The following is a 57,671-nucleotide window of genomic DNA, read 5'->3' as shown; positions in this document are numbered from 1 at the left end:
GGATTCAATACCGCCGTCGCTTTTACGCCGCGCCGGGCGGCTGCCCAGGGCCAGACGACTGAGCTCGGTTTCCGGCGTCACCGTGCGCAGATAACGCACCAGCGCCGGATCATCGCGCACCACCTGACGGTAGCCTTCCACCGATACCCGGGTGAGCTTCTCCATTTGCTCACGCCATTGTGGCTGCGGCTCGCGAGGCGGCAACAGCGTCGCTTCCAGGGTCGCGGCGACATACTGCTCCAGATTGAACGCGGCCACCGACGGGCGGCCATATTTGAAGCGAATCACTTCACCCTGCTCGGTGACGCGGATGCGCCCGGCCACCGAACCGGACGGCTGGGACAGCAGCGCCATGCGCGTGGGCGAGCCGCCACGGGAAATGGAACCGCCACGGCCATGGAATAATGTCAGCGGCATGCCGTGCTCGCGGAACAGTGCGGTGAGTTTTTCCTGAGCGCGGAACTGGGCCCAGGCGGCACCGAGGAAACCGGCGTCCTTGGCGGAATCGGAATAGCCAATCATCACTTCCTGGCCACCCTTGACCCGCTCCCGATAAAACGGAATCGACAACAGCGCGGACATGGTCTCCCCGGCGTTATCCAGATCGTCCAGGGTCTCGAATAACGGCACCACGCGCATCGGCCGGGTCACTCCGGCGATCTTCTGCAGCAGCATCACCGCCAGCACATCCGAGGGCGCGCGCGCCATGGAGATGACATAGGCGCCCAACCCTTCCGGTCCTTGTTCAGCGATCACCTTGCAAGTGTCCAGCACCTCACGTACCTGCGGGTCACACAACTCGCTCCGGTAAAACAACTCATCCACCAATGGTCGGCGATTCTCCAGCTCGGTCAGCAGAAAACGTTGCCGCTCAGCTTCATCCCATTCCAGATAGGAGCCCAGTTCCAGGTAGCGGGTGATGGCATCGATGGTGTCGGCGTGCCGGCCAGACTCCTGACGCACGTCCAGACACAATAACGTGATGCCAAAGCAACTCAGGCGGCGCAGGGTGTCCTTGAGCTGGCCGTTGGCGATGGACTCAAGCCCGACGGCGCGCAGGGAACGGTCCAGCAAGCGTAATTCGTCACGCAACTGGGCCCCGTTGAGAAAGCCCTCGCCATCCGGCACCGGCCGTTCTTCCACCAGCGCTTCCATGCGGCGCCGTGTGACCTTGAGACGGTCACGCACATCACGCAGCACTACGCGGTAGGGTTCATGGCTGGGCCCGGTGCGAGCCAGCAGTTCGTCGCTGGCCCGATGCATGGACAGGTCCGCCAGCAAATTTTCCACATCACGCAAATACAGGTCCGCCGCCATCCAGCGCGCCAGCAACAATACCTCGCGGGTGACCAAGGCGGTGACGTTGGGATTGCCATCACGATCGCCGCCCATCCAGGAAGCCAGACGGACCGGCACCCAGTCCGCTGGCGGTGATGGCAGACCAGCCCGTTGCAATTCCTCATCGAGCTGTCGCATGAAGTCCGGCACTGCCCGCCACAGGCTTTGTTCGATGGTGGCGAAACCCCATTTGGCTTCGTCCACCGGCGTCGGTCTCTCGCGACGAATTTCGTCGGTGCTCCAGGCGGAAATAATCAGCTCACGCAAACGCTGTTCCAGCCGCTGCCGCTCTTCCCCGGTGAGATCCGGGCGATCCGATTCGGTGAGCAGGTCCGCCATCTGGTCGTACTTGCGAATCAACGTGCGCCGAGTCACCTCGGTGGGATGAGCGGTGAGCACCAGTTCCACTGACAGGTCCGTCAGGGTGTCGCGCACGGTTTGCGCCGACACCTGCCTGGCGGACAACCGCTCCAGCACATTGCGCAAACCCTGATCGCTGTCCGGGTCGCCGGGATAGCGCTGATGCTGACGGTGCAGACGCTCGCGATGATGTTGCTCGGCGATGTTGGCCAGGTTCAGGAACTGGCTGAACGCCCGTGCCACTTCCAGCAGGGCATCATCCTCCAGGGGATCGAGCAGAGCCCGCAGACGCGCCACCGACATTTCATCGTTGGAGCGGGTCTCCACCGCCGCCAGACGGATCCTCTCCACCGTTTCATACAGGTTCTCTCCCACCTGCTCACGCAACGTGTGGCCAAGCAATTCCCCCAGCCAACGAACATCTTCGCGCAACGGCGCGTGCTGATCCTGTTCCATCAATACGTCTCTCCGTTAATAGAGATCCTTCATGCTACCGGGAACGGGGGAACAGGCAATAGAACTATGGTCCGTGGCAACAATGGTCCGTGGCAAGAAAGGCCCCGCAAAATACCTTTTTACAACATTACGCCCATTGCAAGTCTTTATTCCCCGGGCCAGCTACCGCAACATAGGCGCATCTGGTTATCCACGGAACCTCAATGAACTCGACCAACCGCGTGTCCTCCGAACAGGGCGCCATCATTCTGCAGTACCTGGCCCGGGCCCTGTTCGCCGTGCTGGCGGTGATTTACTTCCATCACACCCCCCAGTTCTTCGTCACGGTGCCGGAAAGCACCCCTTGGCTGATCGCCGGGGCTTATTTGGGGCTGCAGTTACTGCTGCTGATCAGCCGTGCCGATTACGCGGTCATTCTCGCCTCGACCCTGGACATGGTGGTGCTCGGCGTGGTGATGCTGCTGGACGGCGGAGAACCACCGCCGACCATGGCACTGCTGTTCCTGGCGGTGCTCAGTAACGGCCTGCTGTACGGTCTGAAGCGTTTCCTGGTGATGCTGCTGGCCGCCGAAGTGGTCTTGGCCATCGTGTTGCCGATCCGCATGGCTTATCTGCCGGAAGGCGCCACGCAACCGGCCTCCGCCAGCCTGTTCCTGCTCGCCGCGCTGACCGTGTGCATGATCTATTTCGGGCTGATGATCTGGCGCAATCAGGTGCTGGGCCGGTCCGCCCTGGAAGCGGCCTGGAACGATCCGCAAACCGGTTTCATCAGCCGCGCCGCCCTGGTCAGCACCGCCGGTTGGATGATTCCCCTGCACGATCGCCTGTCCTCGCCGCTGACGGTAGTGTTACTGCAACACGACGACCTCAATGGCCTGGCGGACGTCATCATCCAAAGGCTGCGCCGCAGCGACGTGGTGGCCCGCAACGATGAACATCAGCTGGCTCTGCTGTTGCCCTGCACCGGCGGCGCGGAAGCCAGCCAGGTGATCGAACATCTGCGCCAGCGGGTGCCGGATCTGCGCGCCGCCGTGCTGACCCTGAACAGCTCCAACCTGGCTTTGGAACAGGTGCTGCATCATTTGCAGCAGGCCCTGCCCCGCAGCCGGGATGATGACACTCACTGGCTGGTGTACGCGCCGCCGCTGGATTAAAAAGACTCAGGAACCCCGGGAAGGGAGGCCCGGCCAACCCCATGTCGACAACAGGGGAAACGTCATGGTCCACCGCCTTACCCTTTTCATGCTTGCCCTGTCCGCACCTGTTCTGGCGGATGATTTCCAGACCTATATCGTCGGCGGCGAGGACGCTACCGGCGACTGGCCCTGGGCGGCGCTGGTGGAAATCGACTTCGGTGGAGGTAGCAGAGGTTACTGTTCCGGTTCCTTACTCAGTCCCGATCAGGTGCTGACCGCCGCGCATTGTTTCTTCGATGAAAACGGCCAACAAATCAACACCAGCGCGATCACCGTGCATATCGGCAGCGGTCTCAACGGCACCAATCCAACTCGCGCAGCCGGCGCCCATTATCTTCATCCTGACTACAACAACACCACCAATCCCCTCGGCAACGATATTGCCCTGATTCACTTGAGCACGGCCATCGACGTCTCGACTCTGCCCAGCCTGGTGGACGACGCCCATTTCGAAGAACTGCTTGCTCGTGATGCCACTGGTCGCGATGAAGCGCTCACCGCCATCGGCTGGGGCGCGACCACTACCGATCCGAACAACCAGACAGTCTCCCCTACTCTGCAGCAGGTGGCTCTGGACCATGTGCCGTTTTCCACCTGCAATCAAAGTTGGAACGGCTTCCTGACGCCGGTTCAAAGCAGCGTCATCTGCGCCGCCGAGCTGAACCCGCAAGACAACGAAACCGAGAACACCTGTCTGGGCGACTCCGGCGGCCCGCTGATTCTGGGCGACGATCCGGCGCCTTATATCGTCGGTCTGACCAGCTTCGGCTCCGCCGATAATTGCCAGGCCGGCCGCCCCACCGTGTTCAACCGGGTGCTGAACATGGTGGACTTCGTGGAAGAGAACGCCCCCCTGGTGGACGTAACGATCGAGAGTGGGCGCGAACGCTACTATGGCTCTCTGGGTGGGCAGACCACGGTCCCTGCCACGGTCATCAACGGCAGCCTGCAAAACAGCGCCCGCAACGTGATGATCCGGGCTGACGCCGATACCGGCATCGACGCTTCTTTGCAGTGGAGCGACTGTGACAACAACGGCGGCCCATTGGCGGGCGATGACCAGTGCACCCTGTCGTCGCTGACCGCCGGCAGCGACAGCAGCGGCCAGGTGCAAGTCAGCCACAACGGCGTCACCGAAGCCGACGCCACCCTGGCCCTGTCGGTGAGCAGCGACGAGGATGAATACCGGATCAAGAACAATCAGGCCCCGGTCACGGTGGTCTTCTCCAACCGGCCGGACCTCACCGTGAGCGCCGAGCAGACATCCGCTGATCTGGACAGCAATGGCCAGGGCATCGCCACCATCGCGGTGCGGGTCAGCAATCTCTCCACGGTGAACGCCGCCAGCGATGCCACCGTGGAGCTGACCCTGCCCGCCGGCACCACCGCCAGCGGTGACGATACCGTCCAGTGCGATACGTTGTGTTGGATAGGGCCCATGGCCAGCGGTGCCAGTGTCGATTTCACCCTGACTCTCACCAGCGGAACGCCGCAGACCGGCACGCTGACACTGGCCGCGGCCGACCAGAATGGCGGGGACTTTCCCCGGGATAATAACCAGCACGAGCTAACCGTGGCCTATTCCGGCGTCAAGGCCGCCAGCGACAGTGGCGGCGGCGGTTCGGGGGGTGGCGGGTCATTCGGAGTCGGGTGGCTGTTCGCACTGGCGGGGCTGGCGCTGCGTGCTCAGCCGCCGCGCCGGAACAACCGCTCCAGGTAAGCCAGCAGGAAGTCCGCGTCGGACAACGGCGCCCGGTAAGCCAGGTGGCCGTCCGGGCGCATCAGCCACAAACGGCTGCCATTACCGAAGTGTTCGGCGAAATCACCATCCTTGTCGTGCCACAGATGAGCCCGCCCCGGCGCCATGTCCGGCGCGGCCCCTTCCGGCGGCTCATTGAGGATCAGGGTGATGCGCAGCTCATTGAGGTATTCGTCCGGCACCCTGGAAAGCAGCGCATGCAGGATAACCCGGGTGGGATGATCCGGGGCCTCGCCCAGTTGCAACAACAGGTGATGGACCGGCTGGCGCAGCAGGCCGTGCAAATGTCGGGGCCCGCCATCGTGCAGCGACACCAGGGCAACATCCGGCACCCGGTCGCCGGGCAGCGGCCCCTGATGCCGCCATCCCAGATCCGCGTCCGGACCGGCATCCACCAGCGGCGAGGCGCGATAGTGGATGTCCAGTTGGCTGGCCCGACGCATTACCTTGTTTTCCGCGGGCGCGCGCTGGCCGGTCAGCTTCAATAACGAATCCCGGGCGCCACGCAGAAATGGCCGCCGTAACGTCGAGGTCCGGGACAACAGATTCACTTCACGCAGCATCTCCACCGCCACCGGCCGGCGCTCCTGCTGGTAGCTGTCGAGCAAGGCGCCACCACCGTAACCACGCAGGAACAGCACCAGTTTCCAGGCCAGATTCACGGCGTCGGCAATCCCGGTGTTCATACCCTGGGCGCCCATCGGACTCTGGATATGGCAGGCGTCGCCGGCGAGGAAAATACGATTGCGTCGATAATGGCTGACCAACCGGCGGTGCACCGAAAAGCGCGTCAACCAAATCGGTTCCGGTAGTTCAGGCACCGGTTCCAGCACCTGGGAGAGGCGTTCGCTCAACAGCGCCAAATCCCGTTCCGCGTCCGCCGGCCCCGGTTCCGCATCCTCTTCCAGCACGGTGATCAAACGCCAGCCGGACGGCAGCGGAATCGCCATCAGGGCACCGCCGGGGAGCAGGAAGCCGTGGCTCTGATCCTCCGGCAGATCCAGTTCCACATCCAGGTCCGCCAGCAGAAAGGTCTCCTCGTAATCCATGCCTTCGAAGGGCAGACCGAGCAATTCCCGCACCCGGGAATGCGCGCCGTCCGCCCCCACCAGGATCTCCGCTCCCACTTCGGTGACTTGTTCTCCAATACGGACCCGGGCCCGCACCCCGGCGCCATCCTGTGAGCAGTCGAGCAGTTCGGCGTCGCGCCACAGTTCCCCACCAAGGCTGCGGTAACGTTCCTCCAGCACCGCTTCCACCTGTGACTGCGGGCAACTGAGCAGGGCCGGCTCCGGCGTGTCCAGGGAGGTGAAATCCAGATGCAGCAGAGGCCCCTTCTCGCCATGGAGATTCACTGCCCGAATTGGACGGCTGCGTCCACGCAAGGTTTGCAGCACCCCCATGGCATCGAGGAATTCCAGGGTGCGGGCGTGCAGACCCAGCGCCCTGGACCAGGGCCGGCGTTGCGGCAGGCGGTCAATGATGCGGCAGGGAATACCGCCGCGCAGCAAATTGACGCCCAGGGCCAGGCCGGTGGGGCCGGCGCCGACGATCAGTACTTTGGCTTGACGTGATCCCGTGATCATGAATGCGATGCTACAATCGGTGTATGAAAAGCCGTCATGCGCGGCCGGCTCCCCGGAACAGGTGCGACGGCGGCCCCGCCGTCGAGGATGCCCGTGCAACCCGCCACCGGCACCGCGACGAAATGTATCACATCCAGGGCCGCCCGCGCGTCGCGGTCCGCCCATTCCTGCCCCCGGAAGCGCCATGAGCCGCAAAATCATCCACGTGGATTGCGACTGCTTCTACGCCGCGGTGGAAGTCCGCGACGAGCCGCGCCTGCGCGGCCGGCCGGTGGCGGTGGGCGGCGATCCTCAGCGTCGGGGTGTTATCGCCACATGCAATTATCCGGCCCGGGACTTCGGCGTGCGCTCGGCGATGTCCTCCGCCCAGGCTCTGCGTTTGTGTCCGGAGCTGGTCATACTGCGCCCTGACTTCGATAAATACCGCCGGGTCTCCACGCAGATTCAGGACATTTTTCGAACCTTTACTCCGATTATCGAGCCGCTGTCCCTGGACGAAGCCTTTCTGGACGTGAGCGAGAGCCCGCTGCACAGCAACAGCGCCACGCGTATCGCCGAGGCCATCCGCCAGCGGGTACGCGACAACGTCGGCATCACCGTGTCCGCCGGCGTGGCGCCGAACAAGTTTCTCGCCAAGGTGGCCAGCGATTGGCGCAAACCGGACGGCCTGTTCGTGATCGCGCCGGATCAGGTCTCCGCGTTCGTGGCCGCGTTGCCGGTCACCCGCATCTTCGGCGTCGGCCGGGTCACCGCGGAGAAAATGGCGCTGCAGGGCATCCGCACCTGCGCCGATCTGCAGCCATTGAGCCGGCTGGAACTGGCTCAACAGTTTGGCAGCTTCGGCGAGCGTCTGTACCACCTGTGCCGGGGCGAGGATGACCGGCCGGTGCAGACCAGCCGGCGGCGCAAATCGGTCAGCGTGGAGGAGACCTACCACCAGGACCTGACTCATTTCAGCGACTGGCTGCGGGAACTGGAGGCACTGATGCCCCGTCTGGAGCAGCGCCTGGACCGTCTCGACAGCCACTATCTGGTCCAGGGCCTGACGGTGAAAGTGCGTTACAACGACTTCCGCATCGTCAGCGCCGACCAGAGCGAAACCACCCTGGACAAAGCCGTGTTCGAGCACTTGCTGCGGCAACTGTGGGAGAGACATTCGGCCCCGGTGCGCCTGCTCGGCATCGGCGCCCGTCTGCGCGACCTGAAGTCTCCACAACAACCGGACCTGTTCCCGGAGGAGCGGGAACGGGCGCTGCGGGAAAAGCGGCAGTGAAACACCACGGCAGAACCGCCGTGGGAGCTTGATTCCCCCATCACCAGCCCTCAGATTAGAGGTCTGAACCCCTGGAGCAAGGAACCGCCCTGAATGACCGTCATTAACGCGCCCACCGCCACGCGGCCGGCCACAGTGTCCACTATCGTCGCCCCGGAAGGCAGCCTGGAAGTGCTCAGCCAGCAGGAGGTGGAACGTCTGCGCGATACCTCGTCACGAGGGCTGCATGATCTGCTGCGCCGCTGCGCTCTGGCGGTGCTCAACGCCGGCACTCCCACCGACGACAGCCGCCAGGTGCTGGAAACCTACGCGGATTTCGATATCCAGGTGATGCAGGAAGACCGCGGTCTGATGCTCAAGCTGGACAACGCGCCAGCCGGTGCTTTCGTCGACGGTCGCATGATCCGCGGTATCCGGGAGCATCTCTCGGCGGTACTGCGTGACATTGTCTATGTGGCCAATGAGATTCACACCGGCGGCCGCTTTGATCTGAACAGCACCGACGGCATCAGCAATGCGGTGTTTCATATTCTGCGCAACGCCGGAATACTGCACGCTGGCGAAACCCCCAATCTGGTGGTGTGCTGGGGCGGCCATTCGATCTCCCGGGAAGAGTACGACTACAGCAAGAGCGTGGGGTATCAATTGGGGCTGCGCCATCTGGACATCTGCACCGGTTGCGGCCCTGGCGCCATGAAAGGCCCGATGAAGGGTGCCCATGTGGCCCACGCCAAACAGCGCCGTCGTAATGGCCGCTATCTGGGGATTTCCGAGCCCGGCATCATCGCCGCCGAAGCGCCCAACCCCATCGTCAATGAACTGGTGATCATGCCGGACATCGAGAAACGTCTGGAGGCGTTCGTGCGGGTCGCCCACGCCATCATCGTTTTCCCCGGCGGTGTCGGCACCACCGAGGAGATTCTTTATCTGCTCGGTGTCCTGCTGCATCCGGCCAACCAGCATCTTCCGGTTCCCGTGATCTTCACCGGGCCGGCGGACAGCGCCGATTACTTCCACAAGGTGGATCAGTTCATCCGCTACGCCCTGGGCGAACAAGCGGCCGGCCGCTATCGCATCATCATCGACGACCCGGAAGCGGTGGCGCTGGCGGTGCGCGAGGGCGTGCGGGAACTGACCCAGTTTCGCCGTGAAAACGACGATGCCTTTTACTTCAATTGGCGACTCACCGTGCCGCTGGAATTCCAGCAACCGTTCGAGCCCAGCCACGAAGCCATGGCGGAGTTGCGCTTGAGCACCTCTCTGCCGGTGCACGAGCTGGCCGCCAACCTGCGCCGGGCGTTCTCCGGCATCGTGGCGGGGAATGTGAAGGAAGCGGGCATTCGTGCCATCGAGGAACGCGGCCCCTATGAGCTGCACGCGGAGGCGGGCCTGATGACCCATCTCGATACCTTGTTGAAGGCGTTCGTCGAGCAACAGCGCATGAAACTGCCCGGCAGCCACTATCAACCCTGCTACCGGCTGGGCTCATGAAACCGAGCACCCTTGCCGCACTGCTGAGTTTTGTCATCCCCGGCGCCGGTCAGCTCTATAACGGCCATATCTGGCGAGCGCTGTTCTGGCTGATCGTGACGCCAGGGCTATGGATCGGCAGCGGCGGCCTGTTCGGCTGGGTATGCCATCTGATCGCCGCCTGGACCGCCTGGCACAAGGCGCAGGAACACGCTGACACGCTGACACGCTGACAAAAACACTGCCAGACCAACCTCTCCTGTCAATGCTTTTCCGGATCAAGAGTGCGGCCAGCCAGGCCGCCTCCTTCTGCGTGCAAGCGTGCAGGCGTGCCGCGTGCTTGCTGCGCTCCTTTACCGAGGCTGCATGCGGATGCCGCCATCCAGACGGATGGTTTCGCCGTTGAGAAAGCGGTTCTCCGCCATATGGCAAACCATGGCGGCGTATTCTTCCGGGTGGCCCAGGCGTTTCGGGAACTGGGTCATTTCGATCAGCGGCATTTTCACCTTGTCCGGCGCGGCGTTCATCAGCGGCGTATTGAAAATACCCGGCGCGATGGTGTTGCAGCGGATGCCCAGGGACGCCAGATCACGGGCGATGGGCAGGGTCATGCCGACCACCGCGCCCTTGGTGGCGGAGTAAGCCACCTGCCCCACCTGGCCATCAAAGGCGGCCACGGATGCAGTGTTGACGATCAGCCCCCGTTCGTTGTCCTCACCCGGCTCGTTTTCCGCCATCACCGCGGCAGCCAGGCGGGTCACATTGAAGGTGCCGATCAGGTTGATCTGTACCACGGTGTTGAACACACCCAGGTCGTGAGGCTTGTTGTCCCGCCCCACGGTTTTCATGGCGGAGCCGACACCGGCGCAGTTGACGCAGAGATGAATCGCGCCGAAGGCATCCCGGGTGGCATCGATGGCCGCCTGTACCGAGGCTTCATCGGTGACATCGGTCTGCGTGAAGGCCACGGACGCACCGATAGCGGCGGCGGCTTCTTCTCCCCGCTGGGCGTCACGATCCAGAATCATCACCTTGGCGCCACGCGCGGCCAGCGCTTCCACCGTGGCCCGGCCCAGGCCGGACGCGCCACCGGTCACCACCGCCACTTTGTTTTTGATATCCATACATCCTCCTCGATTTCAGAAACAGGGAGTATACCCAGCTCGGGACAGGGCCGCAGTCTTGCGTCCGCGGGTCAACATACGCATTCTTGTACGGGTCGGTTCATTTCACCCGCTCGCCATACGAGGGCAGCGCTTATGAGCTATCCCCAAGCCAGGCTCCGGGAGGACGACCTGGCCTCAACGTTGTTGGCCAATCGTGCTTTCAGCGAAGCGCTGTGCGCGCCTTTGACGCCGGAGGATATGGGTCTGCAGGCCTGTCCGGAAGTCAGCCCGCCGCGCTGGCACCTGGCACACACCACCTGGTTTTTCGAGACATTCATTCTCAAGCCCCATGTTCCCGGTTACCGCCCTCTTGACCCCCGGTTCGAATACCTTTTCAACAGTTATTACAACGGTGTCGGCGAACAATATCCGCGACCTCAGCGGCACTTGCTGTCGCGCCCGGACACCGCCACCGTGCTGGCCTGGCGCCGGCATGTGGACGAGGCTCTGGCGGACTTGCTGAGCCGCTCGGTCACCCCGGAACTGGTTGCCCTGGTGAGGCTGGGTATCGAGCACGAGCAACAACATCAGGAGTTGCTGCTCACCGATCTCAAGTTCAATTTCTCTCACAATCCGCTGTACCCTCAATATCAGCCCCGCGAGGATCAGGCAGGCAGCGCGCCCGCGTTAAGTTGGCTGGAGTATTCCGGTGGGCTGGTGACAATCGGTGCTGGCGACACCTCTTCGCCCCCGGGATCGTTTTATTTCGACAACGAAACCCCGCGCCACCGGCAATGGCTGGAACCGTTCGCTCTCGCCAGCCGTCCGGCCACCTGCGGCGAATACCTGGCGTTCATCGAGGACGGCGGCTACCAGCGGCCGGAGCTGTGGCTCTCCGACGGCTGGGCCTGGCGCAGCCAGCAGCAGGTAACGGCGCCGCTGTATTGGTTTCTGAACGACGGGCTGGCCGAACACTACACCCTGGCCGGCCGGCGCCCTTTGAATCTGGCGGAACCGGTTACCCATCTGAATTACTACGAGGCGGACGCCTTCGCCCGCTGGTGCGGCAAGCGGCTCCCCACGGAAGTGGAATGGGAACACGCGGCGGCGTCCCGGCCAGTGACTGGCGGTTTCGTGGAAAACCGCGGCTATCACCCCGCCATCGCCACTCCCGGAGAGGGACCACGGCAGCTGTTCGGCGACGTCTGGGAGTGGACCGCCAGCGCCTATCTGCCCTACCCCGGCTTTCAACCGGCGTCCGGGGCGGTGGGCGAGTACAACGGCAAATTCATGTGCAATCAGATGGTCCTGCGTGGCGGTTCCTGTGCCAGCAGTCGCGATCATTTGCGTGCCAGTTACCGTAACTTTTTCTATCCTCATTTGCGCTGGCAGTTCAGCGGCGTGCGGCTGGCCCAAAGCATGGAGGCGTGCGATGCAACCCCGGCAACTGCTCCCTAATCTGACCTTTCTGGATTTGTATCCGCCGACGGCGGACGCCGCCCGTGAGGTATTGTCCTCGCTCAACGCGGCGACCCCGCATCTGGACCCGAAATATTTCTACGACGAGCAGGGCTCCGCCCTGTTCGACGCCATCACCCGAACGCCGGAGTATTACCCCACCCGCACCGAGACCCGTCTGCTGCGCGAGCACGCCCGGGCCATGGCGCGTACCCTGGATACCGAACTGACGATCGTGGAGCCGGGCGCCGGGGGCTGCGAGAAGGCGCGTATCCTGCTGGATCAGTGGCAGCCGCGCGGTTACATGCCGCTGGAGATCTCCCGTGAGTGCCTGCTCGATGCCACCCGGCAGTTGGCGCCCCAGTACCCGCAAGTCCAGTTCCAGGCGGTTTGCGCCGACTATTCCCAGGCCCTTACCGTGCCCACCGGCCATCAGGAGTTGCCCCGGCTGGTGTTCTTCCCCGGTTCCACCATCGGCAATTTCGAACCCGTGGCCCGCCGTGCCTTTCTCACCGACTTGCGACAGCTGGCCGGCGATAACGGCTTCCTGTTGATCGGCGCCGACCTGCATAAGAGCCCGGAACGGCTGCATCAAGCCTACAATGACAGCGCCGGCCATACCGCCGCGTTCAATCTCAACATCCTCGCCCATCTCAACCGCCGTCTGGACTGCGGCTTCGATCTCGACGCTTTCGAACATCAGGCCTTCTACAACGAACAACAACAGCGCGTGGAAATGCATCTGCAGTGCCATCGGGACCAGCATGTGCAAATCGCCGGCGAATCCCTGATCCTGAGCGCCGGTACCCGGGTTCATACCGAGAACTCCTACAAGTTCTCCGTGGAGGACTTCAGCCGCGAGCTGGTCACCGCCGGCTTCCAGCCGCTGTCCTGCTGGCTCGACGACGAGGCCCTGTTCAGTGTGCATCTGGCCCGCGCCGCATGAGCTCAACGGCTTTTCCGGCGCTTCGGCCGGGCAGGGCTTAAAGATTATGAACGGGCTCCACAGTGGCGCGCCAAGCTGGCTATACTGGGGTCATGACTTTTCTGGAATGCACCCATGCTTGAGTTGATCAGCGCCGCCCGGCGGCGCCGCCGGCCACCGACCCATGAACTGTTCGATGTGGTCAGCCAGGATTTCCGTGTCGGCTTGCTGGACATCGACATCAACCTGCATCTGAACAACGGCAAATACGTCAAGATCATGGATCGCTGCCGCCTGGAACACGGTGTGGTCACCGGTCTGCTCGATCGCATGATCAAGGCGCGCACCCATACCATCGTCGCCAACACCGAGATCGCCTATATTCGCGAACTGCGGCCTTACCAGCGCTTCCAGGTGCACACCCGCATTCTCGGTTGGGACGACAAGTACACCTACTACGACCAGCGTTTCGAATCGCAGCGCAAATTGCACACCCACGCCCTGCTGCGCCTCGCGCACCTGTATGGCGGCAAGCCCATCAGCCCCCAGGCGTTCCAGGAAATGACCGGCCTGAACCGGCGCTCACCGGTGCTGCCGGATTATGTTCAGGACTGGAAAAACCTGCTGCAAAGCAAGCGCCGCCTGACCGAACAGGACGACGGCCCGCTGGCGCTCGGCTCCCGTTAAAGGCACCGCCCGGAATTCGTAAAAGGCGCCCTTTGCCTCTGCCCCGACCGCGGCGGATTGAGTACACTGGGGCCATGAGTACTTCCCGCATCCGTACCCCCTGTATTGGCGTTTGTTCCACCGTCTTCGGCGACACCGTATGCCGCGGCTGCCGCCGCTTCAGTCATGAGGTGGTGGACTGGAACGCCTACAGCGAGGACGAAAAACGTATCGTCTGGCGCCGTCTGGACCAGTTGCTCACACTGGTGGTGCGCAACTACTTCCAGGTATTGGATGGCGAGCGGCTGGCGGCGCAACTGGACTATCAGAATCTGCGCTATCAGCGGCAAATGTCACCGGAAGGCTGGGTCCCGGAGCTGCTCAAGGCCGCCGGTCGGCAGCCGCTCCGATATGAGGATTACGGGCTGCAACCGTTGCCCAGCGCCGATGGCCTCACGCCACGGGAGCTTTACGACGTGATCAGCCGTGAATGTCACGCCCTCAACCAGGCCCATTATGACCGCTCCTTCGCCCGCCCGGTGCGGAGCACCGGCGATCTGATCCTGCGCGCCGCTCAGGAGAAGGGCCTGGTGAGCAACAGCGACTGAGTCCTGGCGGTCCAATCAGACCAGGCCACGCAAACCTTCCCACGCCACTGCCGCGGCCAGCAGGATCAGGGCCGCGCCGGCACCCCGTTCCACCCAGGCCAACCGGCACCCGAACACCTTCATCCAGCGTGGTTGAGCCGCCAGCCACGCCACCAGCAAGTCCCAACCGAGCACCACCGCCACCATCCACAGCCCATACCCCATTTGTATCGCCAGGGCGCTGCCGCTGGCCGCCAGCAGCGAAAACAAACTGGCATAGAACAGGGCGTTCTTGGGGTTGAGGATGGCCGAGGCAAAGCCCATTGCAAAGCCGTGCAGGCGGCCGCCGATATCGGCCACGGGCTGCGCCTCCACCGACAGACTCAAGGGCGCGGCGGAGCGAATAAGACGGACGCCGAGGTAAAACAGGTAGCCGGCCCCGGCCCACAGCACCGCCATGAACAAAGGGCTCCCCGGCCTTAGCACCGCAAAACCGGCCAGCGCCAACGTGATGAACACACCGTTGGCCAGGGCCACTCCCAGACACACACCGGCGGCACCGCGCCAGCCCTCCACCAGGGCGCTCCGCAGAATCAAGAAGAAATCCGGACCGGGACTGAGCAGCGCCAGGAAATGGGCGCCGGCCACCATAAGAAACTGCTCCAAAGCATTGCCTCCCGACAGACAGGGAGGGGCATGCTAGCGGCGCGGGAATGGATGGGATTGTAGAAAATTGCGAGGAGAGCCGGCGGTCAGCCATCCACGGCTACCCGCCGGTATTGCCCCGGTGTCGCCGCCACCCGTTCCTTGAACGCCCGCTGAAAATGGCTCTGGTCGGTAAACCCCAATGTCTGTGCCACATCCGCTGGCGCCAGCCCGGCCCGCAACAAGGCCCGGGCACGGTCTATGCGCTGGTCCAGCCCATAGGCGTGGGGCGTCAGGCCCAGATGGCGGCGGAAGCGGCGGATCAGTTGATAGCGGCTGAGGCCGTTGGCAGCGGCCAGATCGTCCAGCGGAATCGTCTGGTCGGCGTCACGCAATGCCCGGCGTGCGGCCTCAAGCGCTCCGGGTTCGCCGGTTTGCCCCCCTTCCAGAGGTTCGCCGCGCCACCATTGAGCGCGCAGGAAGCCGGTCAGGTGACGCTCCTTGACCATCGGCGAGGCCGCCGAGAACAGACATCGATTCAGCTTGCAGAAAGCGGCGTAGGCCACCGGGTCCCGGCTCACTTCCACCCGTCGCGATGGCGTTTCCCCCAGCACCTGCCCAAGCCAGCGCGGATCCAGATAGAGCATCTGGTAACTCCAGTCTCCGCCGGTCGCCGGATTGCAGGCGTGCACCTGTTCATCGGGAATACTGATCAGGGTGCCGGGCAACAGAGCGCGGCCGACGCCGAGGCTGGTGAAGCGGCTGCGACCGCCATCCACCACCCCAATGGACCAGGTGCGATGGCTGTGGGCGCGATAACAGGCACGACTGCGACAGGCCCGGCGGCTCTCCACGAACGGCAGCGCTGGGTCACGCCAGAATTGAGCAGGGGGCATGGGGACTCCGTTCTCGGCTCGGAGCCCCAGTTTACCAATATTTCGCGGAATGGCCCGTACTTGGGCGCGGGGATGGATAGCAGGCCCCTAGTACGGTTTTGCTTGCCGCGCAATGCCTTGGTCGGTGCGCCGCCGACGCTTCCGGCAAAATAGCTCGGGCTCCATAGGGCGCTCTTCATGTAGGCTGGTTTCATCAGATCAGGAGGGCATCAGCTTAAGCCTCCAGCTGGAGACACCCTTCATGCTGTTCACCAAATAAGATACCGACACATTGTATAATCGGGACCATGAAGCAAACCAAGACCCTAAAGGTTCGAGTGAAGGACAAGCACGCCACCCGGCTCAATCGTATGGCGCGTAGCGTGAATTTCGTCTGGAACTACCTTAACGAGCTGAGTTCTCGGTCGATCCGTGAGCGCGGGGTCTTTCTGTCTGCCTACGATATGGATCGCTACACCAAGGGGGCCAGCAAGGACCTCAACCTGCATTCGCAGACGCTCCAAGAGGTCTCCCGAGAGTATGCGACACGCCGCCAACAGTTCAAGAAACAACGGCTTGCCTGGCGAAAGTCCCGAGGTACCCGCCGTTCTCTCGGCTGGGTTCCTTTCAAGACCGGGGCAGCCAAATGGAAAAACGGGCAAGTCTTCTACAATGGCAGCTACTTCAAGGTTTGGGACAGCTATGGGTTGAGCCAGCACAGGTTCCGCTCCGGCAGCTTCAACGAGGATACCCGAGGCCGCTGGTACTTCAATGTAGTGGTCGAAGTAGAGGTTCAGCCTTCGACTGGACAGGGTGCCGTCGGCATCGACTTGGGACTGAAGGACGTGGCCACTTGTAGCGACGGTGAGAAGCTGGAGAACGGTCAGTTCTACCGCGACTTGGAAGCCAGGCTGGCCACAGCTCAGCGCGCCCGCAACAAGCGTCGGGTGAAGGCCATCCACGCCAAAATCAAGAATCGGCGCAAGGATGTACTGCACAAGTTCTCCCGTCGGCTGGTTGATCAGCATGGCGAAATCTATGTGGGCGACGTAAGCCCACTGAAACTCGCGAAGACCCGTATGGCCAAGTCAGTACTGGACGCTGGCTGGGGCCAACTAAAGACGATGCTGGAATACAAGTGCGATCACGCAGGCATCGTCTTCCAGGAGGTTCGCGAGGCGTACCCCAGCCGCACCTGCTCGTCCTGTGGCTCGCTCAGCGGGCCACAAGGCGTAAGCGGGCTGCGAGTAAGAGACTGGGAGTGCGTGGAGTGTGGTGCGCTCCACGACCGGGACGTGAATGCCGCCCGGAATATCCTCAGTCTCGCGGCGGGACATCGCCGTCCAGAAGTGGAAATCTCCGCCCTTTAGGGCGGAGAGGATGTCAAGCTATTTGATTGCCACCGGGTTCACCGGCGCGCCGGTGCCGCCTTCCATCTTCAGCGGCGCCGCCACCAGCAGGAAGTCGTACTTGCCATCCTCGGCACTGTCCGCCGCCAGATCATCAAGCCACCAGATTTCCGAAAGCACCACGCCCAGATCGCGGATGAAAGCGCCGTGCAACGGAATGATCACCGTTTCCCCATCAATCTGCTGGGACACTTTCTCGATGGCCAGGTTATCCGAGGCGATCATCGGAATTTCCATCTCATCCACCCAGCTCACCAGTTCCTTGCTGTAGCACAGACCCGGCTCGGTGTAGGCCTCCCACTTGGCATCCGGTTCCTCCTCCCAGAACCGGGCGATGGAGCCGGTGCGAATGACCAGGATGTCACGCTTGTTGACCTTCACCTTCTGCGCTTCGGCGGTGTCCTTGAGGTCTTCCAAGTCGATGCAGCTACTCGGCGCCAGCCGATACGGGGCGTCCTTGTTCTTGTGTCGGCCCACATCCAGCAAGACGGCGCGGCCGACAATGCCTTTGTTGCCCAATTGCGCCACATCCGCGTGAGCGTGGCCATGTACCGTGGTCTGATCGCTCTTGCCGCCGTAAACCTGCTCGCCATACCAGGCGTGGGCGAGACTGTCCACGTGAGTGGTGCCCTGCAGGTAAATGAAGGCGGCGTCATCGGAGTACTTGATGCCACCGGGCAACGGCTCCGCCTTGCCGGCGCTGTAGGCCGCCGCGTCGTTGGCCATGAAGTGTTGGGTGGCGATGCGTCCGGGGAACACCGGACCGCTGCCGGATGTCATCGGAATCTGCAGGGTGAAGACACGCCCTTCGCTGACGGCTTTGAGTCCGGTGAGCACCGATTCGTCGGCAAGGTAATTCAGCGCGCCGACCTGGTCGTCGTCGCCCCATTTACTCCAGTTGCTGGGGGCATCCTTTTGCAATCTCTCCATGGCGGTTTCCGCCAGCAGCGGCGCGGCCGAAGCCAACAGACAGCCGGCCAGCAAACAGCGCCATCCCGAACCAAGACCTGACATTGTTGTTTTCATACGTCTCTCCCGATTTGCTGTGTTATTTGGATTTATCTAAACACAACCGTTGGCACCACTGCATCCACGCGCGTTTTCAAGCACCGCGCGGAGGCTTCAACGGGAGAGGGTCGGGAGGGGAATCAGTCCTGGCACTGGCGGCAATGGCCGTGGATTTCCACCGGCTGCACGCCGACGACGAAATCCTGATGGGCCAGACTGTTGTTCAGTGCCTGCTTGAAGCGGCCGTCCATCGGCGCCTCACGCACCGCGCCGCAACGGTCGCAGACCAGAAACAGGGTGCCGTCATGGCCGTGCTCACAGGCCAGGTGACCGCAGGCGAGGTAGCGGTTGGTGGACGCCAGGCGGTGGGCCAGTCCGGCGGTCACCAGAAAGTCCAGCGCCCGATAAATGGTGGGGGGCTTGGCGCCGGGATGATGCCGGTTTTGCAGCGCATCCAGCAGATCATAGGCGCTGCGCGGCCCGTCCTGTTCCAGCAGCAACGCCATCACCTGACGCCGCTGCGGCGTCAGGCGCAGGCCTTGTTCGGCGCAGCGCTGCTCGGCGATACGCAATTGCTTTTCCACGGTTTCCGTCATGCGGGCTCCAGAGAGCGGAATGCGAACCGCTTATTCTACATCAACCCCCACCGCTTTTACCCCACTGGCGGCTCACCCCAGTCGGGGAACGGGTCCTCCAGGGTGCGCCAATGGTCTTGCCCGGCCAGCAGCTCATCATCATCCAGCAGGCAGGCGTCAAGCGCGCGGCGGGCCTGCTCGGGGCTCAGATCCTGGCCGATGAACACCAGTTCCTGACGCATATCGCCGAACGGCTCTTCCCAACTGGCGAGGATATTATCACGGTACTCTGGATCCTCCGGCCAATGGCTTCGCGGCACCGCCTTCCAGAACAACCCGGCGGGACCGTGGTGGGCGATACCGCCGGCCTGGCTCCAGCTACCGGCCCACTGAGGGCGCGAGGCGAGCCAGAAGAAGCCCTTGGAACGCAGCAGTTTGCCCTGTTCCCAGTCACGATGGAGAAACTCGAAAAAACGCTTGGGGTGAAACGGCCGACGTGCCTTGTAGGTGAAGCTGGCAATGCCGTACTCCTCGGTTTCCGGCGTGTGCTCGCCGCGCATCTCCTTGAGCCAGCCCGGCGCCTGACTGGCGCGCTCGAAATCGAAGCGGCCGGTCTCCAGCACCCGGTCCAGATCGACCTGGCCCTGACGAATCGGCACGATCTCCGCCTCCGGATTCAGCGCCCGCAGGGAAGCGACCACCTGCTTGAGTTCGTCCTCGTCGATCAGATCAGTCTTGCTGACCAGCAGCACATCACAGAATTCGATCTGATCCGCCAGCAAATCCGCCACATTGCGTTGATCCTCCTCTCCCAGGCTTTCCCCCACCTGTTGCAGCGAGCGGGCTTCGCGGTAGTCACGCAGGAAATTGGCGCCGTCCACCACCGTTACCAGGGTGTCCAGCCGCGCCACCGTGGACAGGCTGGCGCCGCTTTCGTCCTCGAAAGTAAAGGTCTCCGCCACCGGCAACGGCTCGGAAATACCGGTGGATTCGATGACCAGGTAATCAAAACGCCCTTCCCCGGCCAGCCGCTGCACTTCCACCAGCAGGTCCTCGCGCAGGGTGCAGCAAATACAGCCATTACTCATCTCCACCAGCTTTTCCTCGGCGCGGTTGAGGCTGACCTGCTGATTCACCAGGGCGGCGTCGATATTGATCTCGCTCATATCATTGACGATCACCGCCACCCGGCGGTTCTGTCGGTTATTGAGGATATGGTTGAGTACCGTGGTCTTGCCGGCACCGAGAAAACCGGACAGCACGGTGACGGGCAAACGTTGGGCTGGCTCCATGGCGGGCTCCTTGGGCTGAAAGCAGAACAATGGAGCGTATTTTTACATGTTATAACGTAACAATAAAGAAATGGCGACGGCGTGTGAGCCACAGATGCCCCACAATTTTTGATGGTGCTGGCGCATGGCTTCTGAAGCCCGGACAAGCTCCCACAGCGGCTTCGTAGCCCTCTCTGAATTCGTGTTCCCAGCACCTGCCGATAGGGCATTGAGAAATTCACAAACCAAAGCACCAGACTCTGCTGACATTATGGGACAGCGGCGGTCCGTGGACCGCCCCCACAAAAGCAACCCACTCCTCCTGTGGGAGCGCGCTATCAACCGCGATATCTACTCTTCCCAGACCGCATCCACCTGATCCCGGGACAGCGGCGTTTCCGCCAGCAAGGCCGCCAGCCAGGCGCCGTCGCCAGCCTCCGGTTTGAGCGGATCCCGCGGCAGCAGCTTATGGCTCAACACCAGTTTGGCCAGCGCCAGGCGGCGCAGGTCATCGCCGATTTGCGCTGCTTCCCAGGCCAGGAACACCGCCGAGGTGAAGTTATACAGAGCGCTGGCGATGCGGCGCGCGTCCGCTTCCAGGGTGTTGTCGCCAGCCACTTGATTGGCGGCGGCCGTTACCTGTTGCAGAACCGCCTCGAAGCGCTGGCGTTCGACAGCGGAAAGAGCACTTTCCGACAACAGTTGTTGAAGATGCTCGCTCAGCACCGGCAAAGTCTGTTCCCGCCGGATCGCGCGGAACACATCCAGCGCGACGATGTTGCTGGTGCCTTCCCAGATCGATCCCAGGTGCGCATCGCGTAATACCCGGGCATCGGACCATTCTTCGATATAGCCGCAACCGCCACGCACTTCCATGCCATCCGCGGCGACCTTGCGGGCATCCCGGGTGGTGCGGAACTTGATCAACGGCGTGAGGATACGCAGCAGTTTGGCCGCCACCGCATCACCCTGATCCGCGCGGCGCAGACACTCGGCGGTATGGAACACCATGCTGCGGCCCTGCTCGGCGGTGACCATCATCTTCACCAGTTGCCGCTTCAGCAGCGGCAGGTCAATCAGCTTGCGCCCGAACGCCACCCGGTTGCGGGCAATGAACAGGGCTTCATTGACGGAACGGCGCATCATGCCGGCGGAACGCACGCCATTGGACAGCCGTGACATGTTGATCATGTCCGTCATCTGCTTGAAGCCGTTACCCGGCTCCCCCACCACGTAGGCTTCCGCCCCTTCCAGCACGATTTCACCGCTGGCCATGGAGCGGGTGCCCAGTTTGTCCTTGAGGCGGATGAGGCGATAGCGGTTGAGGCTGCCGTCGGACAACCGGCGAGGCAACAGGAACAAAGTCAGCCCCTTGGTGCCACCGTCACCACCGGAGGGACGGGCCAGCACCATGGCCAGATCCGCGTCGGCGTTGGAGCAGAACCACTTATCACCGTACAAACGCCAGACACCGTCCTCGAAGCGAGCCTCGGTGGTAATCGCGCCGACGTCGGAGCCGGCGTCCTGCTCGGTCATGAACATGGCGCCCTGGAACAGAGAATCCTCGTCCTGGGAGGTTAGATCGTCGATGAACCGGTTGATCAGCACCTCGTCACCGAACTTGCGCAGGGTACGTGTCAGCGCGTCGGTCATGCTCAACGGACAGCACAGACCGAACTCCGCCTGCACGAACAGATAAGTGAGCCCATATTTGACCAACGGCGGCATCACTTCCGGCCAGCCCAGAACATTGCCGCGATGGGACATGGCGGCCAGGCCGAAGCGGGAAAAAGCGTAGTACTCCAGCCGCTGATAGGAGGGATGCTTCTCCACCACCTGAGCGTCGCTGCCGTCCCGATTACGGAATCGCAGCGTCGGAGGATTGCGGTCCGCCTCCCGCGCCAGCCTTTCCAGCTCGTCCCCGGTCAGGGCACCCAGTTCCTGAAACACCGGCTCCAGGTGATCACGCAGTTCCGCGGGCAGATACACCGACAATAAACGGGCGAAATCCGGGTCCTGTTGGTAAGCGTTGTTCCCCTGGCTGTCCGGAATATTGCGATAAATCGCCTTGGCCATGGCAAACCTCTCTTATTCATAGTATTTATCGCATGATATAAAGGGGTTTTTCCGACCTCCAATCCGATTTTTCTATTCATCAATAGCATTTTCAGTATCTTTAATGGGAGCCGGAGCATGGCCCTGACCTTCCGCCAATTACGCTACTTCCTGGTGCTCGCCGAGGACCTGCATTTCGGACGCGCCGCCAAACGTCTGCATATCTCCCAGCCACCGTTGAGCGCCAGCCTGCGTCAGTTGGAAGAGGAACTGGGGGTAAAGCTGCTGGAACGCAGCAGTAAGCACGTGGCCCTGACGCCGGCCGGCGAGGTATTTCAGCGCGAAGCCCGGCGGCTGCTGGAAAATCTGGAAGCCTCACAGAACCTGGTGCAGCGGATCGCTTCCAGCGCCTCCGGCGTGGTGCGGATGGGATTCACCCCGGCGATGATCTTTCGCCACCTGCCGGCGATGCTGAGGCAACTGGAAGACGCCCACCCCGGCATCGAGGTTCAGTTGATCGAACGTAACTCGGCGGAACAGTTGGCGGCGCTGCAGGCCAGGCAACTGGATCTGGCCTTCATCCATGCCATGCCGCTGCCGGACGGCATCGCCTCGCTGCCCATTACCGAGGACCCTTTCCTGGCCTGTCTGCCTCCGCACCATCCGCTGGCTTCACGGCGCTCGCTGACATTGCGGGATCTGGCCGGCGAGCCGCTGATCATGTTCAGCCGCAATCTGGCACCACACTATTATGATCGCATCATTTCCCAGTTCCACCTGGCTGGCCTGGAGCCGCAGATCCGCCATCAGGTGACGCACTGGCTCACCATCATGGCGCTGGTGGCCCACGGCATGGGCGTCTCGCTGGTGCCCAAGGCGCTGACTGGAGCGCGCTTCCGCCAGGAGGTGTTCCTGCCAATCGACGATGCCCCGGCCCATCACCAGTCGCTGTGCATCTGGCCGCGGGATCAGCCCAATCCGAGCCGGGATCTGGTCATCGAGGTGATCACGCAATGCGTGGAAGCGACAGCGCCGCCAATGGGGCACTGATCCCGGCTATTCGCGAGCAAGCTCGCTTCCCACAGAGGGCTACGAAGTCGTTGTGGGAGGAGCTTGCTCGCGAATGACGAATGGTGCGTTGCGACTCAGGCCGGATCGCGGAATGGCCTCACCACCACCATGACGATCACCATGCACACCAGCGAGCAGGCGAACATGGCGGCGATCACCGACGGCAGGGTTTCCGGCAGCAGTGTGGACAAGGCACTCAACGCTCCGGCGATACCGAATTGAGCGGCGCCCAACAGCGACGTGGCAGTGCCACCGTGACGGTCGAAGTACTCCATGAAGCAAGCCTGATTGTTCGGCACCACCCCACCCTGGGCCCCCACGGTGAGCATCATCGCCGGCAGGAACAGCCACACCGGGGCCTCAGCGGCGGTCATGATCGCCAGCAACAGGCAGCCGACAAATTGCAGCAGCAAAAAACCGCACAGTATCTGGCGGGAAGAGAACCGGTTCAGCAATACCCGGTTGGTGAGGTTGGCGACCAGCATCATCACGATGTTGGCGCCAAACATCAGCGCGAATACGCTCTCCGAGTGACCGAAGTGTTCCTGATAAATAAAGGACGCATGGGTGATGAACAGCATCATTACCGAAAACGCAAACGCCTGCAGAAACAGGAAAGGCAACGCCGGAGTGATGGCGAACACCGCCTTGTAACGCTGCCAGAGAGACTCCGCCGGCGCCGCACCACCGCCATTGCGTGGACTCTTCCGCAGCACGAAAAAGTAAGTCAGTGGCGCCAGGCATACCGCGTACACCGCCAGAAACTGAAAGATGGTATGCCAGCTTCCCACCGCCAGAATGGCGCTGCCAATGCTTGGCGCTACCCCCGGTGCCACCACCATGATCAAACCGATCATACTGAACAGTTTGGCGGCATCCGCGCCATGTACCCGGTCCCGCACCAACGCCGGCACCAGCACCGCGACGCAGCCGCCGCCAAACGCCTGCAGCGCCCGCCAGCCGAGCAGCGCGGAGACTGATTCCGAACTGCTGACACCAAGGCAGGCGACCATGAAAATCGCCAAGCCCAGATACATCACCCGCGCCCGCCCGATGGCATCGGACAACGGCCCGCCCACCAATTGCCCTACCGCCAGGCCGAACACGTAAATCGACAGGCTGCGGGCGATCTCGCTGATCTCCACCCCCAACGCTTCGGCCATGCGGGGAAACGCCGGCAGATACGCGTCCACCGATAAAGGCCCCAGCGCCATGGCCAGTGCCAATACGACAGGCAAGGTAACCGGATAAGGACGGGACATAGGAGACCTGATGTTGAGGTGTGAACGGGGACAACAAGTAGTTGACGAAGTCAAATAATAAGAACAAGCAGTGCCAATTTCAACCTCGGCTGTCTGATCGCCCGGCTCAATGAGCCGAGGAACTGGAGAACAGATTCATTACCACCACACCGCTAATGATCAGCGCCATGCCCAACATCGCCGGTGCATCCAGCTTTTGCCCATAGATCAGCCAGGACAGCAAAGCCACCAACACCACGCCCAGACCAGACCATATGGCGTAGGCCACGCCCACCGGAATCACTCGCAACGTCAGCGACAGGAAGTAGAACGCCAACCCGTACCCCAACACCACCACCAGCGACGGCCACAGCCGGGTGAAGCCTTCACTGGCTTTCAACGCCGACGTCGCCGCCACCTCGGAGACAATGGCAATCAACAGGAACAGTCCGTTTTTCATGCGCGCCTCCCATGCCGGGCGTCACTCCAGAAGGAAGCATGATACCCGTCCAGGATGACGTTCGGCACGTTCGGTTACGCTAATTACACCCTGATCAGGTTACCGTTTTCCGTCATCGCGCAGGTGCAGAGCGAATCCGCTGTCACCGGCGCCCTCCAATCCGGGCCGCAATTCGCATTCGGGGATGGTGTAATCACCGGCATTCTGCCGCCGGTATGCCATCGGTGCGGTGGTTTCCAGATTGCGCAGCCGTTCCCGCAGCCGCTGTGCCGCGGTCTCAAAGTCCCGCTCAACGAACCGGTCCGCCTGATACACCACGAACGGCGGCAGCACCTGATAACCGGGATAGAACAGGATGCCGTGATGGATCGGGAACAGCAGATCCTCTATCGGGCCGTTGATGCCGCGAGCCGAGTAATGCTCCCGCCAACCACCGGCGGTCACCATCAGCATGGCTTTCTTTCCCGCCAGGCTGCCCTCGCCATAGCGGTCTCCCCAGCGATGATCACTATGCTCCCCCACTCCATAGGCGAAACCATAGGCGAACACGCGATCCACCCAACCCTTCAAAATCGCCGGCATGGAAAACCACCACAGCGGGAACTGCAGAATCAAGGTATCCGCCCATCGCAGTTTCTCAATTTCCATCGCCACATCCGCGCTCAAACCATCAGCAACGAACGCGTCCTTGGAGGCACCGGGCACTTTCAGCCGCGACCGCGCCGGCAACGCCGGGAAATCAGCGCGATCCACCTGGGACTTCCAGCCCTGGGCATGAAGATCCGAGACTCGCACCTCATGCCCCTGCGCTTCCAATTCGCTCACCGCCACATCACGCAGGGCGCCATTCAGCGAACGGGGCTCCGGATGGGCAAACACCAATAATACCTTCATGGATCTTCTCCATTGATTGCTCGGAGAAAGGACCATAGCCAGGAAGGCGTTAATCCGGTATACCAATGCAATACATAACATTTAGCCGAAAAATGGATAAATCAAACATCAGCCTGGAACGCCTGCGCAGCTTCGTCCGCGTCGTCGAAAGGGGTGGTCTGTCGGCGGTGGCACGGGAACTGGGCGTCGGACAGTCCACCGTGACCCGTCACCTGCGGGAGTTGGAGGAGGCGTTGGGGGTGCCGCTGCTCAGCCGCACCACTCGCCGTGTTACCGTCACCGAGGAGGGCCGCCGTTATTACGCCCGATGCGTACAGATTCTGCGCCTGCTGGATCAGGCGGCGGCGGAAGCCCGCAGTGCCCGTGGCGCCGAAGCCGGCACCATCCGCTTGTCCTGCTCCGCCGCGTTTGGCGTGCGGCAAGCCAGCCGGCTGGTATTCGCCTTCCAGGATCGTTACCCGGACATCGACGTCGATTTCAATCTCACCGATGAGCGCATTGACCTGGTCCGCGAAGGCGTGGACCTGGCCCTGCGGCTGGGCCCACTCAATGACAGCAACCTCAAGCTGCGCCCGCTGGGTCGCTCCCAACGCCTGCTGGTGGCCTCACCGGAATATCTGGCCCTCCACGGTACACCCACCTCCATCGAGGCCCTGTCCCGGCATCAGGGCGTGCGCATGATCAATGTGGCGGGCAGCGATACCCTGACCCTGCAAGGACCGGATGGCCGCCAACATGCCGTGCCGTTCGGCGGACGTCTGCGCGTCGATCACGGCCTGGCTGCCCGTGAAGCCTTCGCCGCCGGCCGCGGACTCGGCCCCGTCCATCACTGGCTGGTGGATGACCTGCTGGCCTCGGGCCGCCTTGTGCGGATTCTGCCGGACTATACGTTGCCGCCAGTACCGATCAATCTGCTGATCGTGCCGGAACGCGCCGGCATCGCCCGGGTACGCTTGTTGATCGATTTTCTGGTTGAGAAGATGAAAGACATTCCCGGGATGGAGCGGGCATGAAAAACACGCCCTTGTTATGATCGCGACGGATGCCCGCAACCACCCCATTCCCTGACCGGCCGCTCCCGGCCATCCGGAGAGAGCACCACCGATAGAATCAAGGAAGCCGCATGCACTCGCTTTTCGTGGAAGAAACCTGGATCAACGCCTCCCAGGGGCGCCTTTTCGTGAAACGCTGGACACCGAAAAACATCGCCGCTCCGACGCCGATAGTTCTGTTCCATGATTCACTGGGCTGTGTCGCACTATGGCGCGACTTCCCGCAACAGCTTGCCAGTGTCACCGGACGGGAGGTGATCGCCTATGACCGGCTTGGCTTCGGCCAATCGGATCCTCACCCCGGCACATTGGAGCCCGACTTCGTACGGCGGGAAGCGCAGGACACCTTCCCCGAACTTTGCCAGGCACTGCAATTGCAGAATACGGTGGTCTTCGGACACAGCGTCGGTGGCGGCATGGCCACGTTCTGCGCCAATGTTTTTGCCGACCGCTGCCAGGCTTTGATCACGGAATCCGCCCAGACCTTCGTCGAGGACGTCACCCTGGCCGGCATTCGTGACGCTGACCGCGGCTTCGCCGAAAAAGAACAAATGGATCGTCTGCGCAAATATCACGGCGACAAAGCGGAATGGGTACTCAGCGCCTGGGTCGACACCTGGCTTTCCCAGCCTTTCCAGGACTGGACGCTCAATGACGCCCTGCCCCAGGTGCGTTGTCCGGTGCTCGCCATCCATGGTGACCAGGATGAGTACGGCTCGCTGATTCACCCTGAACGCATCACCTCCCTGTGCGCCGGACCGGCGACGAAGAAGATCGTGCCGGACTGTGGCCATGTACCACACAAGGAAAAACCGGAGGAAGTGTTAGGCGCAATCAAGTCGTTTTTCCGGCAGAACCTGGACGGATAGCCCTGCAAAAAATCCTTCCGACACGGAGATACGGAATCTTTGCGGAGTATTGTTTTTTTATGTATCCCAAAACGGGAACGTCACATTAGCGACAACAAGGCCTCTTAGGGTTTGCCTTTCGTGCTGCAACGGTTCTGGCATTAAAGGTACTTACCGTGGACTCCCTTTTTACTCGCCGCGCTATCGTCCGGGCCATTCTGTTGGGGATGGCATCGTCGACCCTCACCGCCTGCGGTGGCGGGGGCTCCGGCTCCAGCCCGCCGTCCACCCCATCTACCCCCTCCCCAAACCAACCGGACGATCCGGAGACACCGGAGGAGCCCGAATGCCCTCCCGAGGAAACCGCCGGCGCGCAACCGCCGCGAGGGCTTCACGCCAGTTGGACCGATCATCCTCACACCACCCGCACCCTGACCTGGTTCACCGACGGCACCACGGATCCCGGCACCCGGGTTCAGTACGGTCCCGTCATCGGGGATTCGGATTCATGTTCACCCACCAACGAGGCCTTTCCTTTTGAGGTCGCCGGTACGGTTCATGAGACTTACGGTGTGGATGCCCTCACTCACGTAGCCACGCTGACCGGCCTGCAAGCGGGACAGGCGGTACGTTATCGGGTCGGCTCAGACAACGGCGGCTGGAGTCCAACGCGGGTGTTAGCGCCCACTCGCACCGATGGCCTTCGTCTTTGCCACTTCGGCGATCACGGATTGCGGGACGCCAGCCGGCGTGTTCTGAGCAACGTGGAGACCCTGGCGCCGGATTTCTTCATCGTCGCCGGCGATCTCTCCTACGCCAACGGCGACCAGCCGGTATGGGACCGCTATTTCGACATGCTCGAGCCCCTCGCTGCCCGGGTGCCGGTAATGACCTGCCCCGGCAACCACGAAAACAAGGATGGTGGGGGCCAGGGCTATCGCACCCGCGTCAGCCAGCCGGGTAAAGGCATTTATTACGGTTTCGACTACAACCGCGTGCATTTCTTTTTCAGCACTGGCGGCTCACTGCTGACCGATTTATCCACCACCACCGAGCTTCTGGTGGAACTGGCGGCAATGGAAAAAGACCTGGCCGAAGCCTGGCGGCGGCGACGTGACGGCGAAATCGACTTCATCGTTTTTGTCCAGCACTACACGCTGTGGACCAACTGCGAAGGCCGCGACCCCGCCAACTTCGCGCTGGTGGCGGTGGAAGAACAAATTCTGCTGCGCTACGACGTGGACCTGGTCCTGGTGGGCCATGACCATGTTTTCGAGCGCTCGCATCCGATGGGCTACGGCAAGCAATCCGATACCGGCTACGTGCAGGTCACCCAGGGAGGCGGCGGGCAGAGCCTCTACGACCTGATCGAGGATCCCGCCAACTGGGCCGCTGTTTCCAGGGTATGTCACGGCTTCACCGTCGTGGATGTGGAAGACCGGCGGATCCACGCACGCAGCTACGCGGTCAGCGATGAAGACGGCGACCTGTACCCCGAGGGCGAGGAAATACTGCTCGATGAATTCACCCTCGCCCCCCGAGTCGCGGCACCGACAGGCATCACTCCGTTCTCGACCCGGGAGCAACGGCCGGCACGCTCACTGGCTGAACTGGATGTGGATCTGAATGCCATGCTCAAGCACACCCTGCAACGCAACCTGACCCACGACATGAACGAAATGCACTAGCCCTGCCACACCATCCGTGATTCAGAATCTGTAGACGAACCCGAGCAGCCCGATGGCATGCGTGTCGTCCTCGACCAGAGGACTGTCCGCTGCTTCACCAAGCAGACGCGTTACCCCGACGGCCCCCCAGGCGCTGACTTTCTCCGTCATCCGATAGCTGGCGCTGATACGGAGCGAGGCATCCTTGAAGCCGTCCTCCGGTTGATACGGGGCCAATCCCGACGCCGCCGATTCGGTGGCATCAATGCCGAAATAACTGATCATGTATTTCTCATTGGCCCAGGTCGCGCCCAGGCTCGGGGTCACCACCAACCGTTCCGTGGCGTGAATGGGATAAGCCAGAGCGGCATTGACCAGCAACCCTCGCTCCACTTCGGTAATGGCCCGAGTGGCGGCCAGGGTAGCCACCGCGCCCCAAAGTCTCGTCGAGACAAAGAGCCGTGCCCCCAGAGCACTGTCTGCCTCGTCGATACCCCTGGGCACATCGTCATCCTGGTAACCTCTCATCCAGTTAGCGCTGACACCCGCCGTGAATCCGTCAGTGTCGATGGCGGTGATGCCAATGCCCTCGCCGCTTCTGGCGAAGAAGCGACCGTAGCGTGCGTCAATAAGGGGAACGGGCTCGGCCTCATACTCATCGGAGCCCTGGTATCGGGGTAGCGCCGCGACCCCCAGGCCCAGAGCCAAGTGACGGGAGCGGGATTGCCCTGAGTCCGCCGTGCCAAGCTCCCATTCCTCCGGCGGCCCCGCTTCCAGATCCGAATCCGCCGTCGCCGACGCCGAGATACCGAGCATCACCATACCCAGCGAGCATCTCAAACCCGCCTCACCCAGGCGTCTCAACCCATGACCATTTGTCATTTTCATGCCTCGTCAATTAAGATGCGTTGACGCATCCTATTGATTGACTTCCCGGCAAGTCAAGATACATTCATGCATCTTAATAAAGGATTCATATGATGAAAGGACGCCGGCGCGGCGCGGATCTCGAGGCCGCGCTGCTGGAAGCAGCCTGGACGGAACTGACCGAACGCGGATATGGCGGTTTAACCATGGAGGGCGTGGCCAATCGAGCCGGCACCAGCCGACCGGTACTGGCCCGACGCTGGAACGACAAAGCGGAACTGGCCATCGCGGCGATCCGGCAGCAGATGGCGAAGCACCCCATGGCCGTGGCGGATCATGGTGATCTGCGCACGGAGCTGCTGGAATACCTGGAATTGGCCTCCACCCGCGCCAAGGGGATCGCCGCCGTCTTCACGTTGTTTTCCAGCGAGTATTTTCAGGACACGTCCTCCACGCCACAGGACCTGCGCACAGCCCTGTTGGCGGGCGGCAAGGAAACGCTCAGAGCTCTTCTGGACAGAGCGGTGGAGCGTGGTGAGATTCTGGAGCAAAACCTTGCCCCTCCGGTGGATACTCTGCTGGGCGTGCTGTTTCGTCACCACGTCCTGATGACCTTCTCGCCGCCGCCGGAGGCGTTACGGACAGCGTGGGTGGACAGGATTTTTCTGCCGTTGGTGAAAAACCACAAAGAGAGTCGTAACAGCGACGAATGATAAACCCGTCGAAAATCCGGCGGATATCACTCGAAACCGAAAGGAATAAAACAGGGGATAGTGGTGCGCCAGGAGGGACTTGAACCCCCACACCTCTCGGCACCAGAACCTAAATCTGGCGTGTCTACCAATTCCACCACTGGCGCGGGCGGGCACATTGTAGCAGCCGGCCGGGCAAAAGCCAGCCGGCTGTATGGGTCGATAAGCGATCAGCGCTCCAATTGATCCAGGCGGTTGTTGACCTGGATGCGGTAGGCGTCGAAGGCCTGGATGGCGGCCTCGATCTCCTTGAGGCGCTCGTCGCTTTGGCCGCTGGTGCGGGTCTGCAGGCGACTGATGGCGGTTTGCTGGTTCTTGCTCTGCTGTTCCAGTTGTTTCAGTGAATCCACCAGTACATCCACCTGGGTTTGCAACTGGCCGACCTGAGTACGCAGTTGGGCGTTGCTGTCGTTGACCGATTTCACCGCGCTGTCCAGTTGCTTGTGTACCGCGTCCGCCTGGCCGCCGGCCTTGCGGATGGCGTCATCGTAACCGGTCACGGTTTTCTTCAGTTCCGCCAGGCTGGCCTGGGCGGACTGGACACTCTGGGCCTGCTTTTTGATCGCGGCGTCGTTGGCGGCAATGGCGTCCTTATTGCCTTTGTTGCTCAGATCCCACAGTTTGCGGATTTCGGAGCCGTGTTCCTTCACCGTCTTGTTCAGGTCGCCGACGTTGGCCTGCAGTTTGCTGTAGGACTCGGTGGCGGATTCGCCGGTCTCGGACAGCTTGGATTGCAGATTGCCGAGTTGCTCGGACGACTCACTGATACGCGTCTCCATCTGCGCTTGCAGTCGGGAGATTTCGGTGTAGAAGTAGCCCGCGACCACCGCCAGCAGTACCGCCAGCACCAGCGTGGCGGCGATCCAGCCGCCGCTGCCGCCACCGCCCTTGGGGCGCGCCGGTGGCTCGCGTCGGCCACCGCCCCCTCCCCCGCCGCCGCTACGACGAGCCGGTTCCTTGGCTGGCGGCCGGTGGTGATTGGAATGGGGCGGATCATCCAGGGAAAGATCGTCGATATCACCCAGCTTGACGTCACGCTCTTGGGTCATAGGGCATCCTGAAGTGGTACCAGTAAAGTGAACGGGAATCTGTCAGACAGGCGGAAACGGCCGCCGTTCAAGGCATCCATATTACCGTGTCGGGGGAATCTTGTCCGGCATCGCGTCACGGCCGGTGGGAGAGGAGATACCGTCCGCCGCCACGACGTGACCGAAAGGCCTCGTCTGGCGGCGCGGTAAGCCTTGAGCGGCGCGTTACGGCGCCGCCGGCAGGGCCGAATCAGCCGGCGAAGTTTTTCGCGGCGAAGTCCCAGTTGATCAGGCTCCAGATGGTTTCCAGATACTTGGGACGGGCGTTGCGGTAATCGATGTAGTAAGCATGCTCCCACACGTCCACGGTCAGCAACGGAGTCTGGCCCTTGCCGTGGGCGATCGGGGTGTCGGCGTCGTCGGTGTTGACGATTTCCAGGCTGCCGTCGCTGTTTTTCACCAGCCAGGTCCAGCCGGAGCCGAAGTTGCCGACCGCTTTGGCGTTGAACTCTTCCTTGAACTTGTCGAAGGAACCAAAGGCTTTGTTGATCGCATCGGCCAGATCACCGGTGGGTGCGCCACCGCCGTTGGGGCTCAGGCTGTTCCAATAGAAGGTATGGTTCCATACCTGCGCCGCCTGGTTGAACAATCCCCCTTTGGCGGACTGGATGATCTCCTCCAGGGACTTGTTCTCGTCGTCCGTGCCTTTGGTCAACTCGTTGAGCTTGGTGACGTAGGCGTTGTGGTGCTTGCCGTGATGATATTCGAGGGTTTCCTGGGAGATGTGCGGTTCCAGGGCGTTCTTCTCGTACGGAAGCGGCGGAAGTTCAAAAGCCATAGTCATTTCCCCTGACTGTTATCTGACGTGTTGCCATTGAAGCGGATGATCGCAGCCACCCGCAGGCGGAAGTTGCGCTCCCACCCGTGGCCCGGAGCATCATAGCAAGCGGCTTTTCGGGGAACCACATAGACCGGCACTATCGTGTCGATTGGCTGCGGCTGTGTCATCCGCATCAGTGTCTCTGACATCTGGGGACGATTCGGCCCATCTCAAGTACAATAATGCCGGTTTTTACATCCCGGCCGCCCTCCATGGACCGGTGGACGGCTCTCATGATCGAGGAAAGACCATGTCTGAAGATTCCGTTGTCATCGTTAACGGCGCCCGTACTCCCATGGGCGGTTTCCAAGGCAGCCTGGCGCCGGTGACCGCGCCGACCCTGGGCGCCACCACCATCCGCGAGGCGGTGGCCCGCGCCGGCCTCAAGGTCACCGATATTGAAGACGTCGTGATGGGCTGTGTGCTGCCGGCTGGTCTCAAGCAGGGCCCGGCGCGCCAGGCCATGCGCCAGGCCGGTCTGCCGGACAGTACCGGCGCCACCACCGTCAACAAACTGTGCGGGTCCGGCATGCGCGCCACCATGTTCGGTCACGACATGATCAAGGCGGGCAGCCATGACATCGTCGTCACCGGCGGCATGGAATCCATGACCAACGCCCCCTACGTGCTGGACAAGGCCCGCGCCGGCCTGCGCATGGGCCATGGCCAAGTCTATGACCATATGTTCCTGGACGGTCTGGAAGACGCCGAGACCGGCCGTCTGATGGGCTCTTTTGCACAGGAAGTGGCGGACCAGCGTGGCATCACCCGCGAGCAGATGGACGCTTTCGCCATCGAATCGCTGAAACGCGCCCAAACCGCCATCCAGCAGGGCTGGTTCAAGGAAGAGATCGTGCCGGTCACCGTGACCACCCGTAAGGGCGAAACCGTGGTGGATACCGACGAGCAGCCGGGCAACGCCAATATCGACAAGATCCCGAATCTGAAACCGGCGTTCAAGAAGGACGGCACCGTCACCGCCGCCAACGCCAGTTCCATTTCCGACGGCGCTTCCGCGCTGGTGCTGGCACGGGAATCCGTCGCCGCCGAGCGCGGCCTGCGACCGCTGGCGCGCATTCTCGGCCATGCCACCAACAGCCGTCACCCCAGCGAGTTCACCGTGGCCCCCATCGGCGCCACCGAGAAACTGCTGAAAAAGGTGGGCTGGAGCGTGGCGGACGTGGATCTGTTCGAGATCAACGAAGCCTTCGCCATGGTGGCGATGCTGCCGATGATCGATCTGGGCATCCCCCACGACAAACTGAACATCCACGGCGGCGCCTGCGCCCTGGGCCACCCGATCGGTTCCACCGGCTCGCGCATCATCCTGACGCTGATTCATGCACTCAAACGCACCGGCGGCAAACGCGGCGTGGCCAGCCTGTGTATCGGCGGCGGCGAAGCCACCGCGGTGGCCGTCGAGCTGCTGTAAAAAACGCCGAGTCAGGCAGCTCCCCACAGACCGGGCCACGGAGCCGCTGTGGGAGCTTGCCTGCAAGCGAATCTTTTGGGGTCGGTGCATAATTCGCTTGCAGGCAAGCTCCCACAGCGGCTTCGTAGCGCCCTTGATGAGAAGGTGATCAGCGTGCAGACGTGCCAGCGGTAATATCCCGTTGCAACTCCGTCCGAGGGTATCCATTACACAGGCGCTATCCTGGGCCCTAGAATCGACCGATTAGTCATAGTCTAGGGAGTACCATGTCCGCCCTGCCCGTCATTACCGCCGTGGGCGGCATCAACGCCGCCGGCCGCACCTCCATGCACCACGGCTTCCGCCGCATGGTGTTCGAAGCGCTGGATGCCCACCGACAACAACAGACCCTGGACAGTCTGTCCGCGCTCACCGGCCTGACCGACCGCCAGCAACTGCTGAACGCCACTTTGATCCGTGAATTGCCGGAAGCGGTGCGTATCACCATGGCGAGCAACGGCCATAGCGATGCGCCGGTGACTCTGGAGATGCGCAATCTGGATCTGCCCCATCCCTTGCCGGAAGGCTGGCAGGTCACCGAGCTGAACCGGCATCGCAGCCGGGTCACCGTGCCCGCCGGGGCCGAACTGCGCGCACCGGCGGCCATCGCCCGGCGGGTCAGCGCCGCCGGCCAGTTGCCGAGCGGTTTCGATCCCGCCACTCTGTACGCCTCACGCAATCATCCCCGTGCCCTGCAGATGGCCATTTACGGTGTCAGTGACGCCTTTGGCATGCTCGGTATCCCGTGGGATCAGTTGCGTGGCCGGCTGGCACCGGACGAGGTCGCGGTGTTCGCCTCCAATGCCATGGCGCAACTCGACGACCATGGTCTCGGCGGCATGATGCGCGCCCCGTCACTGGGCCAGCGCACCACCTCCAAACAATGTCCACTGGGCCTCGGCGAGATGACCGCCGATTTCATCAACGCCTATGTGCTGCGCAGCCCCGGTGGTACCGGTGGCATGCTCGGCGCCTGTGCCACTTTCCTCTACAACCTGGAAAGAGCCGTGCACGCGATCCGCAACGGCCGCGCCCGGCTGGTGGTGGTGGGCACCAGCGAAGCCCCACTGGTGCCGGAAGTGCTGGAAGGCTACCGTGCCATGGGCGCCCTGGCCGAGGATGAAGCCCTGGCGGCCCTGGACGGCGCCAAACAGGCTGACCTGCGCCGTGCCTGCCGGCCGTTCTCGGACAACTGCGGTTTCACCATGGCGGAGTCCGCCCAGTTCGCGGTGGTGATGGACGACAGTCTGGCGCTGGAGTTGGGCGCGGACATTCTGGGGTCGGTACCGGACGTCTTCGTCCACGCCGATGGCGCCAAGAAATCCATTTCCTCGCCGGGCATCGGTAATTACCTGACCCTCGGCCGCGCCGCTTCCCTGGTACGTCAGTTACTGGGCGAGGACACCCTGCGCAACAACAGTGTGGTGCACGCCCATGGCACCGGCACGCCGCAGAACAGGGTCACCGAATCCCACGTCCTCAACGAAGTGGCCAAGGCCTTCGATATCCGCGACTGGCCGGTGGCCGCGATCAAAGCCTATGTGGGCCATTCCCTGGGCAGCGCTGGCGGTGATCAACTGGCTTCCGCGGCGGGGACTTTCCAGGATGGATTACTGCCGGGAATCGCCACGGTGGATCATTTCGCCGCCGATCTGCATGACAGCAATCTGTCGTTCTCCCGCGAGCACCGGGAGCTGCGGCCCTCGGCGGCGCTGCTCAACTCGAAAGGGTTCGGCGGCAACAACGCCACCGCGGTGATGCTGTCCCCGGACGCCACCCTGGACCTGCTGCGCCGCCGCCATGGCCAGAGCACGCTGGACAGTTGGCGGGACCGGGTGGCCGACACCCGCGAAGCCGCCGCCGACTACGAACGACGTGCCCTGGCCGGCGAAACCGCGCCGGATTACTACTTCAACGACGGCGTCCTCAGTGGCGACGATCTGAGCATCACCGACCAGTCCATTCGTCTGCCCGGCTGGGATCAGGCACTGACCTTCCGCGACGATCCGGGCTTCGACGACTACCGCTAAGCCGACAGCAAATCGCTCCCGCCCGCCGGACCTTCCGGCGGGTGCAATTCTAAAGTTTGGTAAAATCTGCGGAACCCGGCCCACAAAATGGGCGAGGGCCTGCTTCGCTGCGTTACCGTGGGGTGCACGGATGTTCCCTCACAATAAGCAGAGAAGGAGTTCTCCATGGCCGCCTCACGTTCCCGCGATGTCCTGCTCTTCCTGATCGGCGCCGTCGTCGCCCTGTTCGGTGTTGCCTTCGCCATCGAGGGCGGTTGGCTGGTGTCGGTGGGTGGCACCTGGTATTACCTGCTGGCCGGCCTCGCCATGATCGTTTCCGGTTTGTTGCTGATCACCGGGCGCCGGGCCGGCGTCGGCATTTACGTTCTGGTGTTCATTGGCACCCTGCTGTGGACGCTGTGGGAAGCCGGCGGCAACTATTGGGGCTGGATTCCGCGCATGGACGTGGTGATCGGGCTCGGTGTGGCGGTGGCGGTGGCCGCTCCCAGATTGCGTAACGGCTTTGCCCCTGGTGCCTCTTATTCTGTCGCGGGGGCGCTGGTGGTGCTGATGGTGGTCGGCCTCGGGCTGGCGTTCCTACCGTTCGGCGCGGCCAATCCCAACCCGGTCCCCGGACCGGACAGCGCCCGACTGGCCACCACGGTGGGTGACGCGCAACCGGCGGACAACCCGCACCCCGGCGACTGGCCCGCCTACGGCGGTGGCCATAGCGCGCAACGCTACTCATCGCTGGATCAGATCACCGCCGACAACGTCGCCAGCCTGGAAAGGGCCTGGGTCTACCGTACCGGCGATCTGCTGGACCGCCGCTGGGGCGCGGAGACCACGCCGCTCAAAGTTGGCGACGACGTGTTTCTGTGTACCTCCCGCAACATCATTATTTCGCTGAACGCCGCCGATGGCGGGGAAAACTGGCGCTATGACCCCGAAGTATCCGAGGACGCCATTCCCTATACCGCCGCCTGCCGCGGGGTGACCTACTATCAGGTACCGGAAGAGCGTCTGGCGACACTGCCTGGCAGCAGCGGAGACGGCAACGGCCCGGCCTGCGCCCGCCGTATTTTTTCCGGCACCCTGGACGGTCGCATCGTCGCCGTGGACGCCGCCACCGGCGAACCCTGTCAGGACTTCGGCGACGGCGGCCAGGTGGATATCAAGAAAAACATGGGCGACACCCCGCCCGGCTATGTCTCGATCAATTCAGCGCCGGTGATCGTACGGGATGTGGTGATCACCGGGCATCAGGTATTGGATGGCCAGAAACGGGATGCGCCGTCCGGCGTGATCAAGGGGTTCGACGCCCTCACCGGCGAATTGAAATGGGCCTGGGACGCCGGCCGGCCAGAGCAAAGCGAGCCACTCAGCGGCGACCGGATCTACACCCGTGGCTCGCCGAATATGTGGACCACCGCGGTGGGCGACAACGCTCTGGGTATGGTGTACCTGCCGATGGCCAACTCCGCCGCCGATTACTGGAGCACACCGCGCAGCGAAGCGGAAAACAAATGGGCGGCGTCGCTGGTGGCGCTGGACGCCAGCACCGGCAAACCGGTCTGGCACTTTCAGGTCGCACACAAGGACGTCTGGGATTACGACCTGGGTTCACAACCCTCGTTGCTGGATTTCCCCACCAGCAAGGGACCGGTGCCGGCGATTCTGCTGCCGACCAAGCAAGGCGAGTTCTATGTGTTCGACCGGCGCACCGGCGAAGCGCTCACCGGCATCGAGGAAAGACCGGTGCCCCAGGGCGGCGCCGAACCGGAGCAACGCAGCGCGACTCAGCCTTTCTCCACCTGGCACAGCCTGAAACAGCCCGACCTCACCGTGCATGACATGTGGGGCATGACGCCGTTCGACCAGATGTATTGCCGGGTGCAGTTCCACAAAGCCGACTACCGGGGCATGTACACGCCACCCAACGCGGACCGGCCATGGATCGAGTTCACCGGCTACAACGGCGGCTCCGACTGGGGCAGCGTGGCGCTGGACCCGTCCCGTGGCGTGATGATCGCCAACTACAACATCACCCCCAACTACAATCGGCTGGTGCCGCGGGAACTGGCCAATCAATACGGCTGGCTGCCGCGCGGCGAGGGTGACGCCAAGGATCATGGCGACGCCGAGGGCGCCGGCGACCCGCAAGCGGGCACACCCTATGCCATTGACGTGAACGCGGGCTGGCGTGTGCCGTGGACCGGACTGTTGTGCAAACAGCCGCCCTACGGCGGTATCCGCGCCATCGACGTGACCACTGGCGAAACCTTGTGGGACCGCCCGTTCGGCACCGCCCGCGCCAACGGGCCCTGGGGCATTCGCAGCGGTTTGCCGTTCACCATCGGTACGCCCAACAACGGGGGTCCGGTGGTCACCGCCGGCGGTCTGATCTTCATTGCCGCCGCCACCGACGATCTGATCCGTGCCATCGACATCACCACTGGTGAAACCATCTGGCAGGATGCCCTGCCTGCCGGCGGCCAGGCCACGCCTTTGGTGTACGAAGCGGACGGGCGTCAATACCTGATGATCGTCGCCACCGGCCACCATTTCATGGAAACACCGAGTGGCGACTACGTCATCACCTACGCCCTGCCGGAAGCCGACTGACCCCGGGATCGGGAGCCCCCGCCCTGGGGGCTCTCCCGTGCGGATCTACAATCCCGCCCCAAACGCCGGGGATGCCCATCCCTGACGGGAGCCGCCGGCATCGCCAGTGAGCGGCGCGCCACCGGTGATCACCTGCTCCGCGGTGCCGTACTGCAACCAGGTTTCGGTGGGCACCTGCTCCACTCCCGGCTGGCTGTAGTCACACACCCCATCCGGGAAAATTTCCGCCACCTGCGCGGCGAAGGCTTCCGGATCGGGAATCCCGGACAGCAGTCCGGACGGATAGTCCGCCGGGTCCACCGGTTTCAGCTGGCATTTATTGACCAGGGTGGTGATGTCGTCACCGGCCACGGTGCGCGGCGTGCCGAAGCGGGTCTGCACCACGGTTTGCTGCAAGGCCACCACGATATCTGTAATCGGCGACAACAGATCACCGACGATACCCGGCAGCCCCAGCGCGCTCAGATCCAGACCGCACACCTGGGCGGTGACCGCATCCACCACCACGCCCAGTTCCGGCGGCGGCGGTGGCAGCAGGGACAAATCCAGCCCTGGAATCAACGGATCCGGATACAACAGATTGCCGGTGAACGGCACGATCGGGCCATCGGCGCCCAACAGCGACGACACCGACAGACAACGGTCACGTGCTTGAATCGGCTTGCGCGCCAGCACCTTTTCCTCGACAGCCCCCGGCTCGGGATCGGCCTCGATATCGGATAACCAGCGGTCCATTACCAGCAACGCCTCGGTGGTGTAGACAGTGTCGCCGGCCAGCGGGAAGGCGCCGAACCAGATCACGTGATTGTCGGCATGCCCCTGGGTACGTTTCAGCCGCTCGCGCATCTGCCAGGAATGGTAAGCGTCGTGAGCCAGCCCCGGATCCGGACCGCGCAGGTCGATGATCGGCACATTGGCAAGATGCTCGGCGGTGTTGATGGCGCCGGTTCGGTAGGCATTACGCAGCGCTTCCGGGTCGGCGACGGTACGCTCCGGTCGATGACGAATGTCCACGTCGAAGCCGCCGATCTCCCGATTCACGGTGAGAAACTGCTGTGGCGTGATGGTACCGTCGCGCAGCGCTTCCAGACCGTATTGCACCCCCACGTTATCCAGTGGAATACCGGCGAATCCCCGGCCGAGCGCCTGTTCGTTGGCACTCCACACCGACGGCGGCCGAGTACCGAACTGATTCACCATATAGTCGATCAGGCCGCAGCGCAGCCCGTCCGGCCGATCTTCCGGATGGTACACCGGCACGCCGTCCGCCAGCCCCGGACACTGATCCTGGGTGGGGTACGCCGAGGGGAAGAACGCCAGATCGGAGACCACCGGGTTGATCGGCAAATGCCCGTAGAAGGCCGACCACTGCAGCGCCGGAATCGTCCCCGAGGTCAGCAGCGAGGTGATCACCGATAGCAGGTCCGTGGGGTTTTCCGGCAGCTGATTGCCAAAATAGCGACTGAGCAGATTGTAATCGGCGAACTGGCTGGCGGTGGTCCACACGTCCGGGTAGGAGCACTGCACGATCAGGCCCTGATAAATACCCGGATAGGCATTGGCGATATGTTGCTGGGCGATGGCGCCGCCAGAGCAGCCCGTGCCGATGGTGTAACGCAGCGGTCCGTACTGCTCGACGATGCGCTCCTTGGCCATCATCAGCGATTCGGCGGCGGTGACCAGATTGACGTTGTGCCCGAGGTTGGCCTGAGCCGTGGACAGAGTGATGAAGCCGCGCCCCAGCGCCACGGAAATGCTGTCACCCAACAGCATCTCCGCCCCTTCCGGCGCGGTACCGGCAATGTCGCCATTGGGCGGTTCGCCGGGGCCATAACTGACGCCCACATTGCCACCGTGATGGATCAGCAGCTTGCCATTCCATTGCGGTTGCGGTGCCAGCGCACTCCAGGGTTGATCCGGCTGGTACAGCGCCATGATCTGGTAGCGGTCACGGTTGATCACGCCGGTTTCCACGCGAACGATGAACGGCACCTCCACGCCCTGGTCGGTGGTGACACTGGCGATCTGGTCCGCCGCCGGCGGGTTATCCAGGTCATAGTCCTGGAAAGCACCGGGCAGGCCCGGGTTCATCGGATCGAAGCCGGTGATCAGCGCTTGCAGGCGGTCCGCCGGCACATATTTGAAGCGGTATTCCGCCGGCTGGTTGCAAAAGGCATCCTCGGCGGCGGCATGGGTACAGGTCCAGGGCTGGATTTGCGGACCAGAGAACACCGGCCCGCTGATCGGGTGGTTGACCAGGGTGCGTTGCAACAGCGAGCCGTCCGCCAGCGTCACGGTGACGGTGTTCCCGCCTTCCGCCAGGCCGGAAATCAAACCGCTCAGGGTATCGCCGGTGCGATGGAGGCCGGCGCCGGCATCCTGCTCGCCCACGGCGACGCGGGCGCCTTCCAGCAAGGTGGGGTCATCCACCACGATATTGATCAGGGCGTCACCGCCACTGATCAGATCGGCACGGTTGGACAACACCTGAATCTCGCCGTCCGCCCACACCGTTTCCCCCGGTTCATCCGGACCACCGGGATTGGGGGAAGGCGAAGGATCACCGGAAGACGAAGAGCCCGAACCGCCACACGCGGCCAGGAGCAAACACAGACCATAAAGTCCGATCAAAGACAGCCGTTTCATTATTATTCTCCGTTTTCAATCCCGGCCGATGCCGGGTTTTCCCCGATTGTTATCCCAACGGAGGAGAAAACACTGTTGGTTGGCGGTTATCGGAGCGTTAACCAAACCGTCATTTTTTTCACAACATGTACCAAGGTGCCATTATCCCTTGCACTGTCGAATAACGCCGTCCGCCTTGACCAACCGCCGCGCCCCCGTGAATATCAGCGGTTGGCCCCGGTCTGGCTGCTCTCTGCTTGTGACAGGACACACTATGAAGCCATGGAAAAAAGCACTGCTCACGGTGCTGGTACTACTCATCGCGATAGCCATCTGGCAACGCTACAAGCCCCTACCGGAGGGCGTTGGCGAAGCCGGGCCGCCGCGTTCCGCCCATCAGGTGGCGCTGCTGGTGGACGACACCTGGAGCGATGAGCAGAGTGACCGCCATTTCGATCAGGCCATTTTCGACGAGTATTTTCGCCTGATCGGCCAGGCCAGGAAGCTGGTGGTGGTGGATATGTTCCTGTTCAACACCTTCGCCGGCGACAGCGGCAGCGCCCATCGGCCGCTCAGCGAACAGCTCACCGCAGCGCTGCTGGCTCGTCATGCAGCGGTGCCCGGGCTGCGCATGCTGGTCATCACCGATCCCTTCAACACTCTCTACGGCGGTGTCAGGGCGCCGCAGCTGGAGCGTTTGCGTCAGGCCGGCATTCCGGTGGTCTTCACCGCCTTGCCCCGTCTGCGCGATTCCAACCCGAGTTGGTCGGCGCTCTGGCGGGTGTGTTGTCAGTGGTTCGGCAATAGCGCTGGCACCGGTTGGCTGCCCAATCCCACCGGCGGCGACGAGGTCACGTTGAGAACCTATCTGAGCCTGCTCAACTTCAAGGCCAATCACCGCAAGACCCTGGTGGTGGACGAAGGCGACGACTGGACCGCGCTGGTCACCTCGGCCAACGCCCACGACGCCAGCAGCGCGCACTCCAACATTGCCCTGCGCTTCAGCGGCCCGGCGGCGCTCGATGTCCTGCACTCGGAACTGGCGGTGGCACGCTGGTCCGGCGCCGCGGTGGGCGAGGACTGGCCGGCGGCCCCGCCCTCCGAAACCGGCGGCGACGCCCTGCCCCATTTGCGCCTGCTCACTGAGGGCGCCATCCGCGATGCCCTGCTGGCCACCGTGAACGAAGCGCGCCAGGGCGAACAGTTGGATGTCGGTGTGTTTTATCTTTCCCACCGCCCGCTGGTGAAAGCCCTGGCCGAGGCGCAACGGCGAGGTGTCCGGGTGCGCCTGCTGCTGGACCCGAACAAGGATGCCTTCGGCCGCGAGAAAAATGGCGTGCCCAACCGGCAGGTGGCCTGGGAGCTGCACGACGCCGGCGTCGCGGTGCGCTGGTGCGCCACCACCGGAGAACAATGCCATACCAAGATGCTGCTGCGCTTTCCGGCGGCGGACAGCGACCGCCCGGCGCGGCTGATCCTCGGGTCCGCCAACTACACCCGGCGCAACCTGGATAATTTGAATCTGGAAACCAGCGTGGAATGGGTGGCCGGAGCCGAAGATGAGGTCATCAGCCGTGCCCGGGCCACATTCGAGAGACGTTGGAGTAACCCGGGCGACAGGTTGTTCAGCCTGCCCTATGAGGCCTACGAGGACACGTCGTATTGGCGTATGGCGCTGTACCGGATCATGGAGTTCACCGGCTGGTTTCAGAGCTGACGAAGCCGCTGTGGGAGCTTGCCTGCAAGCGAATTCTCGAATTCAGGGCCCGAGTCCATTCGCTTGCAGGCAAGCTCCCACAGCGGCTTCGTCAGCTCTGAATTCTTGTCTTGAAGGCCACATCGGCAATCCGTATTTCTTTATTGAACGCCCGACGCCTGACTTCCGGCTTTTACCACCTTCACCGCCACCGTACCATTAATACCCCAGGTCAGCGCCAGCAGCAGCGACAAGGCCAGGGTCGCTCCGGATTCCGGCAACAGGGAGGTGCGGGGCACCTGGCACAGGAACAGCACCGACTCCAACACCGCCAACAGCAACGGCGCGGCGATGGCCGCGGGCCGATGCAGTTCCACATGCAGATAGTCCAGCAAGGTCCGGCCGGCGGAGAGCGCCAGCCATATGATGATCAAACCGCCGGTGAGCACCGCCATCATGGGCACGTCTCCTGATCAGGTTGTGGTTTCAACACTGCTTACCCCTTCTCCCATTTCGCCACCGGCGCCTGGTAATCGGCGAACGCCGCCACCAGCGCCCTGGGATCCGCGTCCACGGTAAGCATTTCCCGATAAGCGGGCTTCATGAAACCCTGGTCCACCATGTGTTCCAGAAAACCGATCAAGCCGTCGTAATAGCCGATCACGTTGAAAAAACCACAGGGCTTGTGATGGTAGCCCAACTGCGCCCAGGTCCATACCTCGAAGATCTCTTCCAGGGTACCGGCACCACCGGGCATGGCGATGAAACCATCCGCCAGCTCCGCCATCATCGCCTTGCGCTGGTGCATGTCTTCCACCACGTGCAATTCGGTAACCCCGGTGTGCTGAATCTCCCGATCCTTGAGCGCCTGGGGAATCACCCCGATAACCTCGCCGCCGGCCTCCAGGACCGCATCGGCGATCACGCCCATCAGTCCAACCCGACCGCCGCCGTAGACCAGGCCATGGCCCTGCGCCACCAGCGCCCGGGCCAGCGCCCGCGCCTGTTGTTCATAGATGGGATCGACACCGGAACTGGAACCGCAAAACACCGCAATGTTCATTACTACTCCGTCTGCTGAGGCTTCCATTCATTAATCAGGAAATCCTGAAAAGGTACCAGAATGAGCGGCAATGATCGCAGGAAAATGAAATACGGCGGCGTCCGTCGAATCAGAACGGCGCTTGCAGCATAGCCCCGGTTTCCGCACGGGCCCGCTCATATTCAGCAGCGGTTCGGGCCACCAGCGCCGCCACCGACGGCACTTCGCTGACGCCGGATACCGAATGCCCGGCACTCCATACGTCCACCCAGCGTTTCGGCCCGGAATGTCCGGAACCGCCGCCGTATAAAGCCGCGGCGCGCTGCTCGGTCATATCCGTGGGCAGATCATCCGGATCAAGACCGGCGGCGATCACCGACGGCCTAAGCGTATTGGTCTCCAGACCGGTGAAGGCACGGCTGAGCATGATGTCATCCAGCCGGGAATCGACCAGCATTTGTTTGTAGCCGTCCGCCGCCAGGCTTTCCCGGGTGGCGATGAATTTGGTGCCCATATAGCCCAGATCACAGCCCAGGGCCTGGGCCGCCCACAGCGCCTGGCCGTCGCTGATGCCTCCGGCCATCACGATGGGGCCATCGAACAAGGTCCGCACCGCTCGCGCGAAAGCGAAGCCATTGGCCCAGCCGGTCTGGCCGCCGGCACCGGCGGTAAGCAGAATCAGGCCGTCGGCGCCGGCGGCGATGGCCTTCTCCGCGTGGCGGACATTGGCCACATCGGCGAACACCAGACAGCCGATGTCGTGCAGCGGCGCGATCACCGGCTCCGGCGCGCCGACGCTGGTGATCACCATTTCCACCTTGTGTTTCAGCAGGCAGGCCAACTCTTCCTTCAGGCTCCGCCGTCGCATGATCAGGTTGGGACAGAACGGCGCGTCTTCAGGCGTCAGCGCGGCGCTGATTTCACTCAACCAGCGGTCGTACTCTTCCACCGTGCGGCAGTTGGCGGTGGGAAACGAACCGATCACCCCCTGGCGGCAAGCGGCGATCACCAGCTCCGGCCCGGAGACCCGGAACATGGGCGCGGCGATCAGCGGCAAACGCAGCCGGCGCGCAAGAGAAGGCGGTAATCTCATGGCCTTGTTTCGCATCACGCTGCTCATCCTATCTGTCGGCTCTGGCCGGCCCAGTAACGGGCCCGCAGTGCTTTCTTGTCGATTTTGCCCAGGCTGGTCAGTGGCAGGGCATCGACGAATTCGAGCTTTTTCGGTGCGTGGGCGGCGCCTTTCAAATCCTTGACCTGCTGGATCAGGGTCCGCGCCGGTACCTGCTCTCCCGGGTGGCAAACCACGACGGCGGTGACCGCTTCGCCCCAGCGCGGATCCGGCACGCCGATCACCGCCGCCATGGCCACCGCCGGATGAGCGCTGAGCACATCCTCCACCGCGCGGGTGTAGACGTTGAAACCACCGGTCACGATCATGTCCTTCTTGCGGTCCACGATATACAGCCGGCCCTGTTCATCCGCCCTCGCCACATCACCGGTATGCAGCCAGCCGAATTGCATCGCTTCCTCGGTCTGCTCCGGCTGGTTCCAGTACCCTTCCATCATCGACGGACCGCGCACGCAGATTTCCCCCGCCTCGCCAAACGGCACGGCATGGCCCTCGTCGTCCAGCAGAGCGATACGATTGGAGGAAACGGGGAAGCCGCAGGACGCCAGCCACTGCGGATGGGCGGGGTCATGGTCTTCCTTTGGCAGATAGGTGATCGGATAACATTCGGTCTGGCCAAACAGTTGCGCGAACACCGGCCCGATCCGGTCCATGCCTTCGGCCAGCCGGGTCGGTGACATGGGTGAGGCGCCATACAGCAACAGCTCCAGAGACGAAAGATCAGTATTCGCCAAGCGGGCATCGTCCAGCAGGCTGTAGAGCATGGTCGGCACCATCAAGGTGAAATTGATCCGCCGCCGCTCGATCGCCGCCAACACTTCGCCGGTATCGAAGCCATGCATTAAATGCACACAGCCGCCCCGCATCAGCGTCGGCAGCACCTTGGTGCCGGACACATGGCTGACTGGTGCCACCGCCAGATAATAGGGCCGGCGCGGCAGCTCGAAATCCGCCAGGATCGCCACGGCGGAAGCCACCAGCGCCTGATGGCGACGGAAAGCGCCCTTGGAGCGCCCGGTGGTGCCGCCGGTGTAGTTCAGGGTGGCGATGTCACTGGCGTGGGCCAGATCACGAGCCGTCGCCGTACCGGCCTGCTCCACGGCCCGACTCAGGTCGACGCCGTACTCCGCCGCCGTCAGGGTAAAAGTGGTCATCCCCGGCCGGGCCGACAACGCCGCGCCGACGTCACCGAACGCTTCAGCGTCCGCCACCAGGAAAGCGGCATCACAGTCCTCCAGTTGGAACTGGTGATCGGATAACGCCCCCTTGGGATGCAACGCGGTGGTGGCCGCACCACATAGCTGCGCCGCGACCCCTGCGCACCAGCCATCGGCCCGGTTGGCGCTGAGCACGGCGACCCGGTCGCCACGCTGCAGGCCGTGGCTCAGAAAGACTTTCTGCAGGCGGCCGATCAGATCGGCGGCACCGCGATAGCTGAGTTCCCCGCCTTCCCAGGTGAAGGCGGTGCGGTCCGGATAACGTGCCAGCGTACGCAGGACGAGCGTGCCCAGCGTCAGACCAACATCGTGAGCGTCTTGCATCTCGGCTCTCCGTTCTTCATGCCCCAAAGCCGGGGGCGGGTGTTGTTGTTCTGATATCGCGGGCGCGTGCCCACGCTTTTATGAGGGTTTCAGCATCATCCGCCCGGGGAGCGGGCCGGGACAATCGCGGATCACGCCAGATCCATTGACGAAAAGGGTCATCGGGCAGGAGCACGAGACATGAATTCAGAGGTAGCTACAAGGCTGCTGTGGGAGCTTCGTGGCACGGTCTGTGGAAAATTCTGTCAAACAAAAAAAGGCGGGCCCGAGGGGCCCGCCTTTTCCAGACTTACCTGAGTAAGATCGAGACTTAGATGTTCTCGAACTGACCCATGGTGTTGTCTTTACCACCGGCTTTCAGCGCGGCTTCACCGGAGAAGTACTCTTTGTGGTCATCACCGATGTTGGAACCGGCCATGTCCTGGTGCTTCACGGTGGCAACGCCTTCGCGGATCTCGCGGCGCTGTACGCCAGCCACATAGGCCAGCATGCCTTCGTCGCCGAAGTAACCCTTGGCCAGCTGATCGGTGGACAGAGCAGCGGTGTGGTAGGTCGGCAGCGTGATCAGGTGGTGGAAGATACCCGCTTCGCGAGAAGCATCGCGCTGGAAGTTCCGGGTCCACTGGTCGGCCAGTTGAGCCAGCTCGGTGCCGTCGTAGTCGGCGCTCATCAGGCGATCGCGGTCGTAAGCGGACACGTCCTTGCCTTCCTTCTCCCAAGCGTCGAACACTTGCTGACGGAAGTTCAAGGTCCAGTTGAAGGACGGGCTGTTGTTGTAAACCAGCTTGGCGTCCGGCACCACTTCACGGATACGGTTAACCATTTCCGCGATCTGGCCAACGTGCGGCTTCTCGGTTTCGATCCACAGCAGATCGGCGCCGTTCTGCAGGCTGGTGATACAGTCCAGAACCACGCGGTCAATGCCGGAACCGGCTTTGAACTGGAACAGGCCGGAAGCCAGACGCTTCGGCTTGAGCAGCTTGCCGTTGGACTTGATCACCACGTCGCCGTTGTTGATGTCGGCGGCGCTTTCAATGATGTCGCCATCCAGGAAGGCGTTGTACTGGTCGCCCAGGTCGCCCGGCTCGTTGGTCACGGCGATCTGCTTGGTCAGGCCGGCGCCCAGGGAGTCGGTACGGGCAACAATCACGCCGTCGTCAACGCCCAGCTCGAGGAAGGCGTAACGCACAGCGTTGATTTTGGCCAGGAAGTCGGCGTGGGGAACGGTCACTTTACCGTCCTGGTGACCACACTGCTTCTCGTCGGAAACCTGGTTCTCGATCTGGATACAGCAAGCACCGGCTTCGATCAGTTGCTTGGCCATCAGGTAGGTGGCTTCCGGGTTACCGAAGCCAGCATCGATGTCGGCGATGATCGGCACAACGTGGGTTTCGAAGTTGTCGATCTGGCTGATGATCTCGGCCTGTTTAGCCTCATCACCAGCAGCTTTGGCGTCGTCCAGGGCACGGAACAGATGGTTCAGTTCCCAGGCGTCGGCCTGCTTGAGGAAGGTGTACAGTTCGCGGATCAGGTCGGCCACCACGGTCTTCTCGTGCATGGACTGATCCGGCAGCGGACCGAACTCGGAACGCAGGGCCGCGACCATCCAGCCGGACAGATACAGGTACCGGCCTTTGGTGCTGCCAAAGTGCTTCTTGATGGAAATCAGCTTCTGCTGACCAATGAAACCGTGCCAGCAACCCAGGGACTGGGTGTACTTGGAGGTGTCCGCATCGTAGGCCGCCATGTCTTCGCGCATGATCTTGGCGTTGTACTTGGCGATGTCCAGATGCGTTTTGAAGCGGTTTTGCAGGCGCATGCGAACAGCGGATTCCGGGTTGATGTCGTGCCAGGTGTTATTGGCACCAACCACGGAGCTCAGTGCTTCGATCTCTTTGAGGTACTGTGACATGGTCAATCCTTGTCGATAGAAGAATGAACACCGAAGCCGCCGGTCATGCAGGGAAAAGGGCCCCTACCCGACGCCGGCTACCGATGGCGCGCATTCTAGGGGGCCCTCACCCATAAAAACAATCAATATGGGTTATACCCAATATTTCTCTGGTGAATGATGGTGACAAGGCCCGGAATCGCCCGGAAACGCCGCACTGGCGGGGACCGGCGCGACCGAGCGGTCAGCTTTTCCAGGAGCCGGGCCGGGGATTCCCAGCCCTCCACAGCGCTCAGGACCGGAACGAACGGCGTCGCCAAAGCAGCAGCGCGCCCGCCAGCAGCAGACCCGGTCCCCAGCTCCCGCCACCGGAACCGCCTCCGGAAGCCGGCGGTTCCGGCTCGGGCTCGACCGGCTCGTCCTCGTCCACCGGTGTTTTCTCCAGGGTAAAGGCGTCGACCACGGCCCCGTCCACATCGTAGGCCCGGTAGCGCAGTTCCCCGCCGTCGATATCGATGACCTGATAAGTGGCCAGGTCCGCGATCATTACCGCCGGCTCCACCCCATACTTCTCCTGGAAGCCGCCCACTTCATAGAACTTGGTGCCGGAATTGGCCACCAGATACACCGTGCCCTCACCTTCGGGGGCTACCTTGCCGTCCTTCATCGGCTGGGTGCGCAGATAGGCATGGGTGTGGCCCTGCAGCATCAGATCCACGCCGTGACGATCCAATACCGGCAGGAAGGCCTCGCGCAACTCCGGCTCGTCCTGAGTGGGACGGGAGCCATAGATAGGCTGGTGGATGGCGACGAACTTCCAGGTGGTGTCCGCCTGCGCCAGTTGTTGATCCAGCCAGGCCGCTTGTTTGGCCAACTCGTCCTCGTCCTTGAGACTGCCATCGACGATGGCGAAGAAGGCGTCGCCATAACGAAAGCTGTAGAGCCGCTCCTCCATATCTTCCGGGCCGTTCTCCGGCAGCATGAACTGGTCCAGATAGAGGCTCGGTTCCTGGCCATTGTATTCATGGTTGCCCAGCACCGGCACCAGCGGCTGCTCCGAATACACCCCTTCGCTGGCGTGGAAGAACGCGTCCCAGTCGTCCCGCTCCGGCCCGCGATTGACCATGTCGCCGGTCATCACGATAAAACGGGCATTGGGCGTGTATTCATAGGCCCGGCGCACCAGCGGCTCCCATTCCTCGAAGCCGTGCTGCACGTCGCCCATATAGATGAAGGAAAAAGCCTCCGGGTCGGCCGGATCGGTGGTGAACTGCTGCGGTGCGCTCCAGCCGCCGTCCTCGCCGTTACCCACGGCATAGACATAGCTGGTGGCCGGTTTCAGATCACGCAGGGGAACGATATGCCGGTTCACCACCGGATCATTGCCCGGCTCCGGGCGCAGCTCAAGCAAGCCACCGGGGTAATCGTCCAGCGTGTCGTACTCGGCCAGGATGTCCTCCCGCGGCGAGTCAATCACCACCGGCCCCTCGGATGAGGCGGACAGATACTCATCGCCGGCGTCGAAGCCGGTAAAATGGCTTTTCTCCTGGAACACGACTTTGCCGGCGCTTTCCGTGCGGTCCGTGCGCCACTGCACCACCGCGGAGGTAGCCGGGTCATCGCCCAGTGTCAGAACCACCTGATCCGGCCTCGCAGTGGATGGGTACGGCGTGATATTGGCGAAGTGGATCAACTGGCCATCGTTGCGGCGAGTGCGCAGTAACTGCACGGACTGCTGTCCCACCAGTTGGTCCGGCAACTCGATAAAGTAGCGGCTCTCTTCGTCGGCCCAGGCCGGGCGCTCCAGAGCCACGGTATCCAGGCCAAAGGACGGATGGTAGAGATCGCTGATCACCAGTTCGTTATCCGCGTTCACCGGCGCCACCGCGATGGCGTAGGACTCGATACTGCCGTTGGAATCACCGTCGATGATACCGTTTACCCCCAGCCCCACCTCGCCGGCGGCAAACTCCGCCTGCCACACTTCCCACTCGGTCTCATGGCGAATGCGTGCCTTCAGATCGGTTTTCTCGAATCCCAGGTCCGCCAACCAGAACTGCGCCACCGGCCACGGATCCCGTATCACCGAAACCACCACCGGTACGTTCACGGTAAAGCGAACGAAGTCGGTGCCGAGGATATGGCGCTCCTCGGCGGAGAGGTTGGCGAGCACCTGATCCGGAGTCATCGACTGCAACGCCTCGGTGCTGAACTGCTCAAGAAATCGCTGCTGAATATCGAATACGGTATCCCGAACCGTGGGGTTCGGAGCGGACTGCGCCAACACCAGTGACGGTATCGACAACAGCAGAATCAGAAACACCCGGACCAGACGGCCGGGATGAGAAGAGAAAAACATGACTGTGCTCCCCGATGTTATTGATGCTATGGAAGCGCCCCCCAAAAGGTCCCGGCCACCCTCACGGGTGTGGTTTTCGCGACGGTTCATGGGATAGCCGCCAGAACGGCGGAGATGAAGACAAAGGCGCTGGGGGAGGAGCCTAGGTCCCCGTTGTTGCAAAGCGGGGACCGGCAGGTTTCAGTCCGTTTAAAATTTGTACGGCAACGGTGTCCGGGAGATCAAATCTCCCGGGTCTCGAGGAAACGGATTTCCGGGTGCCGTTCCTCGGTGAGTTGCAGATTGACCCGCGTCGGAGCCAGGTAGGTCAGATGACCGGCGCCGTCGCGGGCCAGGTTGTCGTAGGCTTTGCGCTCGAAAGACGCCAGTTCGCGTTCGCTGTCCGCCTCCATCCAGCGGGCGGTGGTGACGTTGACCGGCTCGTAACGGCATTCCACGCCGTACTCGGCCTTCAGGCGAGCCGCCACCACGTCAAACTGCAGCGTCCCCACCGCGCCCAGCACCACGTCATTATTACGCAGCGGGAAGAACACCTGGGTGGCCCCCTCCTCCGCAAGCTGGGTGAGGCCCTTATGGAGCTGCTTGCTCTTCAGCGGATCATTCAGCACCACCCGGCGGAACAACTCCGGCGCGAAGTGCGGAATACCGGTGAAGCGCAGATCCTCGCCCTCGGTGAAAGTGTCACCGATCTGGATGGTACCGTGGTTGTGCAGGCCGATGATGTCGCCAGCGAAGGCTTCTTCCACGTTGTCCCGCTCCCCGGCCAGGAACGTCAGCGCATCGGAGATACGCACTTCCTTGCCGGTACGGCACTGCTTGAGCTTGATGCCCTTCTGATACTTGCCGGAACAGATGCGCATGAAGGCGATCCGGTCGCGGTGACGCGGATCCATATTGGCCTGGATTTTGAAGACGAAGCCGGTCATCTTCGGTTCTTCCGCTCCCACCCGGCGTTCCACCGCTTCCCGCGACTGCGGCGGCGGCGCCCATTTCACCAGGCCATCGAGCATGTGATCGACGCCGAAATTGCCCAGGGCGGTACCGAAGAACACCGGGGTCAGCCGGCCGTCCAGGAACCGCTCCAGATCAAAATCGTGGCTGGCGCCGCGCACCAGTTCCAGCATGTCGCGCAGTTCCTGGGCGTAGTCCGCCCCCACCGCCTGATCCAGTTCCGGATTAGTCAGGCCCTTGATCTCGCGCACGTCCTGGATGGTATGGCCCTGGCCGGTCTTATACAGCACGGTGGTATCGCGCAGCAGGTTGTAGACGCCCTTGAAGCTCTTGCCCATGCCGATCGGCCAGGTCACCGGGGCGCACTCGATATTGAGAACGTCCTCGATCTCGTCCAGCACCTCGATGGGATCACGCACGTCGCGGTCCAGCTTGTTGATGAAAGTGAGGATCGGTGTGTCGCGCAGCCGGCACACCTCCATCAGCTTGACGGTTCGCTCCTCCACGCCCTTGGCGGCGTCGATCACCATCAAGGCGGAATCCACCGCGGTCAGGGTGCGATAGGTGTCCTCGGAGAAATCAGCGTGCCCCGGCGTATCAAGCAGATTGACCATGGCATCCTGATAGGGGAACTGCATCACCGAGGTGGTCACGGAAATCCCCCGCTCCTTCTCCATCTCCATCCAGTCGGAGGTGGCATGGCGGCCGGATTTCTTCCCCTTCACCGTGCCCGCCAGCTGGATCTGGTTTCCGTACAGCAGCAGCTTCTCGGTAATGGTGGTCTTACCGGCGTCCGGGTGCGAGATGATGGCAAAAGTGCGTCTTTGCCTTATTTTATCGAGGAAAGAAAGGTTCGACATTTTCTCAAATTCAGAATTTGTACACGTCTTTGTACCCATGGCGACGACTAACCAAACGTCCCTTCACCAAGCACATCATGGAGACGCAAAGGGTACGCCAACATTGGCTGAATGTCTGTTGGAGCTCGCCGGAATTTTCAATTACTGTCCATATGAACAGCAACCGCATACTCATCGCCAACGGCAAGCCTCTCGGCCCAACACTCCTGTATACCCAACTGGGCCGGCTTCGGCCTCTCCGCAAATCGGCCTACTGCCGATACACGGCGGGTGCGAGGCCGCGCATTGCTATGCTACCCTCGACAGCCAGGACGGTTAAGGATTGATCAACACGGAGGTAGGCATGTCGCGCCCGATCATTGTGCTCGGTGACAAGACCGACCATGGAGGCACCGTTATCGGCGCCTCAATCACAACGGACATCGAAGGGAAAGGCATCGCTCGGGTCGGTGACCCGGTCATTTGTCCCAAATGCAATAAACTAACCCACATCATCAGTGGCGACCCGACGAACAGGGAAGACGGCAAAGAAATCGCTAGGCATGGGGATAAGACCTCTTGCGGCGCCATGCTGATTTCCAGTCAGGCCACTACCGGCATCGATCCTGGCGCTGGCGCTCGAGGCAGTGACCTGGGCGGTGTGGCCGCCGGCCTGGCAACGCTGGTCGGTCAATCCAACGCCATCATCACTGCGTCTACCACGGCTGCCTCCGCAGCCGCCTCTATTCTCTCCGGACAGACACAATCTTCATCGCCGACAGGTCAGTCCTACCCTCTCGTTGAAGAGGGGGAGGAAGAGGAAGAAATTGGCGAGTCGGAAATGGGTCCTAACGGGCCGAAGAATCATCACCTTGCACTGATTATTCGCGCGCTGGAAATGGAGGTTGAGAAGCAGAAAGGCATACTCGGTGCTGGTGAGCTGGCAGAAAATGCGGATGGCCTTTTGAGCCTTGTAGAGCTAGCCCGACCCACCTCCATTCTAAAGGTCCTAAAAGCCTCTATGCTAGACGGCATAGAACGGGCTCTGAGAAAAGGCACGGACGCCTTGCGTGATGCCAGCGTACAGGGGGTGCGGGCGGACCTTGAAAGATCAAAAATGCACTTGCGCCGATATATCAGTCGCCTTGAAGCGCAAATTGAAGAATTGCGCGCAAGGCAGCAAGCGCGCGACAACGGCACGGAGAAGTTCACCGAATTTCAAGCCGCTCAGGAGCGGGAAGCCTTGGAGCGGTATTTAGATGATGCCTTCGACAGATATTACTCTGAGATTAAAAATGATGTGGTGACGGCAAAAGACAATGCGGATGACATGAGGGATGAGTGCGACATAAGTCTGAAGGAGCTTACAGACTACGAAAATAGTTATCTTGGTTATCAAGAGAGCTTTGATAAAGAAAAGTATGATGCTTTGCAGGGGAGATTCGAGGACTGTCAAAATAAGCGGCGAATATTGGAAGGGCGTTTGGTCGAGTCGGAGAAAGCGTTCAAATCAATACAGTCGGACAAGACGGCTTTTCGCAATAAAAGCATTGAAGAAAAGGCAGAAATGGTTGACAAACTCAAGAATGTGGTTGTCAGAAAAAAACTTGACGCCATGGATTCTGAGAATCCATTTAAAGCGAGAAATTGAGAGGAACCTAATGAGAGCATTTTTCACACTCTGTCTGTCTTTGTTCTTTTTGGGGCCCGCCTTTTCGGACATGCCAGCTCCAAGGGAGTTTGAGTTATCTGATGAGTGCTTTGGCGGAGAAATTGTTAGTCATCCCATAACGATTAAGGGAGAAGGTGTCGCTAAGGTTTCAGCGAATAAAGAATGTTGGGATTCAAACCCTGATAGTGCTAACAGGCACAAAGAAGCCCCAGGCGGGGTGGATTTTCTTCTTTGCCTCCCTGATTTAGGTGTTTGCCAGGAAGAGAATGATAAACACGATGTGGCTTATATGACCTTTCTTATTCCACCGGATGAGTTTGTTACTAAGCTGGCCTCTTTATATGAAGAAAAATATTTCCTGGTGAATTCGAGTGGCGGCGTCAATCTTTATACAGATAGTGATAAAAGGCGGGAAATTTACGTTTCCAAAGCTGGCAGCATCTTCAACGTTCGATGCTTTAAATCTGAGCATGGAAGTTGTGAAATGATGGGGCTTGCCGATGGCGGAATACAATATTTTCTAAACTTCCATTATCAGGAACAGAATATTGACTGGCGCAGCCTACACAAGAATATTGTTGGCTTCATTGAAAATACAGCAAGGTTTGAGTAATGACATTAGAAGAAGCCCCTCACTATTTTTGTAGCGATATAGGATTGTACTCTTTGGCATTCCCCTCCCCTAAAAAAGAAGGGAATGATGATTGGAAGATTGCGATACTACCGAATCAAGCGCCCTACCATCTTCGGACCTTAATTTCTCCCGTTCATGCGCACCTTGAAAAGATGGCATTTAATCAAAAGGGGTATCCATATAGGGCAGTTCCTACAAACATTTTGAAACTAGAGAGCTTTATACAAGAGCAAGGGGATCGTTTAAATTTCGCGGTTGGCTACGGTTTTGCAGCGGTGGGGGATCGATTATTGGCAGACCCTGAAACAGGAGTGCCGATGACTTTAATGGTGTACAAATCATTTCCCATGAACGGCATACCCCTAGAAAGCACCTTTTTTCAATTCGGTGATGAATTTCAAGGCGTACTTGAAAACATATGGAAACATGCAGGCGTCCCGGATTATGGACGCAGCATTGAGAAATGGGCTCAAGAAGATAGCCATTCTCTGAAAAAAGCGGCCAAGAAAGTATTAAGAAGCATCCGGAATTCTGTAGATGCGGACGAAGAAACAGTTGCAAGCCACTATGCTCTGTATGATCCAGTAACGCATCAATGGCGCTTTGCTGATCTGGACCTCCTGCGACAACACGGTACCGCCTGATACCGAGCCCTCTCGATTTATCCGAAACTACCTCCTGCGATTCCGTTGATTGTGCTGATGCCAGTTGGCATAGGTGTCGTAATCAGAACCATCCCGACTACCTCTGCCACCTGTTAAGCCACTTAATATGCAGAAAAGAAACCCAAGTACTCCGAACAGGCTGATAAAAGCTTTCCCACCTTCCAATAGTGCGGGCCAGATGCCGTGCCATGATCCATCCCAGGCCTGCAGGGTTGCCCCGGCGCTAACAGCTATCCCCGCAACGGACAGAACAATCAGCAGTCGCATAAAACCTCCTTGTTTAAAGTTTATCCATTTGGCTGAGTGTAGCAGACCGCTATGAGCGGACAGTCGTCAGGTTTCCCAGGATGTGACGAGCCGGAACACCAGCTACTCCTCCATTGCTCCACCGTTCAGCGGCCCCTCCTGGGCCAGTTGCAGGTAGAGCCACGGCCACCGGTCGCCGGATTCGTCGGCGACCGGCTCGCCCTCGACCGTTACCGCTAGGTCCTCGGCAGGCTCCGGATCCTCCAGGCCTGGAACCCGCGTACGGTAAGTCTTCGATCACGTAAGCGTATTGCAAAGCGCGCCAGTTGCTGGCCTGCCACCGCCCAGGTCTTTGTACAGATAGGACATTACGTCAGCCTCTGCGTCGGCGCGCATTGTAGCGCTGACGGACCGCTTCGTGTAGGAAGCCGCGTTACCGCGGGCGAGAATCAAGCCAGGCGGCCGCGCAAACGGCTCACCGCCTGGCTGTGCAATTGACAAACCCGGGATTCGGTGACGCCCAGCACGGCGCCGATTTCCTTGAGGTTGAGGTCTTCCTGGTAATACAGCCCGATGAGCAGTTTTTCCCGGTCCGGCAATGCCTCGATGGCGGCGATCAGGCGGTCGCGCTGCTGCCCGTCCACCAGGGCGCTGAACGGGTCCGGCGGGCCATTGCCGCCGGCATCCGGTTCGCCCTGTTCGGCGACGATGTCCTCGAACGGCAGCAGCAGGCCGCTATTGGTGTCGCTGAGCAACTGCCGGTACTCCTCCAGGCTCATGCCCATCTCGGCGGCCACTTCCCGTTCCTGGGGGGCACGGCCGAGACGTTGCTCGAGCCGGTGCACGCACCGGTCCAGTTCGCGCGCATGGCGGCGCACGCTGCGCGGCAACCAGTCACGTGAACGCAATTCATCGATCATGGCACCGCGAATGCGCTGGCTGGCAAAGGTGGAGAAACTGGCGCCGGCGTTGGGATCATAGCGGCGCAGAGCATCCAGCAGGCCGACGGTACCGGCCTGGATCAGATCGTCCAGTTCAATGCTGGCAGGCAGCTTGACCTGCAACGCCAGCGCCTGGCGCCGCACCGCTGGCAAGTGCTCCTCCAGCAGCGCCTGTTGGTCGATTTTCCCTTGAGCGGTGTACATGCCCTGTCCTCAACAGCGCCCCATCGGCGTCCGCACTGATCACCCCGAATCGCGGGAGTCCATCCATTATTCGCTTCCATGGCGACGGCCATGCCCGGAAAAGACGGCATTGTTGGGGGTTATTCCGGCGACTGGCGGAGACTGGGAGCTGGCTGACACGCAACACGCAACACGCAACACGCTTGCACGCTAACACCCCGATTCGCGGCCAAGGTCGCTCCCACAAAGAGCGCCGCGAAGCAGCTGTGGGAAGCTGGCTTGCCAGCGAATACAGCGCGAATTCATGTCTCCAAGGCTGATAATCAGGCTTTCAGGCTTAGCGTGCTGGCGTGCTGGCGTGCTGGCGTGCT

The 57,671-nt window shown here is 61.8% G+C and carries 47 protein-coding genes and 1 tRNA gene (1 of these 48 running past the window's edge); 22 read left to right on the top strand and 26 right to left on the bottom strand.

The window, feature by feature from the left end; translation table 11 throughout:
• Positions 1-2,154: the 5' portion of a phosphoenolpyruvate carboxylase gene (gene ppc / locus MA04_RS03710; protein ID WP_262459497.1), read on the bottom strand. It extends 510 nt beyond the left edge of the window; 2,154 of the gene's 2,664 nt are visible here — the first part of the coding sequence; it begins with the start codon at positions 2,152-2,154; its stop codon lies beyond the left edge, outside the window.
• A gap of 203 nt (positions 2,155-2,357) precedes the next feature.
• On the opposite strand from ppc, the gene MA04_RS03705 reads away from it, so the two are divergent.
• Together MA04_RS03705 and MA04_RS03700 are read left to right on the top strand one after the other, a co-directional pair.
• Positions 2,358-3,308, top strand: a complete 951-nt coding sequence (locus MA04_RS03705; protein ID WP_163127162.1) for a GGDEF domain-containing protein — start codon at positions 2,358-2,360, stop codon at positions 3,306-3,308.
• A gap of 64 nt (positions 3,309-3,372) precedes the next feature.
• The gene (locus tag MA04_RS03700; protein WP_262459496.1) at positions 3,373-5,070 is read left to right on the top strand and encodes a serine protease; all 1,698 of its coding nucleotides are present in this window, start codon (positions 3,373-3,375) and stop codon (positions 5,068-5,070) included.
• Here MA04_RS03700 and MA04_RS03695 read toward each other — a convergent pair.
• Entirely contained in the window at positions 5,037-6,695 is a 1,659-nt protein-coding gene (locus tag MA04_RS03695; protein WP_163127160.1) for an FAD-dependent monooxygenase, read from the bottom strand. The genes MA04_RS03700 and MA04_RS03695 overlap by 34 nt on opposite strands.
• Before the next feature lie 184 nt (positions 6,696-6,879).
• Between MA04_RS03695 and dinB the strand changes: the two genes are divergently transcribed.
• The 3 genes from dinB (at position 6,880) to MA04_RS03680 (ending at position 9,671) form a co-directional block, all read left to right on the top strand.
• Positions 6,880-7,968 (top strand): DNA polymerase IV, encoded by a 1,089-nt coding sequence (gene dinB / locus MA04_RS03690; RefSeq protein WP_262459494.1) that lies wholly within the window; start codon positions 6,880-6,882, stop codon positions 7,966-7,968.
• A 93-nt stretch (positions 7,969-8,061) separates the two neighbouring features.
• On the top strand, positions 8,062-9,459 hold the full coding sequence (ppnN, locus tag MA04_RS03685; RefSeq protein WP_316252571.1) for a nucleotide 5'-monophosphate nucleosidase PpnN: 1,398 nt from the start codon (positions 8,062-8,064) through the stop codon (positions 9,457-9,459).
• Entirely contained in the window at positions 9,456-9,671 is a 216-nt protein-coding gene (locus MA04_RS03680) for a DUF5683 domain-containing protein (protein ID WP_014995672.1), read from the top strand. Before ppnN ends, MA04_RS03680 begins: the two co-directional genes overlap by 4 nt.
• Positions 9,672-9,791: 120 nt before the next feature.
• On the opposite strand, the gene MA04_RS03675 is transcribed toward MA04_RS03680, so the two are convergent.
• Positions 9,792-10,562, bottom strand: coding sequence for a 3-hydroxyacyl-CoA dehydrogenase (locus MA04_RS03675; protein WP_022995588.1), 771 nt, complete (start codon positions 10,560-10,562; stop codon positions 9,792-9,794).
• A gap of 135 nt (positions 10,563-10,697) precedes the next feature.
• Here MA04_RS03675 and egtB point away from each other — a divergent pair, with 135 nt between their 5' ends.
• From egtB to MA04_RS03655, 4 genes are all read left to right on the top strand, one after another.
• The gene (gene egtB / locus MA04_RS03670) at positions 10,698-12,002 is read left to right on the top strand and encodes an ergothioneine biosynthesis protein EgtB (RefSeq protein WP_262459491.1); all 1,305 of its coding nucleotides are present in this window, start codon (positions 10,698-10,700) and stop codon (positions 12,000-12,002) included.
• Complete coding sequence (gene egtD / locus MA04_RS03665) at positions 11,977-12,948, top strand: L-histidine N(alpha)-methyltransferase (protein WP_163127156.1); 972 nt, start codon at positions 11,977-11,979, stop codon at positions 12,946-12,948. Before egtB ends, egtD begins: the two co-directional genes overlap by 26 nt.
• A gap of 114 nt (positions 12,949-13,062) precedes the next feature.
• Positions 13,063-13,614, top strand: a complete 552-nt coding sequence (locus tag MA04_RS03660) for a thioesterase family protein (protein ID WP_163127155.1) — start codon at positions 13,063-13,065, stop codon at positions 13,612-13,614.
• Positions 13,615-13,688: 74 nt separating this feature from the next.
• Positions 13,689-14,201, top strand: a complete 513-nt coding sequence (locus MA04_RS03655) for a DUF1289 domain-containing protein (RefSeq protein WP_163127154.1) — start codon at positions 13,689-13,691, stop codon at positions 14,199-14,201.
• 15 nt (positions 14,202-14,216) lie between these two features.
• Here the strand turns inward: MA04_RS03655 and MA04_RS03650 are convergent, their stop codons facing one another.
• Both MA04_RS03650 and MA04_RS03645 read right to left on the bottom strand, forming a co-directional pair.
• Positions 14,217-14,846 carry a LysE family translocator gene (locus MA04_RS03650; RefSeq protein ID WP_240342813.1) on the bottom strand — a complete coding sequence of 210 codons (630 nt, stop codon included), beginning with the start codon at positions 14,844-14,846 and terminating at the stop codon, positions 14,217-14,219.
• Between the two features lie 86 nt (positions 14,847-14,932).
• Positions 14,933-15,721, bottom strand: a complete 789-nt coding sequence (locus MA04_RS03645; RefSeq protein ID WP_262459489.1) for an AraC family transcriptional regulator — start codon at positions 15,719-15,721, stop codon at positions 14,933-14,935.
• A 287-nt stretch (positions 15,722-16,008) separates the two neighbouring features.
• Between MA04_RS03645 and MA04_RS03635 the strand changes: the two genes are divergently transcribed.
• On the top strand, positions 16,009-17,070 hold the full coding sequence (locus tag MA04_RS03635; RefSeq protein ID WP_262459488.1) for an RNA-guided endonuclease InsQ/TnpB family protein: 1,062 nt from the start codon (positions 16,009-16,011) through the stop codon (positions 17,068-17,070).
• An 18-nt stretch (positions 17,071-17,088) separates the two neighbouring features.
• On the opposite strand, the gene MA04_RS03630 is transcribed toward MA04_RS03635, so the two are convergent.
• The 4 genes from MA04_RS03630 to MA04_RS03615 all read right to left on the bottom strand — a co-directional run bounded on the left by MA04_RS03630 (position 17,089) and on the right by MA04_RS03615 (position 22,039).
• Entirely contained in the window at positions 17,089-18,135 is a 1,047-nt protein-coding gene (locus MA04_RS03630) for a cyclase family protein (protein ID WP_262459487.1), read from the bottom strand.
• A gap of 122 nt (positions 18,136-18,257) precedes the next feature.
• Positions 18,258-18,713: a transcriptional repressor gene (locus tag MA04_RS03625; RefSeq protein WP_262459486.1), complete on the bottom strand. Its 456-nt coding sequence runs from the start codon at positions 18,711-18,713 to the stop codon at positions 18,258-18,260.
• 56 nt (positions 18,714-18,769) lie between these two features.
• Positions 18,770-19,984, bottom strand: coding sequence for a zinc metallochaperone GTPase ZigA (gene zigA / locus MA04_RS03620; protein WP_262459485.1), 1,215 nt, complete (start codon positions 19,982-19,984; stop codon positions 18,770-18,772).
• A 330-nt stretch (positions 19,985-20,314) separates the two neighbouring features.
• Positions 20,315-22,039: an acyl-CoA dehydrogenase family protein gene (locus MA04_RS03615; RefSeq protein WP_163127149.1), complete on the bottom strand. Its 1,725-nt coding sequence runs from the start codon at positions 22,037-22,039 to the stop codon at positions 20,315-20,317.
• 117 nt (positions 22,040-22,156) lie between these two features.
• Between MA04_RS03615 and MA04_RS03610 the strand changes: the two genes are divergently transcribed.
• A complete protein-coding gene (locus MA04_RS03610) occupies positions 22,157-23,068 on the top strand; it encodes a LysR family transcriptional regulator (RefSeq protein ID WP_262459484.1) in 912 nt (303 codons plus the stop codon).
• A gap of 95 nt (positions 23,069-23,163) precedes the next feature.
• On the opposite strand, the gene MA04_RS03605 is transcribed toward MA04_RS03610, so the two are convergent.
• The 3 genes from MA04_RS03605 to MA04_RS03595 form a co-directional block, all read right to left on the bottom strand.
• On the bottom strand, positions 23,164-24,351 hold the full coding sequence (locus tag MA04_RS03605; RefSeq protein ID WP_262459483.1) for a multidrug effflux MFS transporter: 1,188 nt from the start codon (positions 24,349-24,351) through the stop codon (positions 23,164-23,166).
• A 106-nt stretch (positions 24,352-24,457) separates the two neighbouring features.
• On the bottom strand, positions 24,458-24,790 hold the full coding sequence (locus tag MA04_RS03600; RefSeq protein WP_014995686.1) for a DMT family transporter: 333 nt from the start codon (positions 24,788-24,790) through the stop codon (positions 24,458-24,460).
• A 99-nt stretch (positions 24,791-24,889) separates the two neighbouring features.
• Positions 24,890-25,684 carry an NAD(P)H-dependent oxidoreductase gene (locus tag MA04_RS03595; RefSeq protein WP_163127146.1) on the bottom strand — a complete coding sequence of 265 codons (795 nt, stop codon included), beginning with the start codon at positions 25,682-25,684 and terminating at the stop codon, positions 24,890-24,892.
• Positions 25,685-25,776: 92 nt separating this feature from the next.
• Here MA04_RS03595 and MA04_RS03590 point away from each other — a divergent pair, with 92 nt between their 5' ends.
• The 3 genes from MA04_RS03590 (at position 25,777) to MA04_RS03580 (ending at position 29,272) form a co-directional block, all read left to right on the top strand.
• Entirely contained in the window at positions 25,777-26,697 is a 921-nt protein-coding gene (locus MA04_RS03590) for a LysR family transcriptional regulator (protein ID WP_262459482.1), read from the top strand.
• Positions 26,698-26,807: 110 nt separating this feature from the next.
• Positions 26,808-27,605, top strand: a complete 798-nt coding sequence (locus tag MA04_RS03585) for an alpha/beta fold hydrolase (RefSeq protein WP_262459481.1) — start codon at positions 26,808-26,810, stop codon at positions 27,603-27,605.
• A 155-nt stretch (positions 27,606-27,760) separates the two neighbouring features.
• Positions 27,761-29,272, top strand: coding sequence for a purple acid phosphatase family protein (locus tag MA04_RS03580; protein WP_262459480.1), 1,512 nt, complete (start codon positions 27,761-27,763; stop codon positions 29,270-29,272).
• 21 nt (positions 29,273-29,293) lie between these two features.
• On the opposite strand, the gene MA04_RS03575 is transcribed toward MA04_RS03580, so the two are convergent.
• Complete coding sequence (locus MA04_RS03575) at positions 29,294-30,133, bottom strand: MipA/OmpV family protein (RefSeq protein WP_240342812.1); 840 nt, start codon at positions 30,131-30,133, stop codon at positions 29,294-29,296.
• A 95-nt stretch (positions 30,134-30,228) separates the two neighbouring features.
• On the opposite strand from MA04_RS03575, the gene MA04_RS03570 reads away from it, so the two are divergent.
• Positions 30,229-30,831 carry a TetR/AcrR family transcriptional regulator gene (locus MA04_RS03570; RefSeq protein WP_262459479.1) on the top strand — a complete coding sequence of 201 codons (603 nt, stop codon included), beginning with the start codon at positions 30,229-30,231 and terminating at the stop codon, positions 30,829-30,831.
• A 61-nt stretch (positions 30,832-30,892) separates the two neighbouring features.
• Here the strand turns inward: MA04_RS03570 and MA04_RS03565 are convergent.
• From MA04_RS03565 to MA04_RS03555, 3 genes are all read right to left on the bottom strand, one after another.
• A tRNA-Leu gene (locus MA04_RS03565) sits at positions 30,893-30,977 on the bottom strand.
• Positions 30,978-31,040: 63 nt separating this feature from the next.
• Entirely contained in the window at positions 31,041-31,919 is an 879-nt protein-coding gene (locus MA04_RS03560; protein WP_262459478.1) for a hypothetical protein, read from the bottom strand.
• 229 nt (positions 31,920-32,148) lie between these two features.
• The gene (locus MA04_RS03555) at positions 32,149-32,736 is read right to left on the bottom strand and encodes a superoxide dismutase (protein WP_163125575.1); all 588 of its coding nucleotides are present in this window, start codon (positions 32,734-32,736) and stop codon (positions 32,149-32,151) included.
• Between the two features lie 292 nt (positions 32,737-33,028).
• On the opposite strand from MA04_RS03555, the gene MA04_RS03550 reads away from it, so the two are divergent.
• The 3 genes from MA04_RS03550 (at position 33,029) to MA04_RS03540 (ending at position 38,883) form a co-directional block, all read left to right on the top strand.
• A complete protein-coding gene (locus tag MA04_RS03550) occupies positions 33,029-34,210 on the top strand; it encodes an acetyl-CoA C-acyltransferase (RefSeq protein ID WP_262459477.1) in 1,182 nt (393 codons plus the stop codon).
• A gap of 266 nt (positions 34,211-34,476) precedes the next feature.
• Positions 34,477-36,279 (top strand): beta-ketoacyl synthase, encoded by a 1,803-nt coding sequence (locus MA04_RS03545; RefSeq protein ID WP_262459476.1) that lies wholly within the window; start codon positions 34,477-34,479, stop codon positions 36,277-36,279.
• 165 nt (positions 36,280-36,444) lie between these two features.
• Positions 36,445-38,883: a membrane-bound PQQ-dependent dehydrogenase, glucose/quinate/shikimate family gene (locus MA04_RS03540; protein WP_262459475.1), complete on the top strand. Its 2,439-nt coding sequence runs from the start codon at positions 36,445-36,447 to the stop codon at positions 38,881-38,883.
• 45 nt (positions 38,884-38,928) lie between these two features.
• Here the strand turns inward: MA04_RS03540 and MA04_RS03535 are convergent, their stop codons facing one another.
• Complete coding sequence (locus MA04_RS03535) at positions 38,929-41,529, bottom strand: DUF6351 family protein (RefSeq protein WP_262459473.1); 2,601 nt, start codon at positions 41,527-41,529, stop codon at positions 38,929-38,931.
• Positions 41,530-41,782: 253 nt separating this feature from the next.
• Between MA04_RS03535 and MA04_RS03530 the strand changes: the two genes are divergently transcribed.
• Positions 41,783-43,225: a phospholipase D family protein gene (locus tag MA04_RS03530; RefSeq protein ID WP_262459472.1), complete on the top strand. Its 1,443-nt coding sequence runs from the start codon at positions 41,783-41,785 to the stop codon at positions 43,223-43,225.
• A 140-nt stretch (positions 43,226-43,365) separates the two neighbouring features.
• On the opposite strand, the gene MA04_RS03525 is transcribed toward MA04_RS03530, so the two are convergent.
• From MA04_RS03525 to MA04_RS03495, 7 genes are all read right to left on the bottom strand, one after another.
• On the bottom strand, positions 43,366-43,662 hold the full coding sequence (locus MA04_RS03525) for a hypothetical protein (RefSeq protein WP_262459471.1): 297 nt from the start codon (positions 43,660-43,662) through the stop codon (positions 43,366-43,368).
• Positions 43,663-43,700: 38 nt separating this feature from the next.
• Positions 43,701-44,267: an LOG family protein gene (locus MA04_RS03520; protein ID WP_262459470.1), complete on the bottom strand. Its 567-nt coding sequence runs from the start codon at positions 44,265-44,267 to the stop codon at positions 43,701-43,703.
• A gap of 109 nt (positions 44,268-44,376) precedes the next feature.
• Positions 44,377-45,354, bottom strand: coding sequence for an NAD(P)H-dependent flavin oxidoreductase (locus tag MA04_RS03515; RefSeq protein ID WP_262459606.1), 978 nt, complete (start codon positions 45,352-45,354; stop codon positions 44,377-44,379).
• 8 nt (positions 45,355-45,362) lie between these two features.
• Positions 45,363-46,919, bottom strand: coding sequence for an AMP-binding protein (locus MA04_RS03510; protein ID WP_262459469.1), 1,557 nt, complete (start codon positions 46,917-46,919; stop codon positions 45,363-45,365).
• Between the two features lie 310 nt (positions 46,920-47,229).
• Positions 47,230-48,831, bottom strand: a complete 1,602-nt coding sequence (locus tag MA04_RS03505; protein ID WP_163125558.1) for an isocitrate lyase — start codon at positions 48,829-48,831, stop codon at positions 47,230-47,232.
• Between the two features lie 271 nt (positions 48,832-49,102).
• Positions 49,103-51,169 carry a purple acid phosphatase family protein gene (locus tag MA04_RS03500; RefSeq protein ID WP_262459468.1) on the bottom strand — a complete coding sequence of 689 codons (2,067 nt, stop codon included), beginning with the start codon at positions 51,167-51,169 and terminating at the stop codon, positions 49,103-49,105.
• A gap of 221 nt (positions 51,170-51,390) precedes the next feature.
• The gene (locus MA04_RS03495; protein ID WP_262459467.1) at positions 51,391-52,980 is read right to left on the bottom strand and encodes a peptide chain release factor 3; all 1,590 of its coding nucleotides are present in this window, start codon (positions 52,978-52,980) and stop codon (positions 51,391-51,393) included.
• Positions 52,981-53,323: 343 nt separating this feature from the next.
• On the opposite strand from MA04_RS03495, the gene MA04_RS03490 reads away from it, so the two are divergent.
• Genes MA04_RS03490 through MA04_RS03480 form a run of 3 tightly spaced genes read left to right on the top strand, consistent with a single transcriptional unit; the run spans position 53,324 to position 55,909 of the window.
• The gene (locus MA04_RS03490; protein WP_262459466.1) at positions 53,324-54,610 is read left to right on the top strand and encodes a PAAR domain-containing protein; all 1,287 of its coding nucleotides are present in this window, start codon (positions 53,324-53,326) and stop codon (positions 54,608-54,610) included.
• A gap of 10 nt (positions 54,611-54,620) precedes the next feature.
• Positions 54,621-55,244, top strand: coding sequence for a hypothetical protein (locus tag MA04_RS03485; protein WP_262459465.1), 624 nt, complete (start codon positions 54,621-54,623; stop codon positions 55,242-55,244).
• Positions 55,244-55,909 (top strand): hypothetical protein, encoded by a 666-nt coding sequence (locus tag MA04_RS03480; protein WP_262459464.1) that lies wholly within the window; start codon positions 55,244-55,246, stop codon positions 55,907-55,909. Before MA04_RS03485 ends, MA04_RS03480 begins: the two co-directional genes overlap by 1 nt.
• Before the next feature lie 27 nt (positions 55,910-55,936).
• Here MA04_RS03480 and MA04_RS03475 read toward each other — a convergent pair whose 3' ends face one another.
• Both MA04_RS03475 and MA04_RS03470 read right to left on the bottom strand, forming a co-directional pair.
• The gene (locus MA04_RS03475) at positions 55,937-56,197 is read right to left on the bottom strand and encodes a hypothetical protein (protein ID WP_262459462.1); all 261 of its coding nucleotides are present in this window, start codon (positions 56,195-56,197) and stop codon (positions 55,937-55,939) included.
• A gap of 428 nt (positions 56,198-56,625) precedes the next feature.
• Positions 56,626-57,321: an RNA polymerase sigma factor FliA gene (locus tag MA04_RS03470; RefSeq protein ID WP_022995623.1), complete on the bottom strand. Its 696-nt coding sequence runs from the start codon at positions 57,319-57,321 to the stop codon at positions 56,626-56,628.
• Positions 57,322-57,671: the final 350 nt, after the last annotated feature.

Source organism: Alloalcanivorax balearicus MACL04 (genome assembly GCF_025532145.1).
Taxonomy (GTDB): Bacteria; Pseudomonadota; Gammaproteobacteria; order Pseudomonadales; family Alcanivoracaceae; genus Alloalcanivorax; species Alloalcanivorax balearicus.
This window is presented reverse-complemented; position numbering and strand designations above follow the sequence as displayed.

What these genes read in the sequence shown, in the direction of transcription:
- MA04_RS03705 (WP_163127162.1), top strand. Translation starts at nt 2,358, where the DNA reads ATGAACTCGACCAACCGCGTGTCCTCCGAACAGGGCGCCATCATTCTG.
- MA04_RS03520 (WP_262459470.1), bottom strand. Translation starts at nt 44,267, where the DNA reads ATGAACATTGCGGTGTTTTGCGGTTCCAGTTCCGGTGTCGATCCCATC.
- MA04_RS03470 (WP_022995623.1), bottom strand. Translation starts at nt 57,321, where the DNA reads ATGTACACCGCTCAAGGGAAAATCGACCAACAGGCGCTGCTGGAGGAG.
- MA04_RS03525 (WP_262459471.1), bottom strand. Translation starts at nt 43,662, where the DNA reads ATGATGGCGGTGCTCACCGGCGGTTTGATCATCATATGGCTGGCGCTC.
- MA04_RS03535 (WP_262459473.1), bottom strand. Translation starts at nt 41,529, where the DNA reads ATGAAACGGCTGTCTTTGATCGGACTTTATGGTCTGTGTTTGCTCCTG.
- MA04_RS03680 (WP_014995672.1), top strand. Translation starts at nt 9,456, where the DNA reads ATGAAACCGAGCACCCTTGCCGCACTGCTGAGTTTTGTCATCCCCGGC.
- MA04_RS03510 (WP_262459469.1), bottom strand. Translation starts at nt 46,919, where the DNA reads ATGCAAGACGCTCACGATGTTGGTCTGACGCTGGGCACGCTCGTCCTG.
- dinB (WP_262459494.1), top strand. Translation starts at nt 6,880, where the DNA reads ATGAGCCGCAAAATCATCCACGTGGATTGCGACTGCTTCTACGCCGCG.
- MA04_RS03490 (WP_262459466.1), top strand. Translation starts at nt 53,324, where the DNA reads ATGTCGCGCCCGATCATTGTGCTCGGTGACAAGACCGACCATGGAGGC.
- MA04_RS03570 (WP_262459479.1), top strand. Translation starts at nt 30,229, where the DNA reads ATGATGAAAGGACGCCGGCGCGGCGCGGATCTCGAGGCCGCGCTGCTG.
- MA04_RS03475 (WP_262459462.1), bottom strand. Translation starts at nt 56,197, where the DNA reads ATGCGACTGCTGATTGTTCTGTCCGTTGCGGGGATAGCTGTTAGCGCC.
- MA04_RS03515 (WP_262459606.1), bottom strand. Translation starts at nt 45,354, where the DNA reads ATGCGAAACAAGGCCATGAGATTACCGCCTTCTCTTGCGCGCCGGCTG.
- egtB (WP_262459491.1), top strand. Translation starts at nt 10,698, where the DNA reads ATGAGCTATCCCCAAGCCAGGCTCCGGGAGGACGACCTGGCCTCAACG.
- MA04_RS03645 (WP_262459489.1), bottom strand. Translation starts at nt 15,721, where the DNA reads ATGCCCCCTGCTCAATTCTGGCGTGACCCAGCGCTGCCGTTCGTGGAG.
- MA04_RS03595 (WP_163127146.1), bottom strand. Translation starts at nt 25,684, where the DNA reads ATGAAGGTATTATTGGTGTTTGCCCATCCGGAGCCCCGTTCGCTGAAT.
- MA04_RS03660 (WP_163127155.1), top strand. Translation starts at nt 13,063, where the DNA reads ATGCTTGAGTTGATCAGCGCCGCCCGGCGGCGCCGCCGGCCACCGACC.
- MA04_RS03560 (WP_262459478.1), bottom strand. Translation starts at nt 31,919, where the DNA reads ATGACCCAAGAGCGTGACGTCAAGCTGGGTGATATCGACGATCTTTCC.
- MA04_RS03495 (WP_262459467.1), bottom strand. Translation starts at nt 52,980, where the DNA reads ATGTCGAACCTTTCTTTCCTCGATAAAATAAGGCAAAGACGCACTTTT.
- MA04_RS03600 (WP_014995686.1), bottom strand. Translation starts at nt 24,790, where the DNA reads ATGAAAAACGGACTGTTCCTGTTGATTGCCATTGTCTCCGAGGTGGCG.
- MA04_RS03540 (WP_262459475.1), top strand. Translation starts at nt 36,445, where the DNA reads ATGGCCGCCTCACGTTCCCGCGATGTCCTGCTCTTCCTGATCGGCGCC.
- MA04_RS03695 (WP_163127160.1), bottom strand. Translation starts at nt 6,695, where the DNA reads ATGATCACGGGATCACGTCAAGCCAAAGTACTGATCGTCGGCGCCGGC.
- MA04_RS03635 (WP_262459488.1), top strand. Translation starts at nt 16,009, where the DNA reads ATGAAGCAAACCAAGACCCTAAAGGTTCGAGTGAAGGACAAGCACGCC.
- MA04_RS03555 (WP_163125575.1), bottom strand. Translation starts at nt 32,736, where the DNA reads ATGGCTTTTGAACTTCCGCCGCTTCCGTACGAGAAGAACGCCCTGGAA.
- MA04_RS03575 (WP_240342812.1), bottom strand. Translation starts at nt 30,133, where the DNA reads ATGACAAATGGTCATGGGTTGAGACGCCTGGGTGAGGCGGGTTTGAGA.
- MA04_RS03550 (WP_262459477.1), top strand. Translation starts at nt 33,029, where the DNA reads ATGTCTGAAGATTCCGTTGTCATCGTTAACGGCGCCCGTACTCCCATG.
- MA04_RS03610 (WP_262459484.1), top strand. Translation starts at nt 22,157, where the DNA reads ATGGCCCTGACCTTCCGCCAATTACGCTACTTCCTGGTGCTCGCCGAG.
- MA04_RS03500 (WP_262459468.1), bottom strand. Translation starts at nt 51,169, where the DNA reads ATGTTTTTCTCTTCTCATCCCGGCCGTCTGGTCCGGGTGTTTCTGATT.
- zigA (WP_262459485.1), bottom strand. Translation starts at nt 19,984, where the DNA reads ATGGAGCCAGCCCAACGTTTGCCCGTCACCGTGCTGTCCGGTTTTCTC.
- MA04_RS03545 (WP_262459476.1), top strand. Translation starts at nt 34,477, where the DNA reads ATGTCCGCCCTGCCCGTCATTACCGCCGTGGGCGGCATCAACGCCGCC.
- MA04_RS03625 (WP_262459486.1), bottom strand. Translation starts at nt 18,713, where the DNA reads ATGACGGAAACCGTGGAAAAGCAATTGCGTATCGCCGAGCAGCGCTGC.
- MA04_RS03630 (WP_262459487.1), bottom strand. Translation starts at nt 18,135, where the DNA reads ATGAAAACAACAATGTCAGGTCTTGGTTCGGGATGGCGCTGTTTGCTG.
- MA04_RS03700 (WP_262459496.1), top strand. Translation starts at nt 3,373, where the DNA reads ATGGTCCACCGCCTTACCCTTTTCATGCTTGCCCTGTCCGCACCTGTT.
- MA04_RS03480 (WP_262459464.1), top strand. Translation starts at nt 55,244, where the DNA reads ATGACATTAGAAGAAGCCCCTCACTATTTTTGTAGCGATATAGGATTG.
- MA04_RS03585 (WP_262459481.1), top strand. Translation starts at nt 26,808, where the DNA reads ATGCACTCGCTTTTCGTGGAAGAAACCTGGATCAACGCCTCCCAGGGG.
- MA04_RS03655 (WP_163127154.1), top strand. Translation starts at nt 13,689, where the DNA reads ATGAGTACTTCCCGCATCCGTACCCCCTGTATTGGCGTTTGTTCCACC.
- MA04_RS03675 (WP_022995588.1), bottom strand. Translation starts at nt 10,562, where the DNA reads ATGGATATCAAAAACAAAGTGGCGGTGGTGACCGGTGGCGCGTCCGGC.
- MA04_RS03615 (WP_163127149.1), bottom strand. Translation starts at nt 22,039, where the DNA reads ATGGCCAAGGCGATTTATCGCAATATTCCGGACAGCCAGGGGAACAAC.
- MA04_RS03530 (WP_262459472.1), top strand. Translation starts at nt 41,783, where the DNA reads ATGAAGCCATGGAAAAAAGCACTGCTCACGGTGCTGGTACTACTCATC.
- MA04_RS03590 (WP_262459482.1), top strand. Translation starts at nt 25,777, where the DNA reads ATGGATAAATCAAACATCAGCCTGGAACGCCTGCGCAGCTTCGTCCGC.
- egtD (WP_163127156.1), top strand. Translation starts at nt 11,977, where the DNA reads ATGCAACCCCGGCAACTGCTCCCTAATCTGACCTTTCTGGATTTGTAT.
- MA04_RS03605 (WP_262459483.1), bottom strand. Translation starts at nt 24,351, where the DNA reads ATGTCCCGTCCTTATCCGGTTACCTTGCCTGTCGTATTGGCACTGGCC.
- MA04_RS03505 (WP_163125558.1), bottom strand. Translation starts at nt 48,831, where the DNA reads ATGTCACAGTACCTCAAAGAGATCGAAGCACTGAGCTCCGTGGTTGGT.
- MA04_RS03485 (WP_262459465.1), top strand. Translation starts at nt 54,621, where the DNA reads ATGAGAGCATTTTTCACACTCTGTCTGTCTTTGTTCTTTTTGGGGCCC.
- ppnN (WP_316252571.1), top strand. Translation starts at nt 8,062, where the DNA reads ATGACCGTCATTAACGCGCCCACCGCCACGCGGCCGGCCACAGTGTCC.